This is a genomic window from Simiduia agarivorans SA1 = DSM 21679, from assembly GCF_000305785.2.
GTDB lineage: Bacteria > Pseudomonadota > Gammaproteobacteria > Pseudomonadales > Cellvibrionaceae > Simiduia > Simiduia agarivorans.
On the sequence record NC_018868.3, the window covers coordinates 2,368,358 to 2,426,028 of the forward strand.

Here is a 57,671-nt window from a genome sequence, read left to right on the forward strand (position 1 = left end):
CCGAAAGTTTTTACCAGTCGTTCTGGGACACGCTCAACCAGAACGGACATTGGCAGGGAGAAATTGTCCATCGACGCAAGGATGGCACGGCGCTACCCGAATGGTTAACGGCCAGCGCGGTATACGATCACAATCACGCCATACGTCATTTTGTCGCTATTTTTACCGACATTACCGTACTGAAAAAATCCGAAGCAAAGCTCGATCACATCGCGCACCATGATTCCCTGACCGGACTCCCCAATCGCTTACTGCTGCAGGCGCGGTTGGGCCGGGCACTGGTGCACGCCAGCCGCAATCAACAAAAACTGGCGCTGATGTTTCTGGATGTGGACCGGTTTAAAAATGTCAACGACAGTTTGGGGCACAATGAAGGTGACAAGCTACTTAAGCAAGTAGCCAATCGACTTAAACACAGTGTACGCAACGAAGATACCGTCGCCAGATTGGGCGGCGATGAATTTGTTATTTTACTGGAGAGCCTGCACGACACCAACGCTGCCGCGCAAGTCGCCGATAAAATCCTGAAAGAAATCCGGCAGCCCTTCAATCTCGGCGGCAAGCAATTCTACACCAGCGCCAGTATCGGCATCAGCATCTATCCAGAGGATGGCACCAGTCCGTCCGATATCATGCGCAATGCCGACACCGCCATGTACCAGGTAAAACAACGCGGCCGCGACGGCTACGCATTCTATGCCAGGCACCTAACTACCGCGGCCATGCGCAAAGCCGAAATGGAAGCGGAGTTACACAAAGCGATTACCGGTGACGAATTGCTGCTGCTGTTTCAACCCCAGATCGATCTGGACAGTGAGCAGCTCGTGGGCGTTGAAGCCCTGGTGCGATGGATGCATCCGGTGAAAAAAATGATTGCACCCGACCTGTTCATACCCCTCGCGGAAGAAAGCAATCTGATTATCAAGCTGGGCGAATGGGTATTAAACCGTGCGTGCCGCCAGATTAACGAGTGGCAGGACATGGGCCTGACACCCGTCCCCGTGGCAATTAACGTGTCGGGCGTAGAGCTTTACAACCAGAGTTTTGCCGACAGCTTCCGGGAAATCATGGCGACGCACGGTATCAATCCGCAATTGATCAAGGTCGAAGTCACCGAGAACCACATGTTGGAAGACATGGACTCCGCCATCCAACAGCTGAACAAACTGCGTGAACTCGGTATAAAAATCGCCATCGATGACTTTGGCACCGGCTATTCTTCGCTGGCGTATCTGAAAAAACTCCCCATCCATCAACTGAAGATTGATCGTTCTTTTATCAAAGACATCCCCCAAGATGTGAACGATATGGCGATAACCCGCGCCGTTATCGCCATGGGCGCAACGCTGGGTATGGAGATCATTGCCGAAGGGGTGGAAACCCGGGAGCAACAGAAATTTCTACAGGAACACCAATGCGGCCTGGGCCAGGGCTATCTGTTCGCCCGGCCACTCGACGCCAAATCGCTGGAAAACTGGCTGGATCACTCCTGACCAGAAGCCTGACCAGCAACCTGCCAGATAGCGCCACCGTCCAGCGGACTGAAACGGCGCGTGCGGACAAATCCCAACCCCTCAAGCATCCCGGCTATCGGCGTATCAGACCCCAAGTGCGCCAAGGCATCAGCAATAAAACACTCCGGGTACTGAGCCTGCGGTAGCAGCTCGGCGTGCGCGTAGCGCAATTCACGGTAATCCACAGCGATCAGTTTTTCACCCGTGGCGGCCCAGAACGCGGGGCCATTGACACCGGGCAACGCAATGCAGAGCGCCTGCCGGAAACGTTGCTGGCTCCGCCGGAAATTCAACAGGTGTTTTAACAGCGCCTCCAGTTGTTCCGGGCTACGCGATTGTGTCAGCCCCAGTGTGAGTTGATCCATGCCCAGTAACCCGGCGTCGAGACCATAAATTTTCTGGGAGTGACAAATACCCAATGCGTCCGACCGATGCAGCATTTGCCCCTCGCAATAGCTCAGACAATGCAACTCATAACCGGCGAGCGTTTGCAGTTCTATCGCTGCGGTCACGGCGCCTTCGGTTTCCAGCACAAACCAGAAGTTAGCCGGCGCCTGATCGTCTTCTGCGGAAAAACTGATCTCAGACTGCGCCAGTTTTTCTTCCAGCTGCAGCTCCCGAAGGTAAAGATCACCAAACCAGCACTGCCCGGTCGTAACCAGCTGTTGAATGGCGTTCCTATCCGCCATGCTGGCGGGACGAATGATCATAGCGCATACCCCGTCGGCACCCAGGCGACAGATCCATGTGGATTCAATTCACTGGCATCCATAATCTCACACCGGAAGTCCAGTCCTTCGCCGGACGCCACCAAATGCGAACCTTCCTGTACGCGTTTTTCCCGGCTCAGCCGCAAAGTTGTCAGGTGATCCCGGGCAATCTGGTAACAGGGGCCGGCATCGAAAATATCCAGACAGGCAGTGCGCGTGAAACCTTCGTTCAAGGCCACGTCCAACATAGGTTGAAAACGTTTATCGTAGTCGCCCAGCACCGCGCGGGCATCCTCGGGCAAAAGATGCACATACAACGGATAGGCGGGAATCAGCTCACCAATGAAGTGCTTGCGGCGGGTAGCACTCAGGTGCTCGGCCTCATCGTACTCCATCGCGAAAAATGCTTTACCGATGGCATTCCAGAAAGGCGACTCTGCCTGGGCATTGGTCACGCCAACAAATTCCACAATGACCTGCTCACAAAAGCGCTGAGGATGTTGTGCCATGTAAAGTATGCGCGCTCTGGCGAGCAGCTCGGTGTGCTGTGCGGTTTTGTAGTCGGGGTCAATAAAAAATGCACTGAACACACTTTTGTTCATATTTTCAGTGGTCAGTATCAACCGGTCGATACTGCGGCCTTCAGCCAGACTCTGCGAAAAGGTTTGCTGATAGTCCCGACGAAAGTTGAAGTAGGGTTCTTCACTGCCGGCCCGCGCCACTATGCCGCTCACGCCCAGCAAACGGCCAGTGTTATCCACCAAGGCAAACAAATACTCTTCCTTATCCGGTGTGGTGACATCGCGACTGAACGAGCGCTCGCTGTTGGTCAGCCGCTGTAACAATCTGGCCCGGTCTTCCGGCAATGAAGTGAGGCCAACCGGGCTGCTGTAAGCCAAATCCTCCAGCGCATCCAGATCGCTGCTGACACAGGGCCTTACGTAGACGCCATTCACGGTTTAGTCTCCACCCGGGTATATTCCAGGCGATAGTCTACCTCGGCCGCGGAATAACTGTCTTTGGTTCCGTCCATATAGGCCCAGTAGCCCTGCGCATCCGGCCCCTGCGTAAAACGGTATTCAATCAGGTGCTCCGTCCCGGCCAGTTTGAGCCAGGTCCAGCGACTGAGCTGGCTTTGGTTTTCGTTATCGAGTAAATCAAAACCCAGGGCTTCATCCAGCCGTGCATTGCCCACCGCCGGGCCACCGGCAGACCAGACCTCATGCGCAAACGCTTCACGACCCACCGTCGGCTGCTTTCCGGCGGCGGTAATCAGTGTGCGGGTGGCTGATAAAAACTGATCGCCCGGCGCCAGCATCCACAGCGTGAGGCCACTGATGTGAAAGCGTTGCTCGCTGCGCTGACAGTCGATGGCGGCACTGTTCAGCAACGTCACGTTGCCATTGCCCAGAGCCTGCCAGTGTCCACGCGCTAGATCCACCAACAAGGCGGTATCCTCATCGACACCCACACCCCAGGGCGACTTGTCTGTACACATAGCGGCGGTTAACCGGCCGAGGCGTGCCTTGCGGTCAAAATGCTGATCGACCAACACCCCGGGCCAGAAGCCCATGCCCTGATTCAGATGCAGCCGGCCATTCTCCTGGCTTTCCATACCGGCATACTCCCGGGACGCGGTTTTCATCAATGCACTGATGCTGTCGCCACCGGCAATCATGAGCTCACTCATCATCGCCGCACCCGCGCTGGTGCCAGCGATAATGGCGCCGTCCGCCAGGCGGCTGCGCATCCAAGCCGCCATCGCCGAGTCCTTGCCATCGGGCCTGAGGGCTGCCGTGATACGGGTCTGATCGCCACCCACAAACCAAAAACCGCCTACCAAAGGCCCCTCGCGCCAGACCGACGGTTTGGCTGCGTTGCCCCGCCAGAGTGATTCGTCTTCTGCCGTGGCGGGGTCGTCGATCAACGCCAATGGCAACACCACGATGCGCTCAGGCGCGACCCCGTAGCGCAGTAAATCTTTCACCATTTTTTGCGCGTAGGTATGTGGCCGTCCGGATGCCACCGGCACAATCGCGATGCGCTGTTCCGGCGCTACCGAGGCGATAAATGCCTGGTACACATCGCTGCTGCTGCTTTTGAGCGCGCCACCCACAACCAGTAACTTGCCGGCGTGCACGTTCAGGCTCAGGGTTATTAACGCGCTGGCCAGGAGCCTGCTAATCATATCTTTCGTCCTTCATTTTTTTCAGGTGGCGACTGCGCGCCTCGCGCGGCGTCCACTCAAATCGCTGGCGGTAGGCGGTGGAAAAATGTGGCCCGGAAGAAAATCCGCAGCGCGCGCCTATGTCCACAATCGACAGCGGCGTTTCCAAAAGCATTTTTTGCGCCACGTCCAGACGCAAATTGAGGTAATAGCGCGAGGGCACCTGCTGCAAATGTTTTTTAAACAAGCGCTCAAGCTGGCGCCGGGAAATCGTCAGATAATCCGCAATCTCGCTGGTGGCCAAGGGTTCTTCCACATTGGCCTCCATCAGCGCAATCGCTTCCAACAGCTTGGGTTCTTCAATGCCCAGATGCGCCGACAAAGGTGAGCGCTGGCGCTCGGACCCCATGCGCACCTTATCCAGTAACCACACGTCTGCCACTTGCTGGGCAAGCCCGCCGAGCCGTTCGGAAAACCAATGCAACAGCGCATCCACCGTCGCCAGGCCGCCCGCGGCGCTCATCCAACGGGACTCACAATTGTACAAATGGGTGCAAAAGCGTTGCGCCGGATACCGAATGCGCAGACTGTCAATCAATTGCCAATGCGCGCATAAGGGCGTATCGGTTGCCACCCCGGCCTCGGCACACCAGGCCACAGCCCCGCCCACAAACAACCACGCCTGCCCGGGGTCGGACTGTTTGAGTTGATTGATCAACGCGGCTTGCGGGCGCACCAATTGCTCCACCGGTGCGGTAATAATTTTCAGCTCCGCGGCTTGTGCCAGTTCGGCCGGATCCTCAGCGCAGGTCACCTGCAGAGCATGACGTCGGCTCATTTCACGACACACACTATCCACCAACAGTTGGCTGAAGGTCGCCGTGCCGGTCGGTGAATAGATAATCAGGCGCATGGAATCGGCTTACCGCTCAAAGGGCGTGTGTGCGAGTAATTCTCCGTCGCGCATCATCCATCTGCCACGGCACACATTGCCGGTGATCGTCAGCGCTTGCGGGTCGACCAGATTAAAATCCGCGCCGCCTTTCACCGCCACCTTGCCCGCCGCTAAACCCAGCGCACGTGCAGGATTGGTGGTAATCACGCGCAGCGCATCCGGTACGCCGAGAGACTTGTTGCGAATCAACGCCGCGGTTTCCGCCCACAGACTGTCGATAGACGCGAGCTCCAGTCCATCCAATTGGCCGGCCGCATTGAAGTGCGGCAATGAGCCTTGTGCATCGGATGAAAAACACAATTGCGACAGGGGCGCGCCCTGCGCCATGGCATAGAGCAGCGCGTCGTGGGCCGGGCGCTCGCCCATAGCCAATATGGCGTCCGTGGTACTGGTGGTGAAATCGACCCAACCGCCCCGCTTGGCGAAACCGACACCCTGATCGATCAGGCGATCATTGCGTCCCATATGGGTGGGCAGGAATTGATTGACCGGTAATGCCGTATTGTCGGCCACCTGATTCAGCAAGGTCAGTCCGGAAGGGTCTTCACCCACATGAATACTGACGGCGCCACCTTTGCCCGCCAACATGGCGGCTACGCGCACGTCGCTCACCACCCGCGCCAGCTCCTGCCAACTGGGCTGGGAACCCCGGTGATCGGCGATGGCAATTTCACCCACGCCGATCACCGGCTGCACCAGCATCAGATCATTGCGCAGATTCCCGGTCAGCGTTTTGACCGGAATTTCGTAAGAACCCGAGTGCATAAAGCAGTTCAACCCGAACGCATTGAGCGACTGGGTCTTGCCATAGAGATCTGCCAGGCTGCGACAGGTGGCGTCGGTACCCAACACACCTACCAGGTGGGTGACACCGGCACGCACGGCGTCGGTCGGCTGCAGTTCGGGCGTGCGGGTCGCAAACCCACCCTCACCACCGCCGCCGGCAATATGGGCCAATGAATCCACAAAGCCCGGCACCAACCACTGGCCCTGCGCATCGTATTGCTCGCAAGCGATACCACTGAGCGTAAGCTGTTTATCGATCGCCAGCACCTGCGTACCGGCCACCAACAGATCGCACAAGCCCAAATCCTGCGGCGCATAAACGCGCGCGTTTTTAATCAACAACATAATTTTCCACTCAGGCAAAGCCCAGTACACCGGCGGCCATCACAGCGGCGGCCGAGAGCGCAAACAACACCAGATAGAAGCGCCAGATAAACCCTATCCAATCCAGCCAATCAATGCGAGCGGCACCCAGACAACCCATGAGGGCCGCACTGGTGGGCACCAGCATATTGGTAAACCCATCACCCAGCTGAAACGCCAATACCGCCGTTTGCCGGCTGACGCCCAGCAGGTCCGCCAGCGGTGCCATCAACGGCATGGTCAATGCGGCCTGGCCCGAACCCGAGGTGACAAAAAAATTGAAGCCACTTTGAAATACCAGCATACCCAGCGCCGTGAGCGCTGCCGGCAATTCAGATAAAGCGTCGGCGCAGACGAACAACAGGGTGTTCAGCACGCTGGGACTGGCCGGGTCATCGCCGCCCAATAACAATACAATCCCTTTGGCGAATGCCACAATCATCGCTGCCGGCAACAGTTGTGCACTGCCGGCCCGAAACGCTTCCAGCGCACTGTTGGCGGTCATCTGGTTCAATCTGAACAGCGTGCCGACCAGGCCCGCGGCCAGGCCGATACAAAAAAATTGCGTCGCTATTTCGGGCAGGTAATAGCCGCGCTGGGTTACCCCCCAGACCATCCAGGCCACGCCCAGAATCAACACGGCCAACACCAGCCATTGACCCGACTGCAACGGCGCGGGGTTAACCGAATGGCCGCTGCCCTGTGGCACTACGCCAGCCGATCCGCGCACGCGCCGGCCATAGCGTGCAATCCACACCATACCCACCAGCGTGAACAGCAACCACAAGCCCATGCGCACCGACGCACCGGACAACAGCGGGACGCCGGCAATCCCCTGCGCAATGGCCACGCCAAAGGGGTTCATCCAGGAGGCGGCGAAGCCCACCTGGGTGGCCACGTAAGTCACCACCACCGCACACAGCTTGTCATAGCCCAGGCGTGCCATCACCGGCACCAGCATGAGCGTGAAGGGTATGGCCTCCTCGCCCATACCGAACACGGCGCCGGCCAGCGAAAACACAAAAAACAGGCCGGGCAGCAACCACACCGGCTCGCCCTCGGCGCGCGCAATCAATCGCTCCAGTGCCGCCTCCACGCTGCCAGTGGCAAACACCACACCAAAGGCGCCGCCGGTGATCAGAATAAACGCGAACACGCCAATGGCAGAGCCCCATTTGTCACCGGCAACCAGCCCTTCAAACAAGGTGTTGAACAGGCCCATGCCGCCGCCCTCCGCGAACAACGGCAGGCCCACTGGCGCATCTGCATACCGGAACGAACCCGGATCGATCACGGATTTTCCGTCCACCTGTAAGGTGTCGGCGAAGTAGCCGCCCGGCACCCACCAACCCACCAGCCAGGCCAACAAGGCAATGGCCATGAGAATCAGCCAGGTATCTGGCATGGTTATTTTGCGGTCTGTCATGCTTACTTACTGCCCGGGTCCGTTAGCGGTGTTAACTCTGCGATTCGGAAAATAACGGGGCAACGACACCGATCGCTGCCCCGCGCGTGGATCACAACACTCAGAATACGTAGTTATACCGCAAGCTCATGTACCGGCCCATGGTGGAGTGATTGCTGTAATCCACATTGGAAGCCGAACCGAATACGTCCGGGGCATTCTTGTCGAGCAGATTCCGCACGCTTAATTGCAGAAAGGAATCATCGTCAAACACATACCCGAGACTGGCATTCAGGAGTGTCACCGCCGGGATCTCAACCGTGTCATCTTTATTGAGGCCATAGGCATCCAGAATCTCGGCGCGGACATTGCGCAAATCATCGTTATAACTGTGAGTGTAGTTGGCTGCAATGCGCGCGCGCCAGCCATCGGCCTGCCAGCTCAGCGCCACATTTGCACGCAGGCGCGGATAACGGAATTCGCCCGCCCACTGTTCGGTGCCGCTCGACGGGGACAATTGCTCTTCAAAGTTGGCCAGATACGATGCGTCGGCGGTCAGCTTCAGGCTGCTGCCGTCCAGATCAATGTACTGGGTATAGGCCAGGTCCACACCATCGGTTTTCTGGAAACCCGCGTTTAGAAGCTGAAAATGCGCGTCAATCAATTCAAATTGATTGTCTGCAGGATCACCCACTGGGGCAAGCAACAAACCTGGCGTGCCTGTAGGCAGGTCGGCATAGTTGCCAGTGGTAACCACCACGCCTTCTGTATTTCCGGCCAATGTTTGTCGAACATAGTCATCCTGGTCCAGTTTTACCAGGTCTTCATAGTCGATGGCCCAGTAATCCAGGTTTATCTCTATATTGTCCGTTGGACGCAACAGCACACCGGCAGACCATGTCTCCGCGGTTTCCGGTTCCAGCATCGGATTTGCAACTACCTCCGTAAACAGTGTGGGTGTTTTGGACTCACCCTGGCACAGGTCTCCGTATTCTGTGCTGACAAAATCGATGTTTTCGTCACAGTAGGCGGTATAAATATTCAGCGTTGTTCCTTGTCCAGCTTGGGCCAGACTGGGCGCGCGGAATGAGGTTGACCAATTAGCTCGCAAGATCAATTCATCCAAAGGCTGATAACGCAGTCCCACCTTTGGATTGACACTTGACCCAAAATCACTGTAGTCGTCGTATCGGGCCGCCAGCTGAATCTCCATATTATCCAGTACCGGCACATAGACTTCACCGTAGGCGGCAAATAATTCCCGACTGTAGCTCACATCCGTGGCTGAAAAACCCAATACCGGCTCATCATTTTCATTGGTCGCCAAGGCAATAGGCGATGGCGTGTCGGTGGCCGACTCTTCGCGGTATTCCACACCAAATGCAGCGCCCACACTACCGGCCGGCAGGCTGAATAATTCGCCGGACATTTTCGCATCCAGCGTGGTCAATTCCGATTTACCCTGGCGGGTCGCCTGGGTCCGGAAAAAACCGGCATCCACCGCCTGATCCACCTGCCCACCGAAGGGGTTGTACCACAAGGTGCTGCTGCCCAGATCTTCGCAACTGCTGTTGCCGTTATAGCGGTAGTCGCGGTTGGCGATATCCACGCTGTACTGATCCGCCAGACTGCCATCGGCACACAGGTTGCCCAGCAGGGCGTGGGTGACCAGCTCGCGTACATAATAGCCGTCGGTGGCGTTTTGCTCCGATTCACTGCGACCGTGGCTGGCAGCCACTTCCCAACTCCAGTCATTAGCCAGATCGCCGCGCAACCCGGTCACAAACCGGGCACTCTGGGTATCCACTTCTACCGAACGAGGATCGGGAAAAGATCCAAACACCGTCATAAAATCATCGCCTGCCGACAAAATCACATCGGCAACCGTGTCGGTCGGAAATGAACCGAAACCGCCGGCATCCGCAGAAGCCAGAATATCGGCTGCCAACTCGGGATTCTGATCCCAACCCGGATGAAATGCACTGACGGGTAAATTGAAAGACTTAGGAGAAGAAACGCCACGCGAGTGATTATCCTGCAGCATTAACTCGTTAAACCACTCCACGGAGTCCGACACATCCATGGAGAATTGCGCCGTCACCCCCAGCGCTTCCATTTCACCCTCTGCCGAATAGTAGTCATTGGCATTAAGCGCGCAGTATTGACCGTAGTCACCCACACCCGGTGTTGCGCATCCGGATTCAATCACGTCGCCAGTGGAACCGTAGTTGGTATCCATCCAGTACAGGTCGTTGAAGGAGGGAAAAATGCCATCAATACTCGGGCGCTTGGAGACAGCGGTTTCTTCCCGATCGCGCTCAAAGGTGGCGTTGCGTTTGAAATAATCCACTACCACCAGGGTGTTGGTATCATCGGTGGTGTGACCAAACACCGCATTCATATTGAGCCGTGCATCGTCGGTATCGGCCCAGGAATCGCCGTAATTCAGATCCAGCTCAAAACCGTCAAAGTCATCGCGCAGAATAAAATTCACCACGCCGGCCACCGCATCTGCACCGTACAGCGCCGATGAACCACTGGGTAAAATTTCAATGCGCTCAACGGCTGCCATGGGAATGCTGTTCACATCCACAAACGATTCGCTGCCTTTGGCAAAGGAACTCACACTGACACGACGCCCGTTAATCAGTGTCAGGGTCGAGCTGGTGCCCAGACCGCGCAGTGAAATACCGGCGGAACCCACGGGCGTTTGCGACGACAAAGGGCCGGCACCTTCAGTGGTGAAAGTGCCCGTGCCGCCGCCGGTAAGCGACACCTCTTCAAATAATTCGCTTAAGGTGTTGGCACCACTGGCGACAATGTCATCGCGGTTTATCTGTACTGCTTGCACCGCGCCTTCCAGATCCAGGCCCTTGATGTTGGTGCCCGTCACCAGCACTTCTTCCACCGGTTTTTCCAGCAATTGATCTTGCGCCAGTGCTGGCATGGCGCAGGTCAGGCCAAGGGCAAGCTGAATGGCGGTACTGAGGCGTCGTTTTTGGGGCGTATTCATGGTGCGTGTCTCTCTTGGGTTTTTATCATTTTCGCCGGCGAAAAATCCCGCCCTGAGGCGGGTAAGCAGGGAGTTCGCCATCACAATCTCGGCATTCATTGTGCCCTGATGATCTCGGACAACAAGTCGCGAGCCAGCCCTGACAACTGCCACCAAACGAGAAAAAAGAATTTAAAAACAGAGACTTAGGAGACATCCGAAAGCCGAGAGCCACCGCTTTCGATATACACCCTGGTCGCAAAACTGTAATTGCGGCGCGGGTTTTACAGTAAAGAGACAACCCACTGCCAATGCGCGCCAGCGCCCGGCACATAATCGCGTTTATCCGGCAAGATGCGCGCACCTGAATTGCCAGAGGCTCTACGCCATGCCCTCAATAAACACGTCCTCCCTGCCACCCTGTCGCGACGAAGGCGACAGCCTGGGTACGGTGACGGTACCCGCGCACGCACTGTATGGCGCACAAACCCAACGCGCGCTGGTCAACTTTGAACAGCTGCGCGAGCCGATGGCACACCACCGGGAATTCCTGCGCGCTTTCGGTGAAATCAAACTCGCCTACGCACGGCGCAACGCGTCCCTTTGGCCCGAGTCTATCGGCACTGCGGTGATCGCTGCCTGCGGTGAATTAATCGCGGGCGAACTCGACCCGCATTTCCCCATCAGCATGTTGCAAGGTGGCGCCGGCACCGCCACCCACATGAACGTAAACGAGGTCATTGCCAACCGCGCGCTGCAACGGCTGCAATTGCCACCGGCGAGCTACCAGGTGATACACCCGAACGATCACATCAATCTCGGACAATCCACCAACGATGTATATCCCAGTGCCCTGCGTATCGCGTTAATCCGGTGGAATAAACGTTTGTGCAGTGAAATCGACCCGCTGATCGCATCCCTGCAATCGGTTGCAGCGCGTTGTGAACAGCACCAGAAATTGGGCCGCACCCAATTGCAGGATGCGGTGCCCATGCACGCGCACGCAGAAGTGCTCGGCTGGCGCGACGCCCTGATGGCCGCACGGGATCATCTGTTGGCCGTCAGTGAACCACTCAACTGTTTGAATCTGGGTGGGACGGCGATCGGCTCGGGGCTGAACAGTGGCGACATGACCGGCGTTTTCGGGTCTTTGGTTTCTATCACCGGACTGAACCTGGAACCGGCGCAGAATTGTTACCGCGCCTCGTGGGATTGTGGCGACTTACTGTCTCTGGCATCAGCCCAAAAACGCCTGGGACTGTGCATGAGTAAAATCGCCAGCGATTTACGCCTCCTGGCCAGCGGCCCGAAAGGTGGACTGAATGAATACCACCTGCCCGCGCGCGCACCTGGTTCCTCCATCATGCCCGGCAAGGTGAATCCGGTGATTGCAGAGTTCATCAATCAGGTCGGGTTTGATTGCAGCGGGCGCGAACACGCCGTGGCGTTAGCCTGCGAGCAAGGCCAGTTGCAACTCAATGCGTTCCTGCCGCTGATCGCCCATCACCTGCTGACCAACGCTCAAACGCTCTCGCACGCCGCGCGCCTGTTCCGCGCCCACGCCATCGACGGACTCAGGTTTAATCCGGAGGCCGCCATCGCCACATTAAATCGCAGCCATGCAAAAGCCACCGCCTGGGTGCCCAGGCTCGGCTACAGCGCGGTGGTTAAATTGCTTGAGCAAGCCGAGCAGCGCGGCTGTGACATCGACACCCTCGCCCAGGCGCTCACAGAATAAAAACCCATTGGCAATCAGGTTTGACGGGTTTTATCAGCATGCGCCACGCCTGTGCAGATTTGCGGCAACAGGCTGGCGCTGTCCCAGGCAGTCCACCACATTAGCGTGGCAGCCGAGGTATGACTGCCCAACATAACGCTAACAAAGGGCTCCCGCATGAACCATTTATTCCGCACGCTCAGCCTGTGCACTGTCTTTTCGACATCGATGCTGATCACATTGCCGGCCTCGGCCAGCTGTTTGCAAACCGAAGCCGAAAACAACAACGCAGAGACCGACGCCAACGGCCCGGTCTGCGCCAATGAAACCGTGGCCGGCGACATTGCCAACCGGCGCGATACCGATTGGTACTACCTGGATGTGGCAGGCCCCAGTCAGATTTCCATTGCGCTCGATCACAGCAGTGGCGATGATTTTGATTGGTATTTTTATCCCGCCAGCGGCAGTTACACGGCTAGTGCAACCTCAGGCAACATACCGGAAACCGGCACCGCCAACGCGCCTGCCGCCGGTCGCTATTTCATTAAAGTGACCCGCTACAGCGGGCGTGGAGATTACCAACTCAGTACCAGTGGCTACAGCAGTGGCGGCGGTGACACCGGTGGCGGCACCGGCAATTGCGGCTACGGCGACCGGCCAGCAAAACCCGGCCCCTTGTCCGCCTCGCTCTTGGGTAACGCCAATGACCGCTGCGTAGACACCAGCAATGGTGACGGCGGCTTGCTGCTGATGGGCGGCGGCACCGATGTGGATGCGGCCTTCGTCCAGCGCGTGGCACCCAAAATCCAGGGCGGCGATATTGTGGTTTTGCGCACCAGTGGTACCGATGCCTACAACGATTACCTGCAATCACTGACCAATGCCGATTCAGTGGAAACACTGATTGTGGATCGTCGCTCGCTCGCCGATGACGCTTACGTGGAATGGGCGGTGAAATCGGCGGAGTTTGTCTGGATTGCCGGCGGCGACCAGTCGGATTACCTGAATCAATGGGCCAACACCAAACTGGCCGCCGCCATTGACCACGTGTACCAGAAAGGCGGCGTCATCGGTGGCACCTCTGCCGGCAATGCGGTGCAGTCACAACACATCTATGACCCGGACGGTATCCCGGGCGTGTATTCCGAGGAGGCGGTGACCGACCTGTGCCATGCCTACATCAATCTATCGCGCGACTTTTTGTCCACGCCGCTGATGACCGGCATCATTACCGATACCCATTTTGCCCAGCGCGACCGGATGGGCCGTTTGATGGTGTTTATGGCGCAATTGCCCAGCGATACCGTGGGCATTGGCGTGGACGAAGCCACGTCCATCTATTTCGATGCCTCAGGTCTGGGCGTGGTGGATGGCGACAATGCGGTCTATGTATTAAAAGAAAACGCCAGCACCCAGCGCACACAAGCACAATGCGGCCAAGCGGTAATCTACCAGAACCTGCAGCGCTACCGCCTGACCCGGGGCGACACCTACAACCTGACCACGGGCAACAGCAGTGTGGGTACCAAAGCCATTGGCATTGATGGCACAAAGTCGAGCTTTTATATCAACCAGCCCTACAACTGATCGCGGGATCACTGCCACGCGCCCGCGCGTGGCAGTCAGTTGGCGGGAGGAAACAGCCACAAGCGCGGGTCACTCAGCGGCGTTTCGGCTGGCAAGAGTGGATTCGGCAAGGCAATGATGCGCCGCTTAGCCACATTCAGTGCGTTAAGCGTGTTGACGATCAGCGGATGATTATTGAAATAGTCTTCGTAGCTGCCGTCCTGCACCATCGACGCCAGCCCCACTTCAAGCCGTCGGGCCAAGTCTTCGTTAGCTTTGCGCACAAAGAAATACATGGGCGCAGGATAGGCCAGCAGCAAATGGTTCTCTAATGCCAGCCCCTGTTCAGCCGCCAATTCCGGCAAAACCTCGTTCATGCCGCGCGGAAAATAGTCGATCCGGTCATTGCGTAACATGGTGAACAGTTGGGTATAAGGCCCCGAAACAACCCGCAGCCCAGCGCTTGCCAAGATGGTCGTATCCGGCCACTGAGGATCCTGCCCGGCTTTCAACGGTGCCAACTGCGCCAGCGTATTCACCGCATCAAATGTCGACTGCTTACCCTGCTTGATCAGCAGCACCCGGTAGCCCAACATGCCGCGGAATATGGGCACGCGCACCGGGCGCATTTTCAGCTCCCGGTCCTGTGTGGTCATGGTCCACATCAGATCCAACTGACGGCCTTTCATCAGTTCTGTGATGGTCCGGTTCTGGGTATTGATGACATCACTGACCACGAGATCGAGGGATTCATCCGGCCCGAGCGAGCGGGTCAATGCCGCCTTCAACAGACCGTGAATATAGTCGTCTACCTGGTGCTCCCCGTCTGACACAGCAGGCACTTTTACCTGGACGACGGCGCCCGCCGCCAGCGCGCAGGCAGGCAACCCACATAAAACATAAACCGCTATCAACCAAACCCGATGCACTGTGCCAACCGTAAAAATGAACTGAAAACCCCTGATGGGTCATCTGTTCAGCCTAGCCGATCCGGTGAAAAACGTTAATTTCCTATAGGAAACTATAGTTTCCTATAGGAAATTAACGTATGGTTACCGACACAAAATCCGGGTCCCGCTGCTGGGTAAATGATGTACAATGCGCGGCTCCCAAATTTCACCATCGTCAAGCTACTGCAGGGCTTATCCCATGTTTGATAAATCACAGACCATTGCCGCTTTCGACCCGGAACTCTGGACCGCGATCCAGGACGAAGAGCGCCGCCAGGAAGAGCACATTGAATTAATCGCCTCTGAGAACTACACCAGCCCCATGGTAATGGTGGCTCAGGGTACCAAGCTCACCAACAAATACGCCGAAGGCTACCCGGGCAAGCGCTATTACGGCGGCTGTGAATACGTGGACGAAGCCGAGCGCCTGGCCATAGAGCGCGCCAAGCAACTGTTCGGCGCCGACTACGCCAACGTGCAGCCGCACTCGGGCTCCCAGGCCAACAACGCCGTTTACGCCGCCCTGTGTGAGCCAGGCGATACCGTACTGGGCATGAGCCTGGCCCACGGCGGCCACCTGACCCACGGTGCCTCGGTGAACTTTTCCGGCAAGGTGTACAAGGCGGTCCAGTACGGCCTGAACGCAGAAACCGGCGAAGTGGATTACGACGATGTGGAGCGCCTGGCGCTGGAACACAAGCCCAAGATGATCGTGGCCGGCTTCTCCGCCTACTCGCAGATCATGGATTGGCAGCGTTTCCGCGACATCGCCGACAAGGTAGGCGCCTACCTGTTTGTGGACATGGCGCACGTGGCTGGCCTGGTCGCGGCGGGCGTATACCCCAACCCGGTGCAGATTGCCGACGTGACCAGCACCACCACCCACAAAACCCTGCGCGGCCCGCGCGGCGGCCTGATTCTGGCACGCGCCAATGAAGCCATCGAGAAGAAACTGAACTCGGCGGTGTTCCCCGGTGGTCAGGGCGGCCCGCTGATGCACGTGATCGCGGCCAAAGCCGTGAGCTTCAAGGAAGCCATGAGCCCCGAGTACAAAGCCTACCAACAGCAGGTTGTGAAGAACGCCAAAGCCATGGCGGCCACCTTCATCGAGCGCGGCATCAAGATTGTTTCCGGCGGCACCGAAAACCACCTGATGCTGGTGGACCTGATCGGCAAGGAATACACCGGTAAAGATGCCGACGCCGCTCTGGGCGCCGCCAACATCACCGTCAACAAGAACGCCGTACCCAACGACCCACGCTCACCCTTCGTGACCTCCGGTCTGCGTGTAGGCACCCCCGCCATCACCACCCGCGGATTCAAGGAAGCCGAAACCATCGAGCTGACCCACTGGATGTGCGACGTGTTGGAAGCGCTGGAATCCGGCGACGCCAGCGCCAAGATCGAAGAAGTGAAAGCCAAGGTGCTGGATGTGTGCAAACGCTTCCCGGTCTACGGCAACTGATTCATTGCGCGCATAAAAAAAGCCGGCTGATCGCCGGCGTTTTTATGACTCGCGTTTGGCTAATCAGCCAACCAGATCCCGAATTCCCAGGGCGCCAGCAGCACCTCTGTATCGGCAGTGAAGCGCCTTTCTTCGCCGCTAGACCAATGCCGGTAAGTGCCGGGGAACAGACTGCCCTGCAAGCGGGTGGTTTGAGGCTCGGCCGAGAAATTGAATACCGCCAACACCCGTTCCGCGCCGCGACCCCGGACAAAACTCAACACCTGCGTTGGCTGGCTATTGGGCACATGCACCATCCGCTCGCCGTACTGGCCATTCCACAACACCTGCTCCTGTTTGCGCAGCTGAATCAACGACCGCAGTAAATCCCCGGTGGGGTGCACGCGCCATTGGATCGGATCGCGCTCAAAAAATGCCAGGCGCCGGTCATTGCCTGCCTCCATGCCGTTGTAGATCAGCGGCATGCCTTCACCCACAAAGGACAGCGCCAGTACTGCAGGGTAGGCGGCACCAAAGTTTTCCTGCACCGTGCCCTCCCAGGCATTGCTGTCGTGGTTCTCCACGTAGGTCATCCGGTAGGCCTCGCGTGGAAAAGCGCTCTCATTCCACGAGTAGTAGACAAACAGGCTGGTGACGTCTGCGTCGCCTTTGGCCAAGTGTTTCATTTTTTCGTGCCAGGACCAGGCATAAGTGGCATCGAACGCGCGCGCATGCAAATCGCGCGACTCCCATTCGGCCAACAGGAACACCAGCTTTATCTGCTCGAGCTCGGCGCGCACCGCTTCCCAGAAGTCGATGGGCACAAAGCCCGCCACATCACAACGGAAGCCATCGACGCCGAATTCGCGCACCCAATAAACCATGGCGTCAGCCATGTAGTGCCTGAGCGCAGGCTGGCTGTAGTCCAGATCGATGATGTCCGACCAATCCCACCAGGGCGTGGGACGGAAATCGCCTTTGTAGTCGCGCTCATACCAATCGGGCTGTTCGAACCGCAGTGGATTATCCCAGGCCGAGTGATTGGCCACCCAATCCAGAATGACTTTGAGGCCCAGCGCGTGCGCCTGCTCCACAAACGCGCGGAAATCCCCGGGTGTGCCCAACTCCGGATTGACGCCCCGGTAATCCCGCACACTGTAGGGTGAACCCAGGCTGCCTTTGCGATTTTCTTCGCCGATGGGGTGGATTGGCATCAGCCAGATAATGTCCACACCGAGCGCCTTCAACCGGGGCAATTCCCGCGCCGCCGCCCGGAAGCTGCCCTCCGGAGTAAACTGGCGGGTATTGAGCTGATACAGGACCGCATCGGCGCTCCAGTCTGGGTGCGCCAGCGTGACATATGGCTTTATCTTATGGTCATTAAGACTTTCTTTTTTGACCTCGTCAGCCTTTTTAGTCTCGCCGGTACCGGTTTCACCACACGCCAAAAGCAGCCCAAGGCAAACACCAACCACTACCAGATATCGCATATTTATATGTGCCCCGGACACCGACTGACAGATCAAGGTCTAAAGTAGATAACGATAGTTCCAGATTACACAGGTTACGCATTCGTATGCATAAGGCTAAGCGGCTATGAATACGTATGTAATGCCTTGTGACATGAACAGCTCGCTAATTAGCATGAGTTTCTCATCACCATAATAACTAGGTAATCTGAGGGATACCCTATGAGCAGCCGTTACAACCCAAGCAAGACTCTGCGCTTTGCGCCCACCTTGCTGTCCGCAGCGATTTTTGCTGCTACCCCTGCGTTCGCGCAGGACACCACTGAGGCCGCCGGCGACGAACTGCTTGAAGAAGTAGTTGTAACCGCCAGCTACCGCGCAGCCCTGCAACGCGCGCAGGCAATGAAAATGGACAGCTCGTCCATTGTTGAAGCCTTGTCCGCCGAAGATATCGGTAAACTGCCCGACACCAGCATTGCCGAGTCTCTGGCCCGCCTGCCCGGTCTGGCCGGTGAGCGTCGCGACGGCCGTACTTCGGGTCTGGCCGTCCGCGGCTTTAAAGAAGATTACGTTGGCACCACCCTGAACGGCCGCGAGCTGTTGGGCATGGGTGACAACCGTGGCGTGGAATACGACCTCTACCCCACTGAAATCGTTTCTGGCGTGATGGTTTACAAGTCGCCCGATGCCACCCACCTGACGCAGGGTGTTGGCGGTATTGTTGACCTGCGCACCGCCAGCCCGCTGGATACCAATCCCACCCTGACCCTGAACCTGAGCCTCGAGCAAAACGGCATGAAGTCTGCCAACCCGGACTTCGACGATCAGGGCTACCGCGCGTCTGTTAACTGGGTAGACCAGTTTGCCGACGACACTCTGGGTGTTGCCCTGACGCTGGCATCTACCTCCTCACCATCGCAGGAAGAGCAATTCCGCGGTTGGGGTTACGCTGATGCCGACTATAACGGTGAAACCGTCAAAGTACTGGGCGGCCACGACTCTTTCGTCCGCTCCGCCGAACTGAAGCGCAACTCCATTGCCGGTGTGGTTGAGTGGGAACCCAACGATCGCCTGCAGCTGCAAGTGGATGCGCTGTACATCGATTTTGAAGAGAACAAAGTATTCCGCGGCATGGAAGAAGGCGGCCCAGTATGGTCCGGCGCCAACTACACCATCACTGAAGTCGTTGATGGTCTGGCCACCAAAGGCTTCGCCGATGGTTTCCATTCTGTGATCCGCAACGATGGCGAAAGCAAAGAAGCCAAGCTCGGCACACTGGGCTTTAACCTGGCTTATCAGCTGACCGACGACTGGAAAGGTACCGTGGACTACGCCCGCAGCCAGTCTGAAAAAACCATCGCCAACATTGAAAGCTATTCCGGTGTCGGCCGTGCCGGCTCCACCACTCAGGGCCCTGGCTATGCACGCTCCTGGGAAATGACCTCTGAAGGTGTGATGTACGGTGCCCACCCAACCATTACCGGCCCGGACTACACCGACCAGAACCTGATCCGCCTGGCGGGCCCACAGGCCTGGGGCGGCGGCATGGGTCGCCCTGATGCACAGGACGGCTTCGTTAACGAACCTACTTTTGACGAAGAGCTGGACACCCTGCGTCTGCAAATGGACGGCGATGTCAGCTGGGGCATCATCGATGGCGCCACTGCTGGTCTGGCCTACTCTGACCGCAGCAAAACCAAAGAGAACAAAGGTTACTTCCTGACCTCGCCCGACTACCCGAACGACGGCCCGATTCCCAGCCCGCTGGGTACGGCAGACCTGTCCTTCATGGGCCTGGGCAGCATTCTCGCCTACGACGGTCTTGGTCTGTACAAAAGCGGTTATTACGACCTGACCGACGCAGCCGATTTTGAACCCGGCCGCGCCGGCGACAGCTACACCATCGATGAAACCATCACCACCATCTACGGCAAGCTGGACATCGGCACCGAAGTGGCGGGCATGGGCCTGACCGGTAATGTGGGTCTGCAAATCGTCAGCACCGACCAATCCTCCACAGGTTTCAGCACCGTGGTTCGTCAGGATGATCCAAACCAGCCCGGCATGGTTGAACTGACACCCGTATCCGGCGACGCCAGCTACAACCACGTACTGCCCAGCCTGAACCTGAGCCTGGAAGTGGCCGATCGCCAGTTCGTACGCACCGCCGTGTCCAAGACCATTTCGCGTGCTCGTCTGGATGACCTGCGTCCGAACCAACAGGCGTCTTTCCAGTTCAACGATGACGCCATCAAGAATCCGAATCCACAAGCTGGCCCTTGGTCCGGCAGCGCCGGTAACCCGGAGCTGAAGCCGCTGGAAGCCAACCAGTTCGATCTGAGCTATGAAAACTACTTCGCCGAAGAAGGCTATGTGGCCGCGACATTCTTCTACAAGCAGCTCACCAACTGGCACCGCGATTCTTCGTTCATCGCAGACTTCTCTGACGTTTACATCCCCGGCTATCACGAAGCCACCGATGGCACGCCGCCAGCCACCTTCCTGGGTCTGGTCAGCGCGAAAGAAGACGGCCTGAAAGGTCTGGTGAAAGGTATCGAGTTCCAGGCCAACCTGCCCTTCAACCTGATGCACGACAGCCTCGATGGTCTGGGTCTGGTCGGTAGTGCGACCTTCATGAAAGACAAACTGGAAGACGGTTCTTCCGTGCCCGGTCTGTCTGATCGCATTTACCAGCTGACTGCATACTACGAGCGTGGCGGCTTTGAATTCCGTATCGCGGCTTCACACCGCAGCGAATTCACCACCGAAACCCGTGGCCTGAGCCTGGCGTTGGTGGAAACTGTGGATCAGGGTGGTACGCTGGTTGACGCACAGATCGGCTACAACTTTGCTGAGTCCAACGTAGGTTGGCTGCAGGGTCTGCGCGTAACCCTGCAGGCACAGAACCTGACTAACGAAGACACTGTACAGGCTGAAGATTTCGACGCCCGTCAGATAACCCGTTACCAGAGCTTCGGTGCCAACTACCTGCTGGGCTTGAACTACAGCTTCTAAGCTATAGGCAAGGCTTAACAGCATGCCCAAGCCCCTGTGCAGCATCGCCTGCCAGGGGCTTTTTATTTTTCACAACAATAACAGCGGGAGTAATGCCGGTGAAAACCAAGGTATCCAAGGTCGTCGTACTCGGGGGTGGCACAGCGGGCTGGATGTCTGCCGCACTGCTCAAAAAAGTACTGGGCGATACGGTTTCCATAGAACTGGTTGAATCAGAACAGATTGGTGCCGTTGGCGTGGGCGAAGCCACCATTCCCCCCATCCAACTGGTCAACAGTGTGCTCGGTTTGAACGAGGCTGAATTCCTGCGCGAAACCAACGCCACTATCAAGCTGGCGATTAAATTTGAAAACTGGAAGCAACAAGGGCACAGCTACTTTCATACTTTCGGCGCCCCCGGAAAAAGCACCGCCTTCTGTCACTTTCACCATTACTGGACCCGCGCCAATCAGGCCGGCCACCCATCCGATTTGTGGGACTACGACCTGAATTACCAATGCGCTATCAATGGCCGCTTTGCCCATATCAAAAGCCAGGACCCGGTGTTTGAACTGCCCTACGCCTACCATTTTGATGCATCGCTGTACGCAAAATTCCTACGTAAAATCAGCGAAGCCATGGGCGTGAGCCGCACCGAGGGCATCGTAAAAGACGCCACCCTCAACAGCGAGACCGGCATGGTGGAATCACTGCTGCTGGATGACGGCCGGCAGGTGGCCGGCGACTTTTTTATCGACTGTTCGGGCTTCCGCGGCTTACTGATCCAGTCCAAATGCGGGGCCGGTTACGACGACTGGAGCCATTTGCTGCCGTGCAATTCGGCGGTGGCCATGCCGTCCGAACGCTTACCGGAAACCCTGCCTTACACCCGCTCCATCGCGCATCAGGCGGGCTGGCAATGGCGCATCCCGCTGCAGCATCGCAACGGCAACGGCATGGTGTATTGCAGCCACTACATCAGCGATGACGAAGCCATCGCCACCTTGTCTGCCAATCTCGATACCGCGCCTTTGGCAGACCCGAAAATTATCCGCTTTACTACCGGTCGCACCCGCAAACCCTGGAGCCGCAATGTGGTAGCCGTGGGTTTATCCAGCGGGTTTCTGGAACCGCTGGAGTCCACCAGTATTCATCTGATTCAAAGTGCCGTGGTGCGGTTGATCAAATTATTCCCGCACAACGGCATAGACGCCGCCAACGTGGCCGAATACAACAAGCAGTCCGAAATCGAATACCTGCAGGTGCGCGACTTTCTGATACTGCATTACTTTGTGAACGAGCGACAGGACTCGCCTTTCTGGCGCGACATGCAGCAGCTGGATATTCCCGCCAGCTTGCGACACAAAATCGATTTGTTTGAGAGCACCGGCAAGCTGTTCCGCGAACAGGAAGACCTGTTTGCCGAGAGTTCCTGGTTGCAGGTGATGCTTGGCCAGGGCATTACGCCCAGGGACTATCATCCGCTGGCGAACGCACCGTCCGAACACAAGCTGCTGGAAATGCTCGCCAACCTGCGCGCGGTAAAAGCCAAGCCCGCCGCCGAATTGCCCACGCACGATGAATTTCTGAAGTCTTTCTGTGGCAGATAACATGCAACCAAAACGACTGGTCATTGTGGGCGGTGGCACCGCTGGCTGGATGGCAGCGAATTTATTCGCCGCCCGATGGGCAAGCGCCGGCGTCCACATCACGCTGGTGGAGTCACCCGACGTCCCGACGGTGGGCGTGGGGGAAGGCTCTACGCCCACACTCAAACGGTTTTTTCAGGCCATCGGCGTGCAGGAATCCGACTGGATGCCGGCGGCCAATGCCACCTACAAGGTCAATATCCGCTTTAAAGACTGGGCACCCGACGCGGGCGCGGTTGATTACAGCCACCCGTTTATTTCCCAACCCGATACGTTTACCCAGCGCGACTTCCTGATCAATGCCCGCACCCGTCGCATGGGACTGGATACCCACACCACACCGGCGGATTTTTTGCTCAACGGCGTCCTGGCCAAACACGGAAAAGGGCCCATCACGCCGGACAATTTTCCGTTCCGGATTGAATACGGCTATCATTTTGATGCGGGCTTGCTGGCACAACACTTAAGGCGAACGGCCATCGACCGCGGCGTAAACCATCTCACTGCGCACATCGATACGGTGGGCCAATCCGATGACGGCGCCATCACCCGGTTACACACGCGCGATGGCCAATCCATCGACGGTGATTTTTTCATTGACTGCAGCGGTTTCAAGGCCATGCTCATGCGCGAAACGCTGGGCGTTGCACACAAGAGTTTCAACGCCAACCTGTTCAATGACGCTGCCGTTGTGGCCGCAACCGAAGCACTCCATCCACTGCCACCGGAAACCCTGTCCACTGCACTCAGCGCCGGCTGGGCCTGGCGCATTCCACTGACCAACCGCACCGGTAATGGCTATGTGTACAGCAGCGATTTCATCTCGCGCGAGCAAGCCGAGCAGGAATTCCGTCAACACCTGGGGCTCAGCGAGCAACAGGAATGTCGCCACCTGCGCATGCAGGTAGGTCAGCTGGAAAAGCACTGGCATAAAAACTGTCTGGCACTGGGTTTATCGCAGGGCTTTATCGAACCCCTGGAGGCCACCGCATTGCATCTGGTGCAGATCTGTACCGAGCTGTTCATGGATCTGTTTGAAAAGGCCGGCTTCAGCAGCCAGCACGCGCAGGAATACAACCAACGGGTCAGCGACCGATTTGAGCGGGTGCGCGATTACATTGTGGCCCATTACAAGCTGAACAACCGCAACGACAGCGACTACTGGCGCGCCTGCCGGGCGATGACCGACCTGTCGCCGTCACTTCAGGGCATTCTCGACTGCTGGTACAAAGCCGGCGATCTGGAAACGGAAATTCAACGACAGGGTATTGAAAACCACTTTGGCGCCGTGTCGTGGAATTGCCTGTTAGCCGGCTACGGTGTATTTCCCAAGCTCGCGCCCACGCAGCCGGGCACGGGCGACCTGTACCAGGAAAAACGCATTGCACAATTCCTTGAAGGCTGCGCACTCAACTTTTCAGATCACGCCCACAACCTGCAATTACTCCATAAAAAATAAGGCCCGACCAACCCATGCCCATACGACTGCTCTGTTTGCTCCTCTTGCTGTGTTCACCGGCCGCTCTTGCCCAGATCGGAAAAATCGAGCCGCCCCATTGGTGGTCCGGCATGGCCGATCCGCAATTGGAGTTAATGGTCTATGGAAAGAATATCGGCAGCGCAGAGGTATCTGTACTGGAAGGTAAAGCGCGGGTGCAATCGCTGGGCCGCACCGACAACCCCGATATACTGTTTGTGCAACTGGTACTCGATAAATCCATCGACGCCGGCGACCTGGTACTAAACTTCGCTGGCAAATCCCGTGAGCAGATCCGTTATCCCATTAAAGCGCGCCAGGCTGGCAGCCGTGACCGACGGGGCTTTGATAATCGCGATGTGATTTACCTGATCACGCCCGACCGTTTTGCCAATGGCGATACCAATAATGATTCCGTCGAAATTCTGGGCGACCCCGTCAACCGCAATGAAAATTACGGCCGCCATGGCGGTGACCTGCAGGGCATTATTGACCGGCTCGATTACCTGGCCAGCATGGGCTTTACCCAGCTTTGGCTGAATCCGGTGGTGGAAAACCATATGCCGGCCTGGTCCTACCACGGCTACGCCGCCACCGATCTGTACCGCATCGATCCACGCTATGGCACGCACGCAGACTACCTGCGTCTGAGCCGCGAAGCCGCCAAGCGCGGTATGGGCCTGATTCAGGATCTTGTGCCCAATCACATCGGCAGCGGCCATCCCTGGTTGGCCTCGCCACCGGCACGCGATTGGTTCAATTACGCGGGCCAGTTTCACCCCACCAATCACATGCGCGAAACCGTGCAGGACCCATACGCCGATCAACAGGATGCGCGCGAATTTGCCGATGGCTGGTTTGTGGAAACCATGCCCGATCTCAATCAACGCAACCCCCACCTGGCCAATTACCTGATCCAGAATGCCATCTGGTGGATTGAGGAAGCCGGTCTCAGCGGCTTGCGCATCGATACCTGGCCTTACTCCGATAAACATTTTCTGACCCAATGGAGCCAGCGCATTCTGGCCGAATACCCCGGACTGAATATGGTGGGTGAAGAATGGTCGCTGGAGCCCGCCATCATTGCCTATTGGCAAGCGGGCAAACAAAATGCCGATGGCTATCGGAATGCCCTGCCCAGCCTGTTCGATTTTCCGCTGCAGGAAGCATTGGTGTCAGCGCTGCGCGAAGATGACAACTGGAACACCGGCTGGGTAAAACTCTACCGCACGCTGGCCGCCGACGGTATCTACGCCAACGCTAGCGCGCTGACGATTTTTGCCGACAATCACGACATGAGCAGGGTCTACACCCAACTCAATCACGACCCGGCGCTGACCCGCATGTCGCTGGCACTTATCGCCACCCTGCGCGGCATTCCGCAGATCTACTACGGCACCGAAGTGCTGATGGCGAATCCCAACAGCGATTCGCACGGCGAAATCCGTGGCGAATTTCCCGGCGGTTGGGCAGATCACAACACCGATGCCATCAGCGGCAAAGGCTTGGATGCGGAACAAATCACCACCCGTGACTATCTGAGAAAACTGCTCGTCTGGCGTGCGCAAACACCGGCATTACACCGCGGCAACTTCCGCCACTTTGCGCCCAAAGACGGTGTCTACAGTTACCTGCGCGCGTCAGATACCGAACGGGTTGCAGTGCTGGCCAACAAGAACGCCTCGCCCGTGTCATTTGCGCCGACGCAACTGGCGCGGGTCACCGGCCAATGCCGACGCGCTACCAATCCCATGACGGGTGCAACCGTGTCGCTCACGCGCGCACTCGCGTTACCCGCCAAGACCGTTACGCTGCTGCACATCCGCAGCGCGGATTGCCCATCAACAAAAGAATAATGCCATTATGCCCATGCACATCCTGAGTCCCCTATTCAAAAGGTCACTGCCCTGGTTTTTCGTCGCCGGCTTCTTATGCCCTCCTGCGCTGGCCGATTTTGGCGACGTCACGAGTTACCAACATAACAACGATCACCTGACACTGGTGACCGACCAGGGCGAGGTAACCATCACTCAGATTAACGCCGGCACACTGGCCGTGGACTATGTCCCGACCAACGTAAAACAACTGCCCGGTTTCGCCCTTGATCCGTCCCGCAGCAGTGCCGATACACCGCCGGCGTTGTCCGAATCCCGCGAAGGCTTGTGGTTTGGCACCGATAGTTTGCGTGTACACATACAACAAACACCGCTCAGCCTCGCGTTTTACCGCGGCAAGGAACTGTTAGTGCAAGAGGAAGCTGGCCTGTTTGTGCAGGACGCGTTGCGTGGCTTCCGTTTCAATCTCGACGACGATGAAAAACTGCTCGGCGGTGGCCAGCGGGTATTGGGCATGGACCGGCGCGGTCAGCGTATGCCTTTGTACAATAAAGCTCACTACGGTTACGAAACCGAATCCAACCAGATGTATTTCAGTCTGCCGGCCGTCGTGTCTGACAAAAAATACGCGCTGGTGTTCGACAACAGCGCTAGCGGCCACCTGGATATCGGCGCCACCGAAGCCGATGTACTGCAATTTGAAGCCGTGGGCGGCCGCACGGCCTATATCGTGAGCGCAGGCAGCACTTATCCCGAACTACTCAATTACTACACGCATGCCACCGGTCGCCAGCCGCTGCCACCGCGCTGGGCCCTGGGCAATTTTGCCTCACGCTTTGGCTATCGCACTCAACAGGAAGTCAAAGACACTATCGCCCAGTTCAAAGCCTCGGATTTTCCAGTGGATGCGCTGGTGCTTGATCTCTACTGGTTCGGCAAAGATATCAAAGGTCACATGGGTAATCTGGCGTGGGACAAAAACGCCTTTCCCGAGCCTCAAAAGATGATCAAGGAACTGGCCGATCAGGGCGTAAAAACGATTCTGATTACCGAGCCGTTTGTACTCACCAGCGCCAAGCGCTGGGATGAAGCCGTGGCGGCCGATGTATTGGCCACCAACGCCGCCGGCAAACCCAAAACCTTTAATTTTTATTTCGGCAACACCGGTCTGATTGATGTATTCCACAAACCTGCGCAGGCCTGGTTCTGGAGTATTTATCAGGAACTGATGCTGCAGGGCGTGGCCGGTTGGTGGGGTGATCTGGGCGAGCCGGAAGTACATCCCGATGACAGCATCCACCGATTGGGGCCACTCAATGCCGGCGCAAATGAAGTCCATAACGCCTACGGTCACCAATGGGCCAGAATGGTGTACGAAAACCAGCGCCGGCGCTTTCCCGACACCCGCCCCATGATCATGATGCGCGCCGGTTTCGCCGGCAGCCAGCGCTACGGCATGATCCCCTGGACCGGCGATGTATCGCGTACCTGGGGCGGTTTGAAACCGCAAGTGGAATTGTCCCTGCAGATGTCCATGCTCGGCCTGGCTTACACCCATTCCGATCTCGGTGGCTTTGCCGGCGGTGAGGTGTTCGACCCGGAAATGTATGTGCGCTGGCTGCAATACGGCGTGTTCCAACCGGTGTATCGCCCACATGCGCAGGAGCACATCGCGCCCGAACCGGTATTTCACAGCGAAGACGTGCAGAACCTGCTGCGTCCGTTTGTGAAACTGCGCTACCAGATGCTGCCCTACAACTATTCACTCGCGTTTGAAAACAGCCTCACCGGCATGCCATTGATGCGACCGCTGTTTTTTGAAGATGAGTCCAAACCCGCATTGATCGATAACAGCCACAGTTACCTGTGGGGCGATGCGTTTCTCGTGACACCCGTGACCGACGCGGGTGTGGAATCGGTGAGCGTTGAACTGCCCAAAGGCGTCTGGTACGACTACTTTACCGGCGAGCGCTTCAAGGGTGGAAAAAATATCGAACAGAAGACAGAACTGAAACACCTGCCCGTATTGGTGCGCGCAGGCAGTTTTGTGCCCATGGCAGACACCATCGGCGAACACACGGGTACCTACAATCCCGCACAGCTGACACTGCACTACTACCACGACAATGCCACCAAAGGCGGTCGTGGCGTCATGTACGAAGACGATGGCCTGTCACCTGACAGCATTGCCAGCAGCAACTTCCAGACACTCAGCTTCAATGCGACGAATCAGCGCAGTCGTTTGCAGCTGGATTTGACCCGCGAAGGCCACTACACCGGCGCACCAGAAACACGCGAGCTGACACTGGTGATCCACCACCTGCGCAAAAAACCGCGCGCAATGTCGCTGGACGGGCAGCCAATTGAATTTCACTACGACGATAAAACCCAATCGCTGACCAGCCGCGTCACCTGGACCAACAATACACACCAGATAGAAATCAAAGGACACCGTTGATGAGATCAGGAAACCTCTCTCTTGCTGCCTTCTTGGCCGCTTCAGCCCTGCTCGCGCTGGGCTGCCAGCAAAAAAACACAGACGCGCCGGTAGCGAACGCTGCCGCGCAAGCGCCTATAGAAATGCCGGCTGCCGAAAAGCAGAAAGCCGTGGTCTACCAGGTATTCACCCGCCTGTACGGCAACACCAACACCACCAACAAACCCTGGGGCAGCATCGAAGAAAACGGGGTCGGAAAATTCAGTGACTTTAGCGACACCGCACTCACCGATATCAAATCCCTTGGCGTCACTCACCTGTGGTACACCGGCGTGCCTCACCACGCCGTCATCCGCGATTACAGCGAATACGGGATCGGCCAGGACGACCCGGATGTGGTCAAAGGCCGCGCCGGCTCGCCTTATGCGGTAAAAGATTATTACAGTGTCAATCCGGATCTGGCCGATGATCCGGCCCAGCGGCTGCAGGAATTTGATGCACTGATTGCCCGCACCCACAAGCACGGCATGAAAGTCATTATCGATATCGTACCCAATCACGTGGCGCGCAATTACCAGAGTCTGGCAAAACCCGAAGGTGTTGAAGACTTTGGTGCAGCCGATGATGTCAGCGTAGAGTATGCGCGAGACAACAGCTTCTACTACGTGGTGGGCGAAGACTTTCAAGTGCCGGAAGCAGCGCCCGGCTATGCGCCGCTGGGCGGCGAGCCCCACCCGCTCGCGGACGGAAAGTTTTCCGAATCACCCGCCAAATGGACCGGCAATGGCGCACGCAGTGCGCAACCGCATTACAACGATTGGTACGAAACCGTCAAAGTGAATTACGGCGTTAAACCCGATGGAAGCTATGATTTCGACCGACTGCCTGACGCGTTGCGCGGCGCTCCCTGGCGCGAACACGCCGCCTTCTGGGCCGATAAAGATGTCCCCGCCAGCTGGGAAAAATTCCGCGATATTACCCAGTATTGGTTGGCGCGCGGCGTCGACGGTTTCCGCTACGACATGGCGGAAATGGTGCCGGTAGAATTCTGGAGTTACCTGAACTCGGCCATCAAACAGACTAACCCCGACGCATTTATCCTGGCCGAAGTGTATAACCCCAAAGAGTATCGCAACTATGTGCAGCTGGGGTTGATGGACTACCTGTACGACAAGGTAGAACTCTACGATACGCTCAAGTGGATTATTCAGGATAAAGCCAGCACCGATGATCTGGTACCCATTCAGGCAGGCCTCGCCGACATTGAACACCACATGCTGCACTTTCTGGAAAACCACGACGAACAGCGCATTGCCAGCCCTGACTTTGCCGGTAACGCCGAACGCGGCAAACCCCTGATGGTGATCTCCGCCACCATCAGCACCAGCCCCACTATGCTGTATTTCGGTCAGGATGTGGGTGAAGACGGTAGCGAAGATGGCGGCTTTGGCGATCCTACCAGAACCAGTATTTTCGATTACGTGGGCGTGCCCGCGCACCAGCGCTGGATGAACGATGGGGCGTTTGATGGTGGTCAGTCCAGCGCTGACGAAAAAGCCCTGCGCCAGTGGTATAGCCGGCTTCTGAACCTCACGCGTACCGAAGCGGCGATGATGGGCAGCTATCGCGAAATTCACACCTTCAACCGTGAACACACAAAAGACTATGGCGAAAAACAGTTTGCCTTTGTGCGTGAAGGCGGCGGCCAGACACTGATTATTGTCAGCAACCTGGCCGATGCCTCCGCACAGTTCACCTTGCAGCTGCCCAACGATTTAGTGGCTGCCTGGCAGCTGAAAGAAGGCCGTTATGCGCTGAGTGAATTACTGCACACGGGCAAGCATGAATTACGCGTATCGGAAGGCAAAGGTCTGGTGTCACTGCAGTTGCCTGCGTCTGGCTCCGTTATTCTTGAGCTGCCCCGGCATGAATAAGTGGCTCTCTGGCGGCTTGTTGTTGTGCGCCGGCGTGTTGCTGGGCGCCCTCGGCGTCCAGCTGACTGAACAGTGGACGCACAATGAGCCGGTTGATCGACCCAGCACGGCGGTCGCACGCGTACAGGTCCACACCCTGGCCATGCCATCGCTGAACCGGGAGCGCGCAGTGCGGGTTTATCTGCCGCCCTCTTATGCCGACAACACCGAACGCCACTATCCGGTGCTGTATCTGCACGATGGCCAGAACTTGTTTGATGAAGCCACCAGCTTTCTGGGCGAATGGTCGCTGGATGAAACCCTGGATGCATTGGCCGTCAGCCATGGGCTGGAAATCATTGCCATCGGCATCGACAACGGCGCGGAATTAAGAGCACAGGAATTGATCCCCTGGCCGCACCCGGAACTGCCGGTAGCCGAAGGCGATCGCTATCTGGATTTCATTGAGAAAACGCTGAAGCCCTGGGCCGACAACAGGTTCCGCACGCGCACAGCAGCGGAACACACAGCGATACTGGGCTCGTCGCTCGGGGGGCTTATTTCGCATTATGCCGCCCACACCCGCCCCCAGCTGTTCGGTAAAGCCGGCGTACTGTCGCCCTCCTATTGGGTCTCTGAACAGTCGTTCGCTATGACCCAACCCAACGGCGTACACCAACGCCTTCTTTTTCTCATGGGGGAAAAAGAAGGCGGCAGCATGGTGCCGGATTTTGATCGCATGCAGCAACTGATGCGCGCCACCAATACCGAGGATACCCTGCTGTTTCATACGGTGGCGCACGGCCAGCACAATGAAACCTTGTGGCGCACACACCTGGGTTGGGTGTTGTTGTGGCTGTTTCCCGGCGCTACCTATTAACTCACTGTGCCTCGGCGCGGCGCTTGTGGGTGACCTCTGCCAGCGCCTGGCGCAGCTCATCCATTTGCAGGGGTTTGTTCAGTACCTGTTGCATACCCGCTTCTAAAAATGTCGCGCGGTGTTCCGGCAATGCGTGCGCACTCAGCGCGTATATCGGACAGGCGGCCAAGCCCTGCTGCTGCTCCCATTGGCGGATCGCCTGCGCGGCTTGCACACCCGTGAGCTTGGGCATTTCAAAATCCATCAGAATCAGATCCGGCGCGCCCTGCTCACAATAAAAATTCAACGCGGCCTCGCCATCATTGGCATACAGGGGTTGATGACCCAGTTTTTCCAACATACTGCCAATGACCAGCCGGTTGGTACTGTTATCCTCTGCCACCAACACCTGTAACGCACCACTGGATTCTTGCGCGGCGGGGATGGATGCCGATTTCGTCTGGTCCATCGATTGCGGTCTCCGGTAGGGCAATCGAAACCAGAAGCAACTGCCCTGCCCTTCAACACTGTTCACACCAATGGTTCCTCCCATCAGTTCCACCAGCTGCCGGCTGATCGCCAAGCCCAGCCCCGTGCCGCCGTGATGATGATCGCGACCGCAGGCACCCTGCTCTTCGGGCAATTGACGAAACGGTTCAAAAATTTCTGCCTGCGCCGCTTCGTTAATGCCCCTACCCGTATCTTGTACGCGAAATAACAACTGCGAGGACTCGTAGTGGACAGACAGACTGACGTTTCCACGCTCGGTAAATTTAAACGCATTGCCGACCAGATTAGCCAGTACCTGGGTAACCCTGGCACCATCCAACAACGCAACGCGCGGCACGTCCGGCGCCAGTGAGATGTTAAACGCAAGGCCGCTTTCCAACGCCTGGTACTGAAAAAGGACTTTGATATCGGCAAGCAAGGATTGAAGCTCCAGCGGTGCGGGCTGAAGTTCAATGCCGCCGTCTTCGATTTTGGCAATGTCCAGTACATCGTTAATCACCTTCAACAGAATTTTTCCCGAGCCGCGGATGGTCTGAACGTATTTTTGCTGTTCTTCATTCAGGTCTGAATCCGCCAGCAAATCGGCCATTCCCATAACACCATTCATGGGCGTTCTGATCTCATGGCTCATATTCGCCAGAAAACGGCTTTTGAATGCGGCTTCTGCAGTGGCTGCTCGGGCCTCGGCCTGCACGCGATGATTCTCTACTTTGAGCGTATTGATCTGGTCACCCAATGCAAGGGAAAGCAGTAATGCCTGCCACAAGCAACCCAGCATCATCACACCCTCTAACCACAAGGGCGACATATTGCCGTAGCCGGCCATCAGTACTGCGGCCAGCTGACTCATCATAAAGCCGGAAAACGCCACCAGATAAATTGCCGCTGGCCGGCTGCCGGCGAGCGCAAGGCGCACCGCCAGCGCCAACAGGTAGACATTGAAAATTAACGACACCACCTGGGTGATGTTGCGCACCAGTGGCCAGTTCTGCGTGATACACAAGGCCAACAGAGCGAGGCAGCACACCACAGCCAGCTGGATAACCCGGCGCGAAAAAAGACCCGGTTTCAGAAAGCACCCACTCAGGCAGTAAAACAACATGGCCTGTATTAGCACAGCCGGCCAGAAGAGGCTCAGCTTGCCCTCCGGCCACCAGGGCTCCGGCCAGAAACGGAATGCACTGGCATCCAGCAGCCCGTGCATGAAAAGCGTAGCGAGCAAGAACAGCGTATAGCAAAGGTAAACCAGCTCGCGTGACGCAGCCGCAAGAAAGCCGTTGTAAATCAACAGGCCCAACAATACGCCGTAAAATAACGCGGTCAGTCCCTGCTGCAGGCGGTGATGATCGACAAACGCCTCCAGGGTCAACCACTGCGGGTGCAGGTACACGGACACCGGGCTTTGCACCTGGTAGTACAAATAGTGCTGGCTGGCAGGCGCCAGGCGCAATGGCACCGCCACGGAGCGCGCACCTAAAAAATTCCGGCGCTGGGCGCCGGCCGTGCCGCCGTCAAACAACAGCGCCAGCCTTTCCCCGTCCGACCGATACACCGACACCCGGCTACTGAAACTGTCCCGGGTATCCAGTACACCTTCTATAGGTGTCGGGTGTGGGTTGTCCAACAACACCCGCACCCAAAGCGTGCCTTGAACATAGTCCCCGTCTGCACAACTGTCGGCGTCGAAGTGCTGTCCGGCAATATCCGCGGCTGAATAGGTTTGCGTCGGGTCCGCAAAGCACTCGGGCACCAGCGCCCCGGCCCGTGCAGATTGGCACAGAAGCCACAGTGGAAGATGGATCGCTAGGGTCAATAGCCAACGCCGCACCCTGTGCTCCTGCGTAGTTATTGTTTTACAGAGTTTAGCAGTACTGGTGTACCTGAGTGCTCAACGCAGGTGCAGGGCTGCACGCTCACCCGACCCGCAAAAAATGACTGAGCGGTTCGTACCAGAAGCACGCGCAAGTAGTGGACAATTAATGATCATTTATCGCCAGCTTTGCCTTCTTTCGGTGCATTTCATGCAATTATTCTTTTTTTTGGTGCGGGCGAGCCAAATCATTGGCAAAGCCACCTGACGCGGGCCACGCTTAATCCCGAATTCAGTTTGCACGCTGTATCTCAACTGTTTTCTCTGAATAAAAAAAATAACCTCAGAGGAAGATCACCATGAATCTGCACTCCACACGTCGCTCTACCCTGGCCATGCTGACGGCCTGTACTCTGGGCCTCGGCACATCAACGTTGTATGCCCAAGGCTATAAGCACGTGGCCGTTGCGCCCGATGCTCTCAACACCCAACAACTGCAAGCCGCCGAACAGCTGGGTACCTTCAGCCACAGCACCATGGCGCCGATTGATGCGCTCGGCAACCAGCCCTTGCGCATCGATACCCGCGAAGAAACGCCCATCGTGCTGGTAGGCCCCGATGCTGCCACCGTGAAAGCGCGACTGCTCGACCCGGATGGCACGGTTCGGCTGGATGAGCGGTCGCAACGGCCTCTGCCCACAAGGGATGTAGCCCTCGGGCAGGCCCGACTGCCGGGCAAAGACCTGCCCACCGTGGCGGAAAAACCCGGTACCTGGCAGCTGGAGCTGAGCGCCGATGATGGCGAGACCCGCGGTCTGAGCCGGCGCCACTATGCACTGGTCAAAGGTGACCCGAACTTCAAACTCTACAGCTACCGCACCAGCAACAGCACCCTGCTCGACAGTGACGTGGTACTGGTGGCGCACATGCTGGATGCCACCGACGCCCGCAAGCAACGCGGTGGGGAGCGGCGCCAGGCACTGCTCAAGAGCCGTCCCGTGCAAGCCACTATCGAGTCGGCCGACGTCACCCTGACCTGGCCATCCGGTAACAGCCGCACGCTCCGGCTCAACGACGAAGGTCGCGACGGCGACGCCGTGGCCAACGACGGCCGCTTCAGTGTCCGCTTGCCCACCGACGAACTGGGCACCTACACCCAGGAGCTGCAGGTGCTGGGCACCCGTCCCGATGGCCTGCCTTTCAGCCGCACCACCATGGACCTGTACCCGGTGATCGCACAGGATTTCCGGTTGGCCGATGACGCCGCCGAACTGGTGCAGCAAGGCCAGGACAGTTTTCTCAACATCCCCGTGCACGCCAGCGGTAAAGGCGAGCGGGTATTTGTGGCCGCAGAACTCTGGGGCAGCGACCGTCGCGGTCGCGCGCAACCACTGAGCTGGGTTGGCGGCATGGTAGACAACGGCGAACAAGGCCAGACCAGCCTGCAACTGGCACTCGACAGCCGCTGGCTGGACGGCGCACAAGCGCCCTTCAGTGTGCGCAATGTCCGGCTCCAGCACGCGGACAACCACACCCCCATGGATAGCCGGCCTGAGTTACGCGCACAATTGCGGGTTGCGCCGGTGAGCGCACGACTGCAGGCCAGCAGCGCCGACACACCCAAGCACTTCCGCTCGGTGGGCAGCCGCCTCCCGGCACCCGGCGCACCGGCGACCATGGATGTAGGCATTGCGCCGGCCGCCATCAGCCCCAGTGCCGCCGGTGGCGTATTGCTGCTGGTACACGGTTATTGTTCCAGCAGCGCTTGGGATACCGGCCACTTCAGCAATGCGGTTGAGTTCAAAGACTACAACGCCAACCGTTCACACGACGCCTTTGCCCGCAAAATCCGCGACACCGGCGCGAGCTACCCGTCCTTTGGCGTGGTGGCGCACAGCCAGGGCGGCGCCGCGGCACTGCACCTCTATGCCAAGTACATGAGCGGTCTCGACTACGCCAGTGGCGGTCGTCTGATCCAGTCGGTGGGTACGCCCTACCAGGGCACGGCGCTGGCCGGTAACCTGGCGGTGCTGGGTCAGGTATTCGGTGCCGGTTGTGGCAAGAACACCGACCTCACTTACTCCGGTGCAGCCAATTGGCTGGCAACCATTCCGGGCTGGGCGCGTGCGGAAGTGGATTACTACACTACCTCGTTCAACGATCGCTGGTGGGCCTACGATTACTGCCATCTGGCCACCGACCTGCTGCTGGATGATCCCGATGACGGCACCACAGAGAAATGGGCCGGCCAGTTGTCGGGTGCCGTAAACAAAGGCCACAAAACCGGCTGGTGTCACACCAGCGGCATGCGCGACCCGGCACAGACCCGCGATACCAGCCGCAACAGCAGCATGAGCAGCCGCGCCGCGCGCTGATCACAAACCGAACGCTTGCCCCCGAGCGGGGCAAGCGTGCTAGTCTTGGGCTAACAATCGACTGAACACGCGCGACCGTTTCGCGTTTCAGTCGATTGATCAATAACAACAAAAAAGGCGCCCCAATGACTCACGCTCAAACCCCTCCTTACTGGTTCTGGATTATTGCGATCATCGCGCTCTTGTGGAATCTGGCCGGTCTGGCCGCTTTTGCCATGCACCTGATGATCACACCCGAACAACTGGCCAGTCTGCCCGCCGCTGAACAACAGCTCTACACCGACGCGCCGGCCTGGCTGAACGTGGCATTTGGCATGGCGGTTGTGGGCGGTTGCCTGGCGTCATTGATGCTGCTGCTTCGCAACCTGTTTGCACCCGTGCTGTTCAGCCTTTCATTGCTTGGCGTGCTGGCACAAAACAGCTACAGCTTCCTGATGAGCGATACCTTTGAGGTACTGGGTAAGGACGCCATGATCATGCCGTTAGTGGTGATTACGCTGGCGATATTTTTATTGTGGTTTTCGCTCAGCTGCAAAAGCCGTGGCATGCTGCGTTAGCAGGCTGTTGATAAATCCCTGGCCTGCCAGCACTTGATTACTTTTGCTGCCATCGATCGAGCACTTTGGTTGCCAGTATCAACAACAGCAGCAACCAGGGTGCGGCGTGCAAAAATAAATCAAACCAATCAACCGCCGAGCGCAGCTCACCGGTGGCCAACAGTGTCAGCTTTTCCCACAGGTGCGGCACCGGCGTGAAGGGTGCCAGGCCAAGCGTAGCGCAAAACAACAGCACCCAAGGCAACGGCAATCCGGCCAGTCGTCGGTGCAGGGTAAGTGGAGTTTTTTCGGTCATGACAAGGTGTTCTCCGGCGTAGATTGCATTGAACGCGACACCACCGGCAGGGTCAACACGGTGCTCGCCACCGCCATCAGCAACAGGGCGGTAAACATAGCGGCGCTGATAATGCCCTTATCCAACAACACATTGGCGAACAGTATCATGATCAGCGCTTTGGTCTGCAGCAGCCAACCAATGCGCCAAGCGTCGCCCGCCTGCCAGCCCAATAACCTGCCCGCCAATCCCACGCCAGCAAGCTTGCCCACCACCGCAGCCACCAACAAAACCCCTGCTACCGCAAATACCATCTGGCCACCCAGGGCCCAGTCAGTTCTGAGCCCGGTACTCAGGAAAAACACCGGCATCAACAGCATCAGCACCAACTCACGGCTCGTATCGAGCCAGTCGTGACCGAACCACTCCGCATCCAACAACAAACCCGCCAGAAATGCACCCACCATAAAATGCAGGCCGGCCCAGTCCGCCGCCAGGGACATCAGCAGCAACCAGATCAGCGCTACCGCCAGGCGATCTGGGGCTTTAGCCGAGGGCATCCAGCGCCGGACACCAAGCGCCAGGGGCCAGAGCGCCGCGAGAAAAACCAGCTGGCGCCCCAGTCGCTCCCAATCGAGCAACACCAACGCCAATACGGCCCAGATAGCCACATCATCGAGCGAGGCATAACGCAGAACCCGCTGGCCAAATGCCGTGCGCAGCACGCCCAGTTTTTGCAAAAACAACATCAGGATTGGCAGCGCGGTCACGGCGCAAGCCATACCCACCGCCGCGGAAAATTGCAGCCCAGAAGCCGCCGGCCCCTCAAAGCCAGGCAGCCAGCGCCACAACAGCCAGGCCACCAGCGCCCCCAGGGCCAGCGGCATCAACAACGCACAGGTGGCGGTGGTCAGGGTGTCGCGCCGGGACGCCCAGGCGCTGCGCATATCCAGCTCCAACCCCGCCAGAAACACGAACAGAATCACCGCCCACCAGGCCAGTCCGCTGAGTGCGGTGAGCACCTGGGGCGTAAACACCAGCGCATGGGCGGCAGGCCATAGCGCGCCAGCGATACCGGGCCCCAGCAGGATGCCGGTCACGATCTGCACCACCACCAAGGGCGCCCATTGATCGGCGTTGATCAGCCGCCACACCAACCAGGGCAGCAGGAAAATGGCGACCAGCACCAGCAAGAAGGATTCAGATAACGGCATAGAGACCCCCGGAACGGCGGCTCATCATACACAGGCGGCCATCGGTTGACTGCGTATTTGCACCGGCCAAAGCAGAAATTCACGCCCTGGCGAGCAGGGCCGGATGCCGTAATTTTCCACAAGTGCGATCGCCCGGCGACAAAACATCCTGCAGCCAAATAGGCAAAAAGCGAGTAATAATTTAATATTATTTTGTAGTTTTTGATAATTACCTAATCTTAATAAATACCAACGTGCCGGTGATAAACTAAATGAACAGCAACGAACTGGACAGAACCGATGTCGCCATTCTCCAGGCGCTGCAGGCCAATGGCCGGCTGAGCAATGTGGATCTGGCAGACCATGTGCATCTGTCGCCGCCCGCTACCCTGGCCAGGGTCAGGCGGTTGGAACAGGAAGGGTTTATCGAGGGCTACGCCGCCCTGTTGAGCCGCGAAAAGCTCGGGCATGACAACCTGGCGCTGATCGAGATTGCGCTGGAGCTGCACCAGCACCAACGCATCGCCGAGGTACTGACCCAGCTGACGGCAATGGCAGAGGTGATGGAGCTGTACCACGTTACCGGTGAGTATGACTACATGCTCAAGGTGTCGGTGGAAAACACGCGGGCGCTGGACCGGTTTATCTCAGAGCAGCTGATTCCGCTGCCGGGGATTGCCCGCATCCACACCAGTATCGTGCTGAAAGAATTGAAGGCAACCACCCAATTGAAGTTGCCCAACGCCTGAGCCAGCCAACCCGCTGCTCGGGTTTTGGCCCAAAAGGCCTTTACTGACGACGAGAGCAGCAACATGTGGCATTCAGAACACCTGGAAACCAACACCATCCACGGCGGCAAAGACGGTCAGGGTCAGCACGGCCCCCTGTCTACGCCGATCTACCAGACCAGCACCTTCGTGTTTGATGATGTGCAACAAGGCGCCAGCCGGTTTGCCGGTGAAGCCGGCGGCCACATTTATTCGCGCCTGGGCAATCCTACAGTGGATGAACTGGAAGCGCGCATGGCATTGCTGGAAGGCACCGAAGCCGCCGCGGCGTTCGGCTCGGGCATGGGTGCTGTGTCCGCCGTGGTGTTGGGCCTGCTCAAGCAAGGCGATCACCTGGTCACTTCGCATCGCCTGTACGGCTGCACTTTTGCGCTGTTCAATCACCAGCTGCCCGCATTCGGCATTGAAGTGAGCTTTGTGGATCTGGCCGATGAAGCGGCCGTGCGCGCCGCCATCAAACCCAACACCAAAGTGATTTACGGCGAAACGCCGATCAACCCCTGTCTTTCAGTAGCCGATCTGGACATGCTTGCCGGCATCGCCAAGGCGCATGGCATCACCACCGTGATCGACAACACCTTCATGTCGCCGGTACTGCAAAAACCGGCCAAACACGGTATCGATATCGTGCTACATTCGGCCACCAAATTCCTCAATGGTCACGGCGATGTGGTGGCTGGCATTCTGTGCGGGCCGAAAGACCTGATCGACCAGATCAAAATGACCACCCGCAAAGACATGGGCGCCATCATCAGCCCGCACGACGCCTGGCTGATTATCCGCGGCCTGAAAACCCTGCACCTACGGGTAGAACGCCATTGTGAAAACGCCTTGCGCGTGGCCGACTATCTGCAGAGCCACCCGCTGGTGAAAAAAGTGGATTACCCGGGCCTGCCAGGCCATCCAGGTTACAAACTATTGGGCAAGCAAATGAAAGCCGGCGGCGGCGTGTTGGCGTTTGAATTGAAAGCGTCGTTTGATCAGGCGGTGACGTTCATGAACGCGCTGAAAATGTGTAAACGCGCTGTAAGCCTGGGCGATGCCGAGACACTAATCCAGCACCCGGCGTCCATGACCCACTCCACCTACACACCAGAAGAACTGTCAGAAGCGGGCATTCCGCAGACGCTGATCCGCTTGGCGCCCGGGCTGGAACACGTTGACGACATCATTGCTGATATTGAACAGGCTTTGGGTGCCGCCGCAAAGCAAGCTACCCAAGCTGCGTAGAATGTGGGTAAAGGTGGAACGCGCTATCGCTTATTCCACCCTACACGACCTTCATCCACAATCCAGAATTACCCGACCCAACCCGTAGGGTGGAACAAGCGATAGCGCGTTCCACCACGGCGAAAAAATTTAAACCGTAGGGTGGCATAAGCGCAGCGCATTCCACCGTTCGGATCTTTACAGATCTTCCAGATTATTAAACATCTGATAGAAGAAGCCGATGGACTTGCCATATTCTTCTACCAGTATGCGCTCGTTCACACCGTGAAAGCCCTCGAACTCTTTCACATTCTCAAGCTGAATGCCGGTGATGGTAAATACATCCGGGGCGAAATCACGCGCCTGAAAATGCTTGGAATCCGAACCACCAATCACAAAGAACGGCGAGACGATAAGATCGTTACCCCAGGTCTGGCGGATGGTTTTTTCCAGCGCCTTATAGGCATTGCTCTCGGGATTGGCAATATTGGTGGCCGGCGTTGAGGCCGAAATATCTCTCATGGTAATGCGGTCATCGCCGATGGCCTTTTTCAGGTGCTCCATGATCACTTCCGGCGTATCGCCCGGCATGGGCCGGAAGTTCACCACGGCCGTCGCCTTGGGTGGCAAGACGTTGTCTTTAATGCCGGCGTTGAACATGGTGGTTGCGATGGTGGTGTGCAGCATGGCACGGGTCACCTGGTTTTGCTCCATCGTTTTGATGAATTGCTTCTCCAGGTCTGTCATCTCGCCATCTTTGCCGAAGGCAACCGCTGCGAACATCGGCTGCATGGACTCATCCAGTTCTGGCCCCATGTAGCGGTACTGGTGCCGAACGGCCGGGTGCAGCCGATACGGGAACTGCGCCTCTTCCAGCTTGGTAATGGCTTTTGCCAGGATACCGATATTGGACTCTTTTGGCGGCTGCGAGGAGTGGCCACCCACACCTTCCATGGTCAGCTCCAGGCTGACAAAGCCTTTCTGGGCAATACCAATCAACGCCGTATTTTGCGGAATGCCCGGGAAAATGCCGGGAGTCAGCGGCGCAGATTCATCCATCACAAAAGCAAAGCGCTCGATGCCGCGTTTCTCCAGCACTTCGGCAATATGACCCGCGCCTTCCGCACCACCCACTTCTTCATCCTGACCAAAGACCAGGTAAATGGTCCGGGAGGGCTGCCAGCCTTCTTTGATTTTCATCTCGGCCGCTTCAAGGATGGCGTGAATCTGGTTTTTGTCATCCAGTACACCGCGACCCCAGATGTAACCATCCGCAATGGCACCGGCCCACGGTTCCTGGTCCCACTGGCTGAGGGAATCTTCCGGTACGGGTACCACATCCTGATGGGCGTAAAACAGTGCAGGCTGCAGGCTCGGGTCCTTACCTTCCCAGGTAAAGAGCAGGCTGTAGGGACGCGGGTCACCCAGCACTTCCTTTTTCATTGTCTTGTGGACGTTGGGGTAAGTTTCTTCCAGGTACGCGTGGTAATCAGAAAACGCCTTGGTATCGAAATCATTCCGATCCTGGTTCGAGATGGTCTTGAAGGTAATTGCCTTGGCAAGCCTTGCCGCTGCCGCGTCCACATCCACTTCGATGGTGACCTGCTCAACACCCTGCATTTGCTTGGAGGTGAACTTCTCCAATAATTCCTGAGCGGCTGGCTGGCTGGCGGCCGCTTTGGGCGCCTCTGCCTTTTTCTCCCCGCCGCAGGCGGCGAGGCCGAGGGTTAATGCCAGAGCCGAGCACAGCCCCAGGACGTGAGTTTGATTGAAACGTTTCATCAAAGATCTCCTTCCCGTTGAACGTTAGATTAAAAATAGTAAAAGGTACTGAATTGGATGCGTTGCGCATCCCCATCGCGCCCGCTGACGTTCTCACGCACACCGGTCATCACCTCCACTCCAACAGTCAACTGGCTGTCAAAGCGATACATCAAATTGGCGTGAAATGCCGAACCTTTCCGAATCCAATCTGCCTCAAATCCATCGGGCACATCGGTAAGATCCGCGTGAGCATAGCTGAAGTTCGACGACAAAGTGGACGACCAGGTCATATGCAAGCCCAACTGGGTGTTCCAGCCTTTTGCCAGTTCGAGCTTGCCGTCAGCATCAATAACGGCATTGGGTACGCCGGCATTGCCGTAGGTAATCACGTCATCAATAGAGCCATTCACATAGCCCACGCCAAAACCAAACCAGTTGTTTTTGGCCTCATTCAGGTAAACGCGGCCAGCCGAAGTGGCCGTAACCGCCAATGCTGAGTCTCCAACTGGCCCATCAAAACGCACTTGCGTAACGGCTACTCCATTACTCCATTCAAACTGGTCCCACAATTTGGTGACACCGGTTGCCACCCGGGGAAAATCAGCTCGCGCTTCACCGGGTAAATTAAACGGGTTGTAAATAGCAGCGTCGTTAAACTTTTCCAGCGCAATAGCCCAACCCAGGCTTTTATCTTTGGAGTGTTCCGTCCAGCGAATCTGCTGCGTGCGGCCGCCGAGAATGGAATCACCTGCAGCAAAATCTATCATCAGGGGCAATTGCCGCAACTCTGAGAGCAGGGTCCAGGTTTGACCAACGAGCAGCTTGCCGTAGCGGGCATAGGCATGCCGGAGCCGCAGGTTGGAGGGCGTGCTTTCATCGAAAAAATCGAACTCCAGGAAAACGCTGTTCTCGTACTCTGACTCAGTGTTGCGCGACTCAAAATGGAATCGGGTTTCATTAACCTGAATATGGCTATAACTGCCCTCGGGCGGGTTGTTATCCACTGGAATCTGTCCCAGCACAAACTGACGCTTGCTGCCCGTGCCGGAAAAATCGTGGATCACGTCTGTTTTGGCGTAACCACCGAAGGAAAAGCGCCAGGGCGAACCAAACAGTGGCGTTGATTTGTTGAACGCCGCGTCCGCGTAGGGATCGCCGCGCCCTTCGGCCGCGATCAGCTGGCGCGGCGTTTCAACGGCCGCCGGCGCAGACGGCCGATCACCGTGTTCATTGCCGTTGCGAAGAGCATTCAGTTGCGCTTCCAGAGCATCCAGGCGTGCGCGCTCCTCCAGCAGCTGACGTTCAAGCGCGTCAACATTGGTCTGGCCGGCGTCATCCGCCAGGGCGGTCGCCGTGCCAAGCCCGCACACAACGCCGAGCGCTATCAGCTTCAGTGTATTAGCAGAACTCTGTGCAGTTTTTTTCATATTCAGGCCCATGAAAACCATCAGCTATCTCTGTTTTATCCAAAATCCCGGGCGAGGCGCTCAGCGCCTCGCCATGTCAGCGTAGAGTGTTTGCCTTACCAAGGCAAAGGCACCACCGGCGCAAAGGAGAAGCGAATCTGGAAGTCCGGTCCGAAAGGGTCGGCCTGTTCCAGGTAGTGCCAATACTGCACACCGAATTTCCACGGCGTACTGCCAATGCGGGTCGTTTTGGTAATGCCCACCCCGACAGGGAAGGTCAGGGCATTGTCACTGGTGGCGTTATGATCGTACGACCAGGTGGGCGAGGCCTGAATTTGCCAGGCGTCTTCCAGGTTAATGGTGTAAAAGTATTGCCCGCCCGAGATACTGGTCTCCCGGTCATTGGAGCCAGCCACATCCCACTGATGGGTAAATAAGGCACCTACCACGTACTTGGGCGTCAGGTAGCCCACCAGCACCTCCGGCCCCAGCAGGTATTGATCAAGGGTTAATTCATCCTTAGTGCCCGTTGGCAAAGTACCTACCAAGCCGCCCACTACCATCACGCCATTGCTGAAGCTGCGCCCCACAGCCACGTCGAAACTGATGTCACCCAGCTCTACACCCGAATCGGAGAATGGGCTGTTTACCGGTGCATCGGGATCGTAGTAGGGCTGATCCAAATACACCGGGATCAGCGGCCTGACGAACAGGTTAGTGGTGTCAGAGAGCTTGTAGGGAAATGAAGGCTGAAAACTCAACCGGGTAGAGGACTGATTGGAGGCATCCGGCAGATCGCCGGTGTAGCTGGTGTAATCCACCAGAAAATTCAGCACACCCAGGGAGTTGTTCGGGTCGGCCAGTTTACGGGCAATTTCAGCATCCGAGACCTCTTGTGCGTGCGCCATGCCCATCGCCGCCAGCGAGCCTATACACAGGACACCCAGGCGCCTCGCAATGAATGATTTCATATTCACATCTCCTTTATTGAATTGTCTGAATTGCTATTGGGCGAATGGCGGGGTATTAAAACCGGTATCCCATTGAAACGGTCATAGAATCCCGTGAACTGCCCGTTGAATAGAGCGCCAACAGATTCCAGTGCTGCCCGAACTCCTTTCTAAAGCCAAGACCTGCGCTCCACTTTGCTGCTCTGATGCCAATATCGTATTCCAACTCACCCACCACGCCTTCCATGTTGGCGGAATAATCCTGATATTCGGCACCCAGCAATAGCTGGGCGCGCCAGTCGGTAAATTGATAGCCCACCACCGGCGCCACAACCCACATTCGGGTTCCCTCGCCGGTGGAGTCTTCCATAATGGAACGGGTGTAGGTGGCGGTTACGGAGCCGAAGTAATTCCGATAGCCCACCGCCAGAGTCGTTCCGATGGCGGCAGTTTCATAATCGAGATCAAGTTTTACCGGCAGGTTCGCCCCGGGTATTTCCAGCGACTGGCCAAGACAGGAGCCATCGGGCAGTTCAATGCCAAGACACAAACTCACGCCTTTAAAGCGGCCCACAACGTCAATCTGGGTGCGGTTTTTACCAATCACGCCGAACATATTCCAAAACGGCAGGATGAATGCGTCACCGCGGATGGACATGCTATCAACTTCAACTGAGGCAGTAGATTGACTTGGGTCAAAGAAATTCTCAATAACGTCCGAGGGCACACCGCCCACACTGAAACTGGTGAAATCAAGATCCAGATACTGCTTGCGATAGTTCACCGAAACACCAAAAGGCAGAGGCACATCAATGCCTTGCTGTCGCACCATATCCGCCATAAAGGGCAGCATCTGATCCAGCTCAATTTTGGCTTCACGCCAACGCGGGTCAGACACCTTGTTGAGCATGGCCGCATCCATAATCCGGGCGCTGCCAGTATCGCCATAAAAGGCCACAAAGTTGCCCTCGGCAATCATCTGATACGGCTTGCCTTTCCACTCGCCTTCAAACGAAACCTGCTTGGATTTCAATAGATAAGTACCTGGCGTATCGGCCGGTGCAAAGTCAATGTGTTGGCGATATTGGCTGATTTGCTTACCGTCGTAGTTGAAGGAGCGCTTGTTAACGACGTCGGCGGTCAGTAAAACGCCATTCTCCACCGTGAATGTGACCACCATATGTCGGAAGTAGGCAATATCCTGCGGCAGGGCATATTCGGAAAACTCCAACGTCACCTGCGACTTCCCCTCTGCCAGTTTGACGATCTGGACTGTCTTCGGGTCGTAGGTAGAGCCGTACTTTTTGATCCGGTATTGGACTTTCGATTCGCGGCTCACCGTATCAACCAAAAATTTTTCGTTGCGATACTGGGCCGGATCGTACTTGACCCGCAAGTCAATATTGTTGCGCTCATCCTTGGAATACACCAAAAAACCTTCGATGCGCTCCTCGGTTTCACCGTGCGCTTCGGTATAGATCACATGTTCAATGTAGGCAGAGTCGTGGGTCAACGAACTCAACACAAAGTTCGGTAGGTTTTCCGGCAATCCCAGCGCCGCCAGTTTGTTGTGGGTGGTTTCAGCCTGCGACTGAAGCGGGAGTAGGAACAAAACAGCAGAGAGCAGCGATAGAAAACGCATATTGAGAGCAAGTTCCTTTTTGTACTTTGTGCAACTAGGCTTATCCAAATTTACAGTTTATTTGTGCACACCCTTGATCGCGTTAGCGATGGAGTTCCTTTGCACTATCTGTACCAATATCTTAAAAACCACTCCGTAAAACAGGCCCACACCGGTAAACAGATACACCATGGTAAACACCTTCGCCACGGGCGTGGCAGGCGAAAGATCGCTACCAATGGTGGCCACGGTCATGACACAAAAATACAGCGCATCCAGCCACGGCCAGCCCTCTGCCAGAGTATAAAACACGGTGCCGCCACTCAGGCAGATCACCAGTGAAACCAACAAAGCCAGAAAATCATCATCATGCTTTAACGCGCCATAAATGGAGCGCGCCAAACCCAATGCGTGGACTATCAAAGAGAGCATAGTGGCGTTAGAAAGAAAAAATAGGCTTGGAAGAAAGAAACTATAAACCAACCACCTCAAATAGCAATAAAATATTCAGAGACAAAAGGTGTAATACGAATAGATTATAAAGGCCGCGTACAGAATCTATTCTCCGCGTAACTGAAACAGCCGCAACAACTCGCTCACCGCGCCCATCCTTGCCCCTGCCCTATTATGCCTTTACAGTGGCGAGACACTTTTTCACAGGGGAAAGCCGTGCGCTCACAGCCACAGAAATATTGCCGATTGATGACAGCCATTGCAGCGTGTGCATTCACCATTTCCGGCGCTGCATCCGAAGATACCGGCAAGGAGTCACCCTGGATCCTTACCCCCACCGCCTCCAGCAGCCCCAAGCTGGGCAATTCGCTGGGCTTTCTCGCAGGTTACCTGCATCACTTTGACAAGCGTTCACCTGCCTCAATATTTGCCGTGGCGGGAAGCCTGTCCGATACTCAATCATCGGTCTATGGCGCCTTCGCGAAAACCTATCTGGCGGGCGATCAGCATCGCATCATCGGAGCCCTTGGCGGAGCAAAAATAGAAAACGAATACAAAGATTATCTGGGCACCGGACTGGACATCCGCACCACAGATGACGCCACCTTCGGCATGGTGCGCTATTTATACCGCCTGCCTGCCCACTGGTTTGTGGGTGGCCAACTGATCAGCACCAACTATGAAATTACCGGCAAAGACGATTTTTCCAAAGCTGTGCTGGCTTTGTTTGATGTGAGCGGCTTCCAGGGCAGCGGCTGGGGCCTGGTGGCGGAAAGGGATTCCCGCGATCATCAGAACGACCCCCATGCGGGCAGCTACTTTCAGTTTTCCAGCACCCGCTTCAACTCCAGCCTCAGTGGCAATGCCGATTTTGATACCTGGTCAGCCAAATACTCTCTCTACACCCAGGTGGCAGATAAGCATTTGCTGGCCACCCGTATCACCGCCCGCGTTACCGCCGATGCGCCCACTGCCGCATTCAGTTCGGTGGGTTTACGCGGCTACACAGCCGGCGAATATCTGGCCCCCCACAACACCACCATTGAAATTGAACACCGCTACCAGTTTGGCGAGCGCTGGGGCGCCACAGCGTTTTTAGGTGCGTCCTGTTTGTATGGCGGCAAGGAGGATTGTGGCGAATCGGAGAATTGGTACCCCGCAGCGGGCGCTGGCATCACCTACTTGCTGAAACCTCAGGAAAAAATGATTGTGCGTACAGAAATCGCCGTGGGTAAAAACGATAACTACGGATTTTATATTCAGTTTGGTAACGCGTTTTAGACATACAAAGAAAAAAAACAATCCCGTAGGGTGGAATAAGCGCAGCGCATTCCACCACATGGCAGCCAGCATCAGATCGCCTCAAGCGCTTCATTCAACGTTTTCACTGCCACAATTTCCATACCCGCAATACCACCTTTAGGCACGTTAGACTTGGGCACAATCGCGCGTTTGAAGCCGTGCTTGGCGGCTTCGCGCAAACGCTCCTGGCCGGACGGTACCGGGCGGATTTCGCCCGATAAACCTACCTCGCCAAAGGCGATAAGATCCTGTGGCAAAGCCTGATCGCGGAAACTGGACACAATGGCGAGCAGCAGCGCCAGGTCCACGCTGGTTTCCACCACTTTCACGCCACCCACCACGTTCACGAATACATCCTGATCGCCCACCATAATGCCGCCGTGGCGGTGCAAAACGGCCAGCAGCATCGACAAACGGTTCTGATCCAGTCCCACCGCAACCCGGCGCGGATTGCCCATGTTGGAACTGTCCACCAGTGCCTGCACTTCCACCAGCAACGGCCGGGTACCTTCCCACACCACCATGACAATGGAGCCGGAAGCGATGTCATCCGCGCGCTGCAAAAAAATCGCTGAAGGATTGGTGACTTCGCGCAAGCCCTGTTCGGTCATGGCAAACACACCCAATTCGTTCACGGCACCAAACCGGTTTTTATTGCCGCGCAGGGTACGGAAGCGGGAATCGTGCGAGCCTTCCAACAGAATCGAACAGTCGATCATGTGCTCCAGCACTTTCGGGCCCGCCAATGAGCCGTCTTTGGTCACATGGCCTACCAGCAACAAGACCGTGCCGGTTTGTTTCGCGAAGCGGGTCAGGAAGGCGGCACTTTCGCGCACCTGGCTCACCGAACCCGGCGCCGATTGCACATCACTCAGGTGCATCACCTGAATGGAATCCACCACCATCACTTTAGGTTGATGGATTTCAGCCTGCTGGGCGATGAGTTCGATATTGGTTTCCGACAGCATCGAGAGTTTGTCGGTGGGCAAATTCAAACGACGAGCGCGCATGGCCACCTGCTGCAGCGACTCCTCACCTGTCACATACAGGGCCGGCATGGTTTCCGCCAGCTTGCACAGGGTTTGCAGCAGCACCGTGGATTTGCCTGCGCCCGGGTGGCCGCCAATGAGCACTACCGAGCCGGGTACCAGGCCACCACCCAACACCCGGTCGAACTCCGCCATGCCGGTGCTGACCCGGGGCAGATCTTCCAGACTGATATCCGACAGCTTTTGTATCTTTCCGGTGGTGGCGCCGGCATAGCCGCCGCTGGCAACGGACGGTGCACGAGTGGCCGGCGCCAAGCGGATTTCCGCCACACTGTTCCAAGCCCCGCATTCGCTGCACTGGCCCTGCCATTTGCGATAATCTGCACCGCACTCATTACAAACAAACGCGGTTTTGGCCTTTGCCACAATCGCTCCTTTCCCGCCCGCGCGGTGTTTCGGCTAAAATAAACAGGATCCGCCAGATCGGCTTATCAGCCCCACGAAACCCGGACATAGTGTAACGCCACACCAGAGACCATTGCCAAATGCCTGACACAAGAATTCGCCAGCGCGGCTTCACCCTGATCGAACTGGTGGCCGTTATCGTGGTGTTGGGCATTGTGGCGGCCATTGCGGTTCCACGCTTCATCAATTTTTTCGAGGGCGCCATCAACGCCAACATGGTCCAGATCGCCGCCAACTACAAAGCCGGTGTAGATCAGGTGAACGCCAAGTGGCTGGCCGCCGGCAGCCCGGGTCCCAAACTCAATTTTATTCCCCTGCCCGCCGCCCAGGCCGGCGGTGACCTGAGTGTAAACGCCAATGGCTGGCCCGCCGACACCCGGGGCGTGAGCCTCACGCTCAATTCCGGCAACGACTGCCTGGATGTCTGGCGGGCGGTGCTGAGCCCGGGCGCGCCCAGCGTTTCGCTCACTCTGGGCGCGGCCGACTTCCACACCCAATACCTGGGCGCCAACAGCTGTCGCTACCGCAACGAAAAAGACCTGACCAAACACATCGAATTCAATTCCAATACCGGCATCGTGGTCACCAATCTCTAGGAAAGTGATAAAGTAGCCGGATGAATTCCTCCCTGATTCCCGAACGCGCCATCAGCGTGAGCCCCTCGCTGGCGGCGACCCTTGGCCTCGAAGAAGCGGTCATGCTGAGCCTGTTGACCGAGGCCATGAGCTATCTGGCCCCGGTGCACAGCAACGGCTTCCAGTGGTGTCACCTGAAAGATGACCAGGTCCAGCGGCTGATGCCGTTCTGGTCCGACCACGATATTGCCCGCATCGCCAAGAGCCTGCGCGACAAGGGCGTACTGCTGATTTCCAGTGCACCCTATTTTGAAAGCCACGAATTGCGGGTGGCCCTGAACGAGCGCAAAGGGCCGGCCAGCTTCAGCGCGCAGGTGAGCCAGAGCCCGCTCAACCGCCCGCATAACCAGGTCAGCCCCGGCGCCAGTCCCATGGCACCCAATTGGCAACCCACCGAGGATGTCTACACCCAGCTGGCCCAACACAACGTCCCGCGGGCGTTTGCGCGCGAGCAGATTCCCGAGTTTGTCACCTACTGGCGCGAGCAAGGCCAATCCGCCCATTCCTGGGGCGCCAAGTTCATCCAGCAGGTATTGCGCAAATGGCGCGAACAGGAAACCGAGTTCGGCCGGCGCGAGCAGGAAGCCCCCATGGCCAGTGGCTGGCGGCCCAGCCCCGACGCCATCGATGTGCTGGTGCGCCACGCCGGCATCAACCAGTGTTTTGTGGAAGATGCCATTGCCGAATTCGTGCTCTACTGGCGCGAACGCGGCGAGGCCTCGCGCACCTGGAACAGCAAGTTTATCCAGCATGTGCGCCGCCAGTGGGCGCGCTATACCGCCACGCTGCAACACGACACCGAACCGCGGCCATTGGCGGAAGACTGGACCCCGTCCGAGGATGTGTTCGAAGTGCTGGCGCTGGCAAACATCGACTTGCGCTTTGCCCGCGAGCAATTGAAGGAGTTCTGTATATACTGGCGCGACACCGGCCAGCTGCACGGCTCCTGGAACACAAAGTTCCTCCAGCATGTAAAATACCAATGGGCCAAGCGCCTGAACGGTGCACCACTACAACAGGGCAATGTGAATGCAGGACAAACCAACCCAGCCAACGGCAGGACCCGCGACCGCAGCGTCAGCGATCAGCTCGCCGACCGGTCATGGGCGCTCTGAACGCGCCCGGGCGACGGAATCCCACATCGATGCCATCAACCAGGCGTTCGAGCTGTTCCGGCTGAATTACCACAACCAGTATTTTGCCGCGTTTCCGGATGTGCAGACGCTCAACATGGCCAAGCGCCTGTGGCTGGATGCCCTCACCCGGTTCAGCCCGGAGGCGATTCTGCAGGGCGCACGCCGGGTTATCGAAGCGTCCGATTTTCTGCCCACGGTGCACAAAATGATTGTCGCCTGCGAAGGCGACAACCAGACCCACGGACTGCCCGACACCCACGCCGCCTATGTGGAAGCCTGCAATGCGGCCTCGCCCAAAGCCGAGCAACGCTGGAGCCACCCGGCGGTTTACCTGGCCGGCATGGCCGCCGACTGGTATTTTCTGGCCACCCAGCCGGAAAAAACCGCCTATCCGGTGTTTGCCCAGCACTACAAATCGCTGTGCGAACAGGTCCGGGCCGGCACCCGGTTACAGATGCCCGAACGTAAAGCGTTGCCCGAAACCATTGAAACACCTCTGTCCTCAGCGGAAAACCGCGAACGTTTAGCCAGTTTGCGCAAAGCGCTGGACATCTGAATACACCCTTTTTTTACCGATTATGCGGCGAGCCGGCGGCTCGCGGCCGGAGAGACGATGGACCATTCAAAAGGCAAAATGCTGGCGTGGGTTTTCGCCAGCTATGTAGTCGCCGTACTGGCATTGACCCTCACATTGGCCAGCAACCCACTCATGGAGCGTCGCTCTTTTCTGAAGGAACCGGGGCTGGACTTCACCAGCGAAACCGAAGAGGAATACCAGGCGCGTATCGCGCTGGCCTTACAGCAAACCGCCGACGCCGCGTTTGAGGATTACGCCGACCAGTTTCTGTCAAAGCTCAAGCTGGTCGCCCACGATGGCACCATCAAGAACGAGCTCAATAACGAATACGATTACCGGCAACTGCCCGACTTTGCCGCCATCAGCCACATCCCTGACCGCAAAAAGGCGTTTTTCGATTACCTCCGGCCGGCGGTGGAGTACCAGAACCAATTGATCCGGGAACGGCGGGTCATACTGAAGGGGATTGAAATTTTCATTGCCAATGGCGGACAGCTGTCCAGCGCACAACAGCGTTACATGAAGCAAATGCGCAAGCGCTACAGAATCGACAAATCCTTGACCGATGAAGAAGCGATCCCGGTACTCATGCGCCGCATGGATACCATTCCGGTGTCAATGGTGCTGGCGCAGGCCGCCATCGAGTCGGCCTGGGGCCAAAGCCGGTTCGCACGCGAAGCCAACAACCTGTTTGGCCAATGGTGCTTCCGCCCGGGCTGCGGCATCGTGCCCAACAGTCGGCCGGCGGGCAAAACCTATGAGGTAAAAGCGTTCGACAGCGTCGATCAGGGCATCGCGGCCTACTTCCAGAACATCAACGCCTTCCACCGCTACTCTGAAATCCGCGACATCCGCGAGGCGGCCCGGGCAGCGGGTAAGCCACTCAAGGGCTACGACATGGTTGCCGGCCTGCAGGCCTACTCCACCCGGGGCGATGAATACATCCGGGAATTGCGCGCGATGATCCGCGGCAACAAGCTGGAGTGAAAAACACCAGGCATAAAAAAACCCGGCATTGCCGGGTTTTTTTATGCGGGCTGATTAAACGAGTGTTACGTTTTCAGCCTGTGGGCCCTTCTGACCCTGAGTGATTTCGAAAGTCACTGACTGACCTTCAGCCAAGGTCTTGCGACCTGTGCCGTTGATTGCGCGGAAGTGTACGAATACATCCGGGCCACCAGCGGTCTGCTGCAGGAAACCATAACCTTTCTCATCGTTAAACCACTTAACGGTACCATTGTGAATAGTAGACATTTTAAACCTCGTCTCAAAATATAAAGCGCCGCGTCCCTGGCGAAGATCCAACTTATCCATCCAGCAGCGCAGAGCAAGGCAAAAAGTCTTTCGGCTGAGCGGCAAAACGGTAAAGCGCAATCATTCTAGGTGGCCCTTGACAAGAGTACAAGCGAATTCGGCGGCCTTTAGGGTTCAAACGGCCAATTGCCATCGTCCTTTGGTCGCAAAAACGCGGTGGAGTGCCAATAGAAGCGCCCTTTACCTGCGGGGGCGGTGCAATTGTAGCGGGAACGGCCAGGCGCCAGCGGCCGGCCGGCCTGAAAAGCCACCCAACCCGCATCGGCCTGGTGCGCCTGTGCCAACCCCTGACCACTCACATAGCAACGCACCTGGCCGGCGATGGATGCCGGCAGCTGATAGCTCAGCACCGGCCTGTCCGCCCGCGCGAGCACCCCGTCCGGCAGGTCTGCGCCGGTGCCGGTCTGCAGGCGGAAACCCTCATAGGGTAACGGCAGGGTGCGCAACTTGAGCGTGAAGTCCGCATCGTCACCGTAATCCCCGCCCATGGGAAAGCGGGCCAGCGCCAGCTTGTCGCGACGAGTGGCCGGCCCGCTTTGCTGGCCGAATGCCACATAGCCGGCTTGGTCTAAAAGGGTCTGCAAGGCCTGATTGCTTTCGCCGTAGGGGTACGCAAAAGCGCGATAACCGTGGCCGGTCTGCGCTTTGATACGCGCTTCCGCCTGTTCGATGTCGGCCATGACCTGCGTTGCCCACTGATCGTCGGTGAGCGCGCCGGTGCGTCGTACCAAATGCCCGTGCGTGCGGCTGTGGTTGGCCATGGCTGCGCCCTCGCGACTCATTTGCTGCAGCTGGTCCCAGGTCATCATGTGCCGCGCCCGGCTATCCACTGCATCGGTACTGACAAACACCACATAGGGCCAGCCACGGGTCTTCAACAACGGGTGAGCCACCGAGTAAATCGACTCATAGGCATCGTCAAAGGTGATCAGTACGGTTTTATCCGGCAGGGGTTGTTCGGACTCCAGCGCCGCCAGCACCTGCGGCAGCGACACCACCGCAAAGCCAGCCGCCTCAATCAACTCCAGATGGCGGACAAAACGCGCCGGGCTGGTACTGGTGGCCGCCGGCGTGGACTCGCTGATGTGATGGTATTGAAGAATGACCAGGGCCGACGCCGTGGCGGGCAACAGGGCGATAATCAGGGCGGCCATACAGGCCAGGTGCCGGACGTATTTCATAGGACTATAGTGAACATGCAAGCAGCGGATGCCGATTTACGGCAGGATGCATCATTGTAACCGTCTGTGCGAGGCCCTCAAGTCACGTGAACCAGCCCAGCTCCAGCCCCAGCGCCAAACGCATCGCCCGCACCATTCTGAATGGCTTTGACGCCTACTTTGCCGACTACCAGAACATCACCCTGGGCGCCAAGGCGCGCTTTGAAACCGCCAACTGGGCCAGGGCACAAAGCGCGCACCGCGACCGCATCGAGCTGTACAAAACCAAGGCCGACCAGGTGCGCCAGTTAGTGGGCACCGTCACCAGTAAAAATGTGCTGGATCTTTCGCTCTGGCAACAGGCCCGGCAGGCCTATGCCCAGCTGGTGAGCAATCACAACAACTATGAAATTGCCGAGACGTTTTTCAATTCTATTTTTTGCAATCTGTTCGACCACCAGCAGATTCATGATTCCAATCTTTTTGTAAAACCCTCAAAAGCCACCGACAACAAACAGCTGGAAAACTACAGTATCTATTTCAGCTATCCGCTCGACGCCGGCACCCAAACCATTATCGAGCGGCTGTTCGAAGAGTTCGCCTTCTCCACGCCGTGGGAGGATATGGCGCGCGATGTGGCGCGCATTGACCAGACATTGAACCAGCACCTGACTGAGGCCGGTCTCGATCCCGTCCATGGCCGCATTGATGTACTGGAATCCATTTTTTACCGCAACAAAGGCGCCTACCTGGTGGGCCGGTTGGTGTTCGACAACCTCATCTGCCCGTTTGTCATCGCCTTTCAGAATAATGAGCGCAACGGTATTTTTGCCGACGCGTTGCTGCTGGACCAGGACAGCGTCAGCCGGATCTTCAGTTTTACCCGCTCCTATTTCATGGTGGACACGCCGGTTCCTTCACGTTTTGTCCGGTTCCTGCGCACGCTGATGCCGCGCAAAGATGTATCGGAAATCTATAACGCCCTGGGCTTCAACAAGCACGGAAAGACCGAGTTCTACCGGCACACCATCAATCACATGAAAGCCAGTGATGACCTGTTTGTGGAAGCGCCCGGCATCCGCGGCATGGTGATGAGTGTGTTCACCCTGCCCAGCTATGACGTGGTATTCAAAGTCATCAAGGACCGGTTCGATCCACCCAAAACCGTGACCGAGGCCATCGTTAAAGAAAAATACAAACTGGTGTCCCGTTCGGATCGCGCCGGCCGTATGGCCGACACCCAGGAATACAGTAATTTTATTTTTTACCGCAACCGCTTCAGCGAGGAACTGCTCGCGGAACTGCAACGGGTGGCGCCGTCAAAACTCATCATCACCAGTAAAACAGTGATCATCAAACACCTGTACACCGAGCGCCGGATGACGCCGCTCAATCTCTATCTGGCCGAGGCAAACGAAAACCAATTGGCCGACGTGATGAATGAATACGGGCTGGCCATAAAACAATTGGCTGCCGCCAATATTTTTACCGGCGACATGCTGTTGAAAAACTTCGGCGTCACCCGCCACGGCCGCGTGGTGTTTTATGACTACGATGAAATCTGTCTGATTACCGAGTGCAATTTCCGCAAGATCCCGGAGCCCCGCAACGAGCAGGAAGAGATGGCCGACCGGCCTTGGTATCCGGTGGCCGAAAACGACATTTTCCCAGAAGAATTCAGGTTATTTTTTACCGGCGCACCGCAAGCCCGTGCCGCCTTTGAGCGCTACCACCAGGATTTGTACGATTACCGCTATTGGCAAAAAATTCAGACAGAACTACTGGACGGAAAGATCAACGACACCTTCCCGTACCGGCAGGAACAGCGATTCAAACGAACTTGAGGCCAAGGCCACCGGGCTCGACCCGGACAATGAGCATATCGACGATAGGGGCATCCATGAGCATACCCTGCACCTGGCCACGCACCTGAGTACCTACCGGCGGCATTTCCTGCGGATCGGTGACAATAAAAATGCCGCCATCGGAAATATCGCGGGTTTGCACCATCAATTCACCAAATGAATCGTGCGTGATCAGTACCCGGCAACGCACCGGAATACGTGGGTAACGCCTGTTTTCATTGGTCATAGGCCAGGGTCCGTGTGATCGGCCGTCCAACGCAGACGGCCGCCATGCCACGCAGCTTACTTGTCGTCCACCAACAGTTGATCAAGGCGGCTGCGATAGAAAGTAATGGAGAAGCGATTGACACCGTCTCTCACCACCTCAACCACCAGTTCCGACTCACCCACGCTGATAACAGTACCGGTCGTGGTTTTACTGCCAGTGACCACATGAATGGTTTTACCCACATAGCCACGCGCTTCATCAAAACTGATTTCAAACGGCCCTTTCGGTGCCGCAGGTTGTACCGGTGCGACCACTTTGGGTTCATCGCGCAACGGCTCCACCTCTATAAATATAGGCGAAATGGGCGATCCTGCGAGTTCCACTTCCAAGCGGTCCATAATCCGCTGACTGATAACTTCCGGTGCTTCCGGCTCATCGAAGTTGATATTGAGCAACCAGCGCAAGGTCAGGCGCTCGGGGTTCTCCAGATATCGGGCGTACGCGGCCCGGGCAGGCGCACTCAGGCCTAGGCCCCGGTAAGCCAGGTATTTTTCCACCCCGGCAAGGTGAGCGGCATGCAACGCCGGCACGTCCATGCTGTGGTGACGGGCGCAGTACTCGGACCAGGCCTTCATGCTGCGGATGTCGTCGAAATTGAAGCGGATCAGATCGAGCGAACCCATGCGCTGCAGATTGCTGCTCACTTCGCCGAACCGCAACTGGGTGGAGAATTCGTAGGCACCGCGCACCAGCAGATCGATATCCACAATCAGGTCGCGTGCAGCAGCACCGTACTGATACTTAAGGCTCACGTCGCTGTCGGCATCAATACCCAGCATCCAGGGGGCCGGCTGACGCTCCGGATGGGTACAATCCACATCCACTTCGGCCGCCGCCGCTACGTGGTTCAGATTGGCGTTCACACCGGAGATTTTAATGCTCATGGATTCAGGCGCTGCACGGCTGAAACGCTGCTGAACCAGCGCTGGCAGCGACTCCATATCCACTTCCACCGACTGAATGAAGGCACTGAAATCTTCACCATCAACCGAATTCACCTGAATCCGGTTAACGGTGATCACCCCGTCAAAGCCCAGACTCAGGCGACCGTAGGTGATATACATCACACCCGACAGGTCGGCGATGGCATCGTCGACTTTATTGCGGATATCCCATTGCAACAGCCAGCGACCTGCCACCAGCAATACCGCAACCAGAACCACCAATTTAAAAATTTTCTTTCCCATAATTCACCTCAATGTGCATTCAGGCGTCCTTGCCAGGGCCTGAAGAGCCGATTCTAGCAGCCTGCGGCAAGAATCCCGACTATTCCTTGTGCTGCACTGCGACGCTGTCGACTTTTTGGAAGCCCCGCGGCAGTTTATTGCCCCGCCGCCCACGCTCGCCGCGGTAATGCTCGAGATCGGCCGGCTTGAGTGTCAGGTGGCGTTTGCCCGAGTAAATGGTCAGCTCGTCCGCCGGCTTGAGCACGGCCACGGCCAACAGATACTCTTCCCGCGCCTGCAGCCGCGAGCTGGGTATATTCATGATTTTATTGCCTTTACCGCGGGCCAGTTCCGGCAATTCCGACAGCGGGAACACTAGCAGGCGGCCCTCGTTGGACACGGCGGCCAACAGGTCAGAACCGGCGTCGTTGACCTGCGTCGGCACCATCACGCGCGCACCTTTGGGCAGCGTCAACAGCGCCTTACCGGCGCGGTTTTTAGACGCCATATCGCCCAATTTGCCCACAAAGCCGTAACCGGCATCGGTGGCCAGCAGGACCTTATCTTCGTCGGCACCCATCAGGGCACCCTCAAACGTGGCACCACTGGGCGGGTTGAGGCTGCCGGTTATAGGCTCGCCCTGACCACGGGCCGATGGCAGGGTGTGGCTTGCCAGGCTGTA

Annotated in this window: 44 protein-coding genes (2 of these 44 running past the window's edge); 21 read left to right on the forward strand and 23 right to left on the reverse strand. The window is 57.2% G+C overall.

Annotated elements, in window-relative coordinates; all coding sequences use genetic code 11:
• A protein-coding gene (locus M5M_RS10540; RefSeq protein WP_015047474.1) for an EAL domain-containing protein crosses the window boundary here: on the forward strand, positions 1–1,493 show its final stretch. The gene continues 1,543 nt to the left of window position 1, outside the view; the window shows 1,493 of its 3,036 coding nt (coding positions 1,544–3,036); its start codon lies off the left edge, out of view; it ends in the stop codon at positions 1,491–1,493.
• Here M5M_RS10540 and M5M_RS10545 read toward each other — a convergent pair.
• The 7 genes from M5M_RS10545 to M5M_RS10575 form a co-directional block, all read right to left on the reverse strand.
• Entirely contained in the window at positions 1,484–2,224 is a 741-nt protein-coding gene (locus M5M_RS10545; protein WP_015047475.1) for an arginine N-succinyltransferase, read from the reverse strand. The two genes, M5M_RS10540 and M5M_RS10545, sit on opposite strands and share 10 nt — an antisense overlap.
• Positions 2,221–3,180, reverse strand: a complete 960-nt coding sequence (locus tag M5M_RS10550; protein ID WP_015047476.1) for an arginine N-succinyltransferase — start codon at positions 3,178–3,180, stop codon at positions 2,221–2,223. Before M5M_RS10550 ends, M5M_RS10545 begins: the two co-directional genes overlap by 4 nt.
• Positions 3,177–4,412, reverse strand: a complete 1,236-nt coding sequence (locus M5M_RS10555; RefSeq protein ID WP_015047477.1) for a cyanophycinase — start codon at positions 4,410–4,412, stop codon at positions 3,177–3,179. Before M5M_RS10555 ends, M5M_RS10550 begins: the two co-directional genes overlap by 4 nt.
• Positions 4,405–5,304: a GlxA family transcriptional regulator gene (locus M5M_RS19540; RefSeq protein WP_015047478.1), complete on the reverse strand. Its 900-nt coding sequence runs from the start codon at positions 5,302–5,304 to the stop codon at positions 4,405–4,407. The genes M5M_RS10555 and M5M_RS19540 overlap by 8 nt, the downstream gene beginning before the upstream one ends.
• Before the next feature lie 9 nt (positions 5,305–5,313).
• A complete protein-coding gene (gene iadA, locus M5M_RS10565) occupies positions 5,314–6,477 on the reverse strand; it encodes a beta-aspartyl-peptidase (protein ID WP_015047479.1) in 1,164 nt (387 codons plus the stop codon).
• Between the two features lie 10 nt (positions 6,478–6,487).
• Complete coding sequence (gene yfcC, locus M5M_RS10570; RefSeq protein ID WP_015047480.1) at positions 6,488–7,921, reverse strand: putative basic amino acid antiporter YfcC; 1,434 nt, start codon at positions 7,919–7,921, stop codon at positions 6,488–6,490.
• A 100-nt stretch (positions 7,922–8,021) separates the two neighbouring features.
• Entirely contained in the window at positions 8,022–10,913 is a 2,892-nt protein-coding gene (locus tag M5M_RS10575) for a TonB-dependent receptor domain-containing protein (RefSeq protein ID WP_029879646.1), read from the reverse strand.
• A gap of 367 nt (positions 10,914–11,280) precedes the next feature.
• Here M5M_RS10575 and M5M_RS10580 point away from each other — a divergent pair, with 367 nt between their 5' ends.
• Positions 11,281–12,630, forward strand: coding sequence for a lyase family protein (locus M5M_RS10580; protein WP_015047482.1), 1,350 nt, complete (start codon positions 11,281–11,283; stop codon positions 12,628–12,630).
• A gap of 156 nt (positions 12,631–12,786) precedes the next feature.
• Entirely contained in the window at positions 12,787–14,196 is a 1,410-nt protein-coding gene (locus M5M_RS10585; RefSeq protein ID WP_015047483.1) for a Type 1 glutamine amidotransferase-like domain-containing protein, read from the forward strand.
• 35 nt (positions 14,197–14,231) lie between these two features.
• Here M5M_RS10585 and M5M_RS10590 read toward each other — a convergent pair whose 3' ends face one another.
• Entirely contained in the window at positions 14,232–15,008 is a 777-nt protein-coding gene (locus M5M_RS10590) for a type 2 periplasmic-binding domain-containing protein (RefSeq protein ID WP_042455641.1), read from the reverse strand.
• A gap of 316 nt (positions 15,009–15,324) precedes the next feature.
• Here M5M_RS10590 and glyA point away from each other — a divergent pair, with 316 nt between their 5' ends.
• Positions 15,325–16,590 carry a serine hydroxymethyltransferase gene (glyA, locus tag M5M_RS10595; protein WP_015047485.1) on the forward strand — a complete coding sequence of 422 codons (1,266 nt, stop codon included), beginning with the start codon at positions 15,325–15,327 and terminating at the stop codon, positions 16,588–16,590.
• Positions 16,591–16,649: 59 nt separating this feature from the next.
• On the opposite strand, the gene M5M_RS10600 is transcribed toward glyA, so the two are convergent.
• Positions 16,650–18,059 carry an alpha-amylase family glycosyl hydrolase gene (locus M5M_RS10600; RefSeq protein WP_015047486.1) on the reverse strand — a complete coding sequence of 470 codons (1,410 nt, stop codon included), beginning with the start codon at positions 18,057–18,059 and terminating at the stop codon, positions 16,650–16,652.
• Between the two features lie 201 nt (positions 18,060–18,260).
• On the opposite strand from M5M_RS10600, the gene M5M_RS10605 reads away from it, so the two are divergent.
• From M5M_RS10605 to M5M_RS10635, 7 genes are all read left to right on the forward strand, one after another.
• On the forward strand, positions 18,261–21,053 hold the full coding sequence (locus M5M_RS10605) for a TonB-dependent receptor (protein WP_015047487.1): 2,793 nt from the start codon (positions 18,261–18,263) through the stop codon (positions 21,051–21,053).
• A gap of 92 nt (positions 21,054–21,145) precedes the next feature.
• Positions 21,146–22,642 (forward strand): tryptophan halogenase family protein, encoded by a 1,497-nt coding sequence (locus M5M_RS10610; RefSeq protein ID WP_015047488.1) that lies wholly within the window; start codon positions 21,146–21,148, stop codon positions 22,640–22,642.
• A gap of 1 nt (position 22,643) precedes the next feature.
• Positions 22,644–24,140 carry a tryptophan halogenase family protein gene (locus M5M_RS10615; protein WP_016389348.1) on the forward strand — a complete coding sequence of 499 codons (1,497 nt, stop codon included), beginning with the start codon at positions 22,644–22,646 and terminating at the stop codon, positions 24,138–24,140.
• 14 nt (positions 24,141–24,154) lie between these two features.
• Positions 24,155–26,014, forward strand: a complete 1,860-nt coding sequence (locus M5M_RS10620; protein ID WP_016389349.1) for a glycoside hydrolase family 13 protein — start codon at positions 24,155–24,157, stop codon at positions 26,012–26,014.
• A gap of 7 nt (positions 26,015–26,021) precedes the next feature.
• A complete protein-coding gene (locus M5M_RS10625) occupies positions 26,022–28,451 on the forward strand; it encodes a glycoside hydrolase family 31 protein (protein ID WP_015047491.1) in 2,430 nt (809 codons plus the stop codon).
• On the forward strand, positions 28,451–30,364 hold the full coding sequence (locus tag M5M_RS10630) for an alpha-amylase family glycosyl hydrolase (RefSeq protein ID WP_016389350.1): 1,914 nt from the start codon (positions 28,451–28,453) through the stop codon (positions 30,362–30,364). The genes M5M_RS10625 and M5M_RS10630 overlap by 1 nt, the downstream gene beginning before the upstream one ends.
• Positions 30,357–31,223: an alpha/beta hydrolase gene (locus M5M_RS10635; protein WP_015047493.1), complete on the forward strand. Its 867-nt coding sequence runs from the start codon at positions 30,357–30,359 to the stop codon at positions 31,221–31,223. Before M5M_RS10630 ends, M5M_RS10635 begins: the two co-directional genes overlap by 8 nt.
• Before the next feature lies 1 nt (position 31,224).
• On the opposite strand, the gene M5M_RS10640 is transcribed toward M5M_RS10635, so the two are convergent.
• Complete coding sequence (locus M5M_RS10640) at positions 31,225–33,462, reverse strand: hybrid sensor histidine kinase/response regulator (protein ID WP_024330304.1); 2,238 nt, start codon at positions 33,460–33,462, stop codon at positions 31,225–31,227.
• 419 nt (positions 33,463–33,881) lie between these two features.
• Between M5M_RS10640 and M5M_RS10645 the strand changes: the two genes are divergently transcribed.
• Together M5M_RS10645 and M5M_RS10650 are read left to right on the forward strand one after the other, a co-directional pair.
• Entirely contained in the window at positions 33,882–35,897 is a 2,016-nt protein-coding gene (locus M5M_RS10645; RefSeq protein ID WP_015047495.1) for a choice-of-anchor X domain-containing protein, read from the forward strand.
• A gap of 125 nt (positions 35,898–36,022) precedes the next feature.
• The gene (locus M5M_RS10650) at positions 36,023–36,454 is read left to right on the forward strand and encodes a hypothetical protein (protein ID WP_015047496.1); all 432 of its coding nucleotides are present in this window, start codon (positions 36,023–36,025) and stop codon (positions 36,452–36,454) included.
• A 37-nt stretch (positions 36,455–36,491) separates the two neighbouring features.
• Here M5M_RS10650 and M5M_RS10655 read toward each other — a convergent pair whose 3' ends face one another.
• The gene (locus M5M_RS10655) at positions 36,492–36,749 is read right to left on the reverse strand and encodes a hypothetical protein (protein WP_015047497.1); all 258 of its coding nucleotides are present in this window, start codon (positions 36,747–36,749) and stop codon (positions 36,492–36,494) included.
• Positions 36,746–37,942, reverse strand: coding sequence for a cation:proton antiporter (locus M5M_RS10660; protein WP_015047498.1), 1,197 nt, complete (start codon positions 37,940–37,942; stop codon positions 36,746–36,748). The genes M5M_RS10655 and M5M_RS10660 overlap by 4 nt, the downstream gene beginning before the upstream one ends.
• Before the next feature lie 251 nt (positions 37,943–38,193).
• Between M5M_RS10660 and M5M_RS10665 the strand changes: the two genes are divergently transcribed.
• Both M5M_RS10665 and M5M_RS10670 read left to right on the forward strand, forming a co-directional pair.
• On the forward strand, positions 38,194–38,670 hold the full coding sequence (locus M5M_RS10665) for an Lrp/AsnC family transcriptional regulator (RefSeq protein WP_015047499.1): 477 nt from the start codon (positions 38,194–38,196) through the stop codon (positions 38,668–38,670).
• Positions 38,671–38,733: 63 nt separating this feature from the next.
• Positions 38,734–39,939 (forward strand): trans-sulfuration enzyme family protein, encoded by a 1,206-nt coding sequence (locus M5M_RS10670; protein WP_015047500.1) that lies wholly within the window; start codon positions 38,734–38,736, stop codon positions 39,937–39,939.
• Positions 39,940–40,116: 177 nt separating this feature from the next.
• On the opposite strand, the gene M5M_RS10675 is transcribed toward M5M_RS10670, so the two are convergent.
• The 5 genes from M5M_RS10675 to M5M_RS10695 all read right to left on the reverse strand — a co-directional run bounded on the left by M5M_RS10675 (position 40,117) and on the right by M5M_RS10695 (position 46,091).
• Positions 40,117–41,700 carry a M20 family peptidase gene (locus M5M_RS10675; RefSeq protein ID WP_015047501.1) on the reverse strand — a complete coding sequence of 528 codons (1,584 nt, stop codon included), beginning with the start codon at positions 41,698–41,700 and terminating at the stop codon, positions 40,117–40,119.
• Between the two features lie 29 nt (positions 41,701–41,729).
• A complete protein-coding gene (locus tag M5M_RS10680; RefSeq protein ID WP_144062430.1) occupies positions 41,730–43,109 on the reverse strand; it encodes a hypothetical protein in 1,380 nt (459 codons plus the stop codon).
• A 95-nt stretch (positions 43,110–43,204) separates the two neighbouring features.
• Positions 43,205–44,059: a hypothetical protein gene (locus M5M_RS10685; RefSeq protein ID WP_015047503.1), complete on the reverse strand. Its 855-nt coding sequence runs from the start codon at positions 44,057–44,059 to the stop codon at positions 43,205–43,207.
• Between the two features lie 55 nt (positions 44,060–44,114).
• Positions 44,115–45,680: a hypothetical protein gene (locus M5M_RS10690; RefSeq protein ID WP_015047504.1), complete on the reverse strand. Its 1,566-nt coding sequence runs from the start codon at positions 45,678–45,680 to the stop codon at positions 44,115–44,117.
• A gap of 57 nt (positions 45,681–45,737) precedes the next feature.
• Positions 45,738–46,091, reverse strand: coding sequence for a potassium channel family protein (locus tag M5M_RS10695; RefSeq protein WP_024330306.1), 354 nt, complete (start codon positions 46,089–46,091; stop codon positions 45,738–45,740).
• A gap of 270 nt (positions 46,092–46,361) precedes the next feature.
• Here M5M_RS10695 and M5M_RS10700 point away from each other — a divergent pair, with 270 nt between their 5' ends.
• Positions 46,362–47,393 (forward strand): BamA/TamA family outer membrane protein, encoded by a 1,032-nt coding sequence (locus M5M_RS10700; protein ID WP_015047506.1) that lies wholly within the window; start codon positions 46,362–46,364, stop codon positions 47,391–47,393.
• A gap of 71 nt (positions 47,394–47,464) precedes the next feature.
• On the opposite strand, the gene radA is transcribed toward M5M_RS10700, so the two are convergent.
• The gene (gene radA, locus M5M_RS10705) at positions 47,465–48,829 is read right to left on the reverse strand and encodes a DNA repair protein RadA (RefSeq protein WP_015047507.1); all 1,365 of its coding nucleotides are present in this window, start codon (positions 48,827–48,829) and stop codon (positions 47,465–47,467) included.
• Between the two features lie 119 nt (positions 48,830–48,948).
• Between radA and M5M_RS21000 the strand changes: the two genes are divergently transcribed.
• The 4 genes from M5M_RS21000 to M5M_RS10725 are packed head-to-tail and all read left to right on the forward strand — an operon-like array spanning position 48,949 to position 52,203.
• Positions 48,949–49,464 (forward strand): prepilin-type N-terminal cleavage/methylation domain-containing protein, encoded by a 516-nt coding sequence (locus tag M5M_RS21000; RefSeq protein ID WP_015047508.1) that lies wholly within the window; start codon positions 48,949–48,951, stop codon positions 49,462–49,464.
• A gap of 20 nt (positions 49,465–49,484) precedes the next feature.
• A complete protein-coding gene (locus M5M_RS10715; RefSeq protein WP_015047509.1) occupies positions 49,485–50,618 on the forward strand; it encodes a DnaT-like ssDNA-binding domain-containing protein in 1,134 nt (377 codons plus the stop codon).
• Entirely contained in the window at positions 50,533–51,195 is a 663-nt protein-coding gene (locus M5M_RS10720) for a replication protein P (protein WP_015047510.1), read from the forward strand. Before M5M_RS10715 ends, M5M_RS10720 begins: the two co-directional genes overlap by 86 nt.
• 57 nt (positions 51,196–51,252) lie before the next feature.
• A complete protein-coding gene (locus M5M_RS10725) occupies positions 51,253–52,203 on the forward strand; it encodes a glucosaminidase domain-containing protein (protein WP_015047511.1) in 951 nt (316 codons plus the stop codon).
• 54 nt (positions 52,204–52,257) lie between these two features.
• Here M5M_RS10725 and M5M_RS10730 read toward each other — a convergent pair whose 3' ends face one another.
• Positions 52,258–52,470, reverse strand: coding sequence for a cold-shock protein (locus M5M_RS10730; RefSeq protein ID WP_015047512.1), 213 nt, complete (start codon positions 52,468–52,470; stop codon positions 52,258–52,260).
• Between the two features lie 167 nt (positions 52,471–52,637).
• Positions 52,638–53,711, reverse strand: a complete 1,074-nt coding sequence (locus M5M_RS10735; protein WP_024330309.1) for a polysaccharide deacetylase family protein — start codon at positions 53,709–53,711, stop codon at positions 52,638–52,640.
• 86 nt (positions 53,712–53,797) lie between these two features.
• Between M5M_RS10735 and aceK the strand changes: the two genes are divergently transcribed.
• A complete protein-coding gene (aceK, locus tag M5M_RS10740; protein WP_015047514.1) occupies positions 53,798–55,534 on the forward strand; it encodes a bifunctional isocitrate dehydrogenase kinase/phosphatase in 1,737 nt (578 codons plus the stop codon).
• Here aceK and M5M_RS10745 read toward each other — a convergent pair.
• The 3 genes from M5M_RS10745 to parC all read right to left on the reverse strand — a co-directional run.
• Complete coding sequence (locus tag M5M_RS10745) at positions 55,521–55,781, reverse strand: PilZ domain-containing protein (protein WP_015047515.1); 261 nt, start codon at positions 55,779–55,781, stop codon at positions 55,521–55,523. The two genes, aceK and M5M_RS10745, sit on opposite strands and share 14 nt — an antisense overlap.
• A 56-nt stretch (positions 55,782–55,837) precedes the next feature.
• Entirely contained in the window at positions 55,838–57,010 is a 1,173-nt protein-coding gene (locus M5M_RS10750; RefSeq protein WP_015047516.1) for a hypothetical protein, read from the reverse strand.
• 79 nt (positions 57,011–57,089) lie between these two features.
• Positions 57,090–57,671: the final stretch of a DNA topoisomerase IV subunit A gene (parC, locus tag M5M_RS10755; protein WP_015047517.1), read on the reverse strand. The gene runs 1,674 nt beyond the window's last position; the window shows 582 of its 2,256 coding nt (coding positions 1,675–2,256); its start codon lies beyond the right edge, outside the window; it ends in the stop codon at positions 57,090–57,092.

Coding starts and splice junctions, on each gene's coding strand:
- M5M_RS10690 (WP_015047504.1), bottom strand. CDS start 45,680: ATGCGTTTTCTATCGCTGCTCTCTGCTGTTTTGTTCCTACTCCCGCTT.
- M5M_RS10670 (WP_015047500.1), top strand. CDS start 38,734: ATGTGGCATTCAGAACACCTGGAAACCAACACCATCCACGGCGGCAAA.
- M5M_RS10580 (WP_015047482.1), top strand. CDS start 11,281: ATGCCCTCAATAAACACGTCCTCCCTGCCACCCTGTCGCGACGAAGGC.
- M5M_RS10650 (WP_015047496.1), top strand. CDS start 36,023: ATGACTCACGCTCAAACCCCTCCTTACTGGTTCTGGATTATTGCGATC.
- M5M_RS10585 (WP_015047483.1), top strand. CDS start 12,787: ATGAACCATTTATTCCGCACGCTCAGCCTGTGCACTGTCTTTTCGACA.
- M5M_RS10685 (WP_015047503.1), bottom strand. CDS start 44,059: ATGAAATCATTCATTGCGAGGCGCCTGGGTGTCCTGTGTATAGGCTCG.
- M5M_RS10615 (WP_016389348.1), top strand. CDS start 22,644: ATGCAACCAAAACGACTGGTCATTGTGGGCGGTGGCACCGCTGGCTGG.
- glyA (WP_015047485.1), top strand. CDS start 15,325: ATGTTTGATAAATCACAGACCATTGCCGCTTTCGACCCGGAACTCTGG.
- M5M_RS10575 (WP_029879646.1), bottom strand. CDS start 10,913: ATGAATACGCCCCAAAAACGACGCCTCAGTACCGCCATTCAGCTTGCC.
- yfcC (WP_015047480.1), bottom strand. CDS start 7,921: ATGACAGACCGCAAAATAACCATGCCAGATACCTGGCTGATTCTCATG.
- M5M_RS10745 (WP_015047515.1), bottom strand. CDS start 55,781: ATGACCAATGAAAACAGGCGTTACCCACGTATTCCGGTGCGTTGCCGG.
- M5M_RS10720 (WP_015047510.1), top strand. CDS start 50,533: ATGCAGGACAAACCAACCCAGCCAACGGCAGGACCCGCGACCGCAGCG.
- M5M_RS10620 (WP_016389349.1), top strand. CDS start 24,155: ATGCCCATACGACTGCTCTGTTTGCTCCTCTTGCTGTGTTCACCGGCC.
- M5M_RS10660 (WP_015047498.1), bottom strand. CDS start 37,942: ATGCCGTTATCTGAATCCTTCTTGCTGGTGCTGGTCGCCATTTTCCTG.
- M5M_RS10545 (WP_015047475.1), bottom strand. CDS start 2,224: ATGATCATTCGTCCCGCCAGCATGGCGGATAGGAACGCCATTCAACAG.
- M5M_RS10555 (WP_015047477.1), bottom strand. CDS start 4,412: ATGATTAGCAGGCTCCTGGCCAGCGCGTTAATAACCCTGAGCCTGAAC.
- M5M_RS10695 (WP_024330306.1), bottom strand. CDS start 46,091: ATGCTCTCTTTGATAGTCCACGCATTGGGTTTGGCGCGCTCCATTTAT.
- M5M_RS10715 (WP_015047509.1), top strand. CDS start 49,485: ATGAATTCCTCCCTGATTCCCGAACGCGCCATCAGCGTGAGCCCCTCG.
- M5M_RS10735 (WP_024330309.1), bottom strand. CDS start 53,711: ATGAAATACGTCCGGCACCTGGCCTGTATGGCCGCCCTGATTATCGCC.
- M5M_RS10635 (WP_015047493.1), top strand. CDS start 30,357: ATGAATAAGTGGCTCTCTGGCGGCTTGTTGTTGTGCGCCGGCGTGTTG.
- M5M_RS10605 (WP_015047487.1), top strand. CDS start 18,261: ATGAGCAGCCGTTACAACCCAAGCAAGACTCTGCGCTTTGCGCCCACC.
- M5M_RS10655 (WP_015047497.1), bottom strand. CDS start 36,749: ATGACCGAAAAAACTCCACTTACCCTGCACCGACGACTGGCCGGATTG.
- iadA (WP_015047479.1), bottom strand. CDS start 6,477: ATGTTGTTGATTAAAAACGCGCGCGTTTATGCGCCGCAGGATTTGGGC.
- M5M_RS10625 (WP_015047491.1), top strand. CDS start 26,022: ATGCCCATGCACATCCTGAGTCCCCTATTCAAAAGGTCACTGCCCTGG.
- M5M_RS10730 (WP_015047512.1), bottom strand. CDS start 52,470: ATGTCTACTATTCACAATGGTACCGTTAAGTGGTTTAACGATGAGAAA.
- M5M_RS10675 (WP_015047501.1), bottom strand. CDS start 41,700: ATGAAACGTTTCAATCAAACTCACGTCCTGGGGCTGTGCTCGGCTCTG.
- M5M_RS10700 (WP_015047506.1), top strand. CDS start 46,362: ATGACAGCCATTGCAGCGTGTGCATTCACCATTTCCGGCGCTGCATCC.
- M5M_RS10610 (WP_015047488.1), top strand. CDS start 21,146: ATGCCGGTGAAAACCAAGGTATCCAAGGTCGTCGTACTCGGGGGTGGC.
- M5M_RS10665 (WP_015047499.1), top strand. CDS start 38,194: ATGAACAGCAACGAACTGGACAGAACCGATGTCGCCATTCTCCAGGCG.
- M5M_RS10630 (WP_016389350.1), top strand. CDS start 28,451: ATGAGATCAGGAAACCTCTCTCTTGCTGCCTTCTTGGCCGCTTCAGCC.
- M5M_RS10725 (WP_015047511.1), top strand. CDS start 51,253: ATGGACCATTCAAAAGGCAAAATGCTGGCGTGGGTTTTCGCCAGCTAT.
- M5M_RS10750 (WP_015047516.1), bottom strand. CDS start 57,010: ATGGGAAAGAAAATTTTTAAATTGGTGGTTCTGGTTGCGGTATTGCTG.
- M5M_RS10680 (WP_144062430.1), bottom strand. CDS start 43,109: ATGAAAAAAACTGCACAGAGTTCTGCTAATACACTGAAGCTGATAGCG.
- M5M_RS19540 (WP_015047478.1), bottom strand. CDS start 5,304: ATGCGCCTGATTATCTATTCACCGACCGGCACGGCGACCTTCAGCCAA.
- M5M_RS10600 (WP_015047486.1), bottom strand. CDS start 18,059: ATGCGATATCTGGTAGTGGTTGGTGTTTGCCTTGGGCTGCTTTTGGCG.
- M5M_RS21000 (WP_015047508.1), top strand. CDS start 48,949: ATGCCTGACACAAGAATTCGCCAGCGCGGCTTCACCCTGATCGAACTG.
- M5M_RS10645 (WP_015047495.1), top strand. CDS start 33,882: ATGAATCTGCACTCCACACGTCGCTCTACCCTGGCCATGCTGACGGCC.